Annotated in this window: 40 protein-coding genes and 1 pseudogene (1 of these 41 only partly in view); 8 read left to right on the top strand and 33 right to left on the bottom strand. The window is 55.2% G+C overall.

Annotated elements, in window-relative coordinates; translation table 11 throughout:
* The 20 genes and pseudogenes from ACLJQD_RS18960 to ACLJQD_RS18865 form a co-directional block, all read right to left on the bottom strand.
* Positions 1-2,697: autotransporter-associated beta strand repeat-containing protein (locus ACLJQD_RS18960; protein WP_369533083.1), on the bottom strand; the 2,697-nt coding region annotated here is incomplete at its 3' end.
* Positions 2,698-3,355: 658 nt separating this feature from the next.
* Positions 3,356-3,574: pseudogene (locus ACLJQD_RS18955) on the bottom strand (hypothetical protein); the annotation flags it as partial.
* 158 nt (positions 3,575-3,732) lie between these two features.
* The gene (gene ratA / locus ACLJQD_RS18950) at positions 3,733-9,336 is read right to left on the bottom strand and encodes a DUF823/DUF824 repeat adhesin RatA (protein ID WP_071527523.1); all 5,604 of its coding nucleotides are present in this window, start codon (positions 9,334-9,336) and stop codon (positions 3,733-3,735) included.
* Between the two features lie 119 nt (positions 9,337-9,455).
* Entirely contained in the window at positions 9,456-10,418 is a 963-nt protein-coding gene (locus ACLJQD_RS18945; RefSeq protein WP_017442240.1) for a SinI family autotransporter-associated protein, read from the bottom strand.
* 57 nt (positions 10,419-10,475) lie between these two features.
* Complete coding sequence (gene sinH, locus ACLJQD_RS18940; RefSeq protein WP_017442241.1) at positions 10,476-12,668, bottom strand: intimin-like inverse autotransporter SinH; 2,193 nt, start codon at positions 12,666-12,668, stop codon at positions 10,476-10,478.
* Between the two features lie 345 nt (positions 12,669-13,013).
* The gene (locus ACLJQD_RS18935; protein WP_000406469.1) at positions 13,014-13,235 is read right to left on the bottom strand and encodes a zinc ribbon domain-containing protein; all 222 of its coding nucleotides are present in this window, start codon (positions 13,233-13,235) and stop codon (positions 13,014-13,016) included.
* 88 nt (positions 13,236-13,323) lie between these two features.
* A complete protein-coding gene (gene der / locus ACLJQD_RS18930; RefSeq protein WP_000249411.1) occupies positions 13,324-14,796 on the bottom strand; it encodes a ribosome biogenesis GTPase Der in 1,473 nt (490 codons plus the stop codon).
* Positions 14,797-14,912: 116 nt separating this feature from the next.
* Positions 14,913-16,091: an outer membrane protein assembly factor BamB gene (bamB, locus tag ACLJQD_RS18925; RefSeq protein ID WP_001177072.1), complete on the bottom strand. Its 1,179-nt coding sequence runs from the start codon at positions 16,089-16,091 to the stop codon at positions 14,913-14,915.
* Between the two features lie 10 nt (positions 16,092-16,101).
* A complete protein-coding gene (locus tag ACLJQD_RS18920; protein ID WP_000409190.1) occupies positions 16,102-16,722 on the bottom strand; it encodes a YfgM family protein in 621 nt (206 codons plus the stop codon).
* Positions 16,723-16,735: 13 nt separating this feature from the next.
* The gene (hisS, locus tag ACLJQD_RS18915) at positions 16,736-18,010 is read right to left on the bottom strand and encodes a histidine--tRNA ligase (protein WP_001107139.1); all 1,275 of its coding nucleotides are present in this window, start codon (positions 18,008-18,010) and stop codon (positions 16,736-16,738) included.
* A gap of 110 nt (positions 18,011-18,120) precedes the next feature.
* Positions 18,121-19,239: a flavodoxin-dependent (E)-4-hydroxy-3-methylbut-2-enyl-diphosphate synthase gene (ispG, locus tag ACLJQD_RS18910; RefSeq protein WP_000551804.1), complete on the bottom strand. Its 1,119-nt coding sequence runs from the start codon at positions 19,237-19,239 to the stop codon at positions 18,121-18,123.
* A 26-nt stretch (positions 19,240-19,265) separates the two neighbouring features.
* Positions 19,266-20,270, bottom strand: a complete 1,005-nt coding sequence (rodZ, locus tag ACLJQD_RS18905) for a cytoskeleton protein RodZ (protein WP_017442242.1) — start codon at positions 20,268-20,270, stop codon at positions 19,266-19,268.
* 291 nt (positions 20,271-20,561) lie between these two features.
* A complete protein-coding gene (locus ACLJQD_RS18900; protein ID WP_000003206.1) occupies positions 20,562-21,728 on the bottom strand; it encodes a bifunctional tRNA (adenosine(37)-C2)-methyltransferase TrmG/ribosomal RNA large subunit methyltransferase RlmN in 1,167 nt (388 codons plus the stop codon).
* Positions 21,729-21,934: 206 nt separating this feature from the next.
* Positions 21,935-22,366 carry a nucleoside-diphosphate kinase gene (gene ndk, locus ACLJQD_RS18895; RefSeq protein WP_000963846.1) on the bottom strand — a complete coding sequence of 144 codons (432 nt, stop codon included), beginning with the start codon at positions 22,364-22,366 and terminating at the stop codon, positions 21,935-21,937.
* A gap of 120 nt (positions 22,367-22,486) precedes the next feature.
* Positions 22,487-23,350, bottom strand: a complete 864-nt coding sequence (locus ACLJQD_RS18890) for a 4Fe-4S binding protein (RefSeq protein ID WP_017442243.1) — start codon at positions 23,348-23,350, stop codon at positions 22,487-22,489.
* Complete coding sequence (locus tag ACLJQD_RS18885; RefSeq protein ID WP_017442244.1) at positions 23,350-24,159, bottom strand: dimethyl sulfoxide reductase anchor subunit family protein; 810 nt, start codon at positions 24,157-24,159, stop codon at positions 23,350-23,352. The genes ACLJQD_RS18890 and ACLJQD_RS18885 overlap by 1 nt, the downstream gene beginning before the upstream one ends.
* Positions 24,152-24,781, bottom strand: a complete 630-nt coding sequence (locus ACLJQD_RS18880; RefSeq protein WP_000077436.1) for a DMSO/selenate family reductase complex B subunit — start codon at positions 24,779-24,781, stop codon at positions 24,152-24,154. Before ACLJQD_RS18880 ends, ACLJQD_RS18885 begins: the two co-directional genes overlap by 8 nt.
* Positions 24,778-27,156: a DMSO/selenate family reductase complex A subunit gene (locus tag ACLJQD_RS18875; protein ID WP_023242737.1), complete on the bottom strand. Its 2,379-nt coding sequence runs from the start codon at positions 27,154-27,156 to the stop codon at positions 24,778-24,780. Before ACLJQD_RS18875 ends, ACLJQD_RS18880 begins: the two co-directional genes overlap by 4 nt.
* A gap of 154 nt (positions 27,157-27,310) precedes the next feature.
* Complete coding sequence (gene pbpC, locus ACLJQD_RS18870) at positions 27,311-29,626, bottom strand: peptidoglycan glycosyltransferase PbpC (protein ID WP_017442246.1); 2,316 nt, start codon at positions 29,624-29,626, stop codon at positions 27,311-27,313.
* Entirely contained in the window at positions 29,627-34,567 is a 4,941-nt protein-coding gene (locus ACLJQD_RS18865) for an alpha-2-macroglobulin family protein (RefSeq protein ID WP_017442247.1), read from the bottom strand.
* Between the two features lie 208 nt (positions 34,568-34,775).
* Between ACLJQD_RS18865 and sseA the strand changes: the two genes are divergently transcribed.
* Positions 34,776-35,618: a 3-mercaptopyruvate sulfurtransferase gene (sseA, locus tag ACLJQD_RS18860; protein WP_017442248.1), complete on the top strand. Its 843-nt coding sequence runs from the start codon at positions 34,776-34,778 to the stop codon at positions 35,616-35,618.
* On the opposite strand, the gene ACLJQD_RS18855 is transcribed toward sseA, so the two are convergent.
* Positions 35,598-35,822 (bottom strand): hypothetical protein, encoded by a 225-nt coding sequence (locus ACLJQD_RS18855; protein ID WP_012535673.1) that lies wholly within the window; start codon positions 35,820-35,822, stop codon positions 35,598-35,600. The genes sseA and ACLJQD_RS18855 overlap by 21 nt on opposite strands.
* A gap of 41 nt (positions 35,823-35,863) precedes the next feature.
* On the opposite strand from ACLJQD_RS18855, the gene ACLJQD_RS18850 reads away from it, so the two are divergent.
* Positions 35,864-36,532: a DUF5066 family protein gene (locus ACLJQD_RS18850; protein WP_017442249.1), complete on the top strand. Its 669-nt coding sequence runs from the start codon at positions 35,864-35,866 to the stop codon at positions 36,530-36,532.
* 415 nt (positions 36,533-36,947) lie between these two features.
* The gene (gene timP, locus ACLJQD_RS18845) at positions 36,948-37,064 is read left to right on the top strand and encodes a small toxic inner membrane protein TimP (protein WP_242617614.1); all 117 of its coding nucleotides are present in this window, start codon (positions 36,948-36,950) and stop codon (positions 37,062-37,064) included.
* Positions 37,065-37,100: 36 nt separating this feature from the next.
* Here the strand turns inward: timP and sseB are convergent, their stop codons facing one another.
* The 11 genes from sseB to trmJ form a co-directional block, all read right to left on the bottom strand.
* The gene (sseB, locus tag ACLJQD_RS18840) at positions 37,101-37,877 is read right to left on the bottom strand and encodes an enhanced serine sensitivity protein SseB (protein ID WP_001533245.1); all 777 of its coding nucleotides are present in this window, start codon (positions 37,875-37,877) and stop codon (positions 37,101-37,103) included.
* Positions 37,878-37,986: 109 nt separating this feature from the next.
* Positions 37,987-39,270 carry an aminopeptidase PepB gene (gene pepB / locus ACLJQD_RS18835; protein ID WP_017442135.1) on the bottom strand — a complete coding sequence of 428 codons (1,284 nt, stop codon included), beginning with the start codon at positions 39,268-39,270 and terminating at the stop codon, positions 37,987-37,989.
* Between the two features lie 53 nt (positions 39,271-39,323).
* Positions 39,324-39,524, bottom strand: a complete 201-nt coding sequence (gene iscX / locus ACLJQD_RS18830; RefSeq protein ID WP_000523621.1) for a Fe-S cluster assembly protein IscX — start codon at positions 39,522-39,524, stop codon at positions 39,324-39,326.
* A gap of 11 nt (positions 39,525-39,535) precedes the next feature.
* On the bottom strand, positions 39,536-39,871 hold the full coding sequence (gene fdx, locus ACLJQD_RS18825) for an ISC system 2Fe-2S type ferredoxin (protein ID WP_001124466.1): 336 nt from the start codon (positions 39,869-39,871) through the stop codon (positions 39,536-39,538).
* 1 nt (position 39,872) lies between these two features.
* Positions 39,873-41,723: a Fe-S protein assembly chaperone HscA gene (hscA, locus tag ACLJQD_RS18820; RefSeq protein WP_001196653.1), complete on the bottom strand. Its 1,851-nt coding sequence runs from the start codon at positions 41,721-41,723 to the stop codon at positions 39,873-39,875.
* Positions 41,724-41,735: 12 nt separating this feature from the next.
* A complete protein-coding gene (hscB, locus tag ACLJQD_RS18815) occupies positions 41,736-42,251 on the bottom strand; it encodes a co-chaperone HscB (protein ID WP_000384398.1) in 516 nt (171 codons plus the stop codon).
* Positions 42,252-42,446: 195 nt separating this feature from the next.
* Positions 42,447-42,770, bottom strand: coding sequence for an iron-sulfur cluster assembly protein IscA (gene iscA / locus ACLJQD_RS18810; RefSeq protein ID WP_000028952.1), 324 nt, complete (start codon positions 42,768-42,770; stop codon positions 42,447-42,449).
* A 28-nt stretch (positions 42,771-42,798) separates the two neighbouring features.
* Positions 42,799-43,185, bottom strand: coding sequence for a Fe-S cluster assembly scaffold IscU (gene iscU, locus ACLJQD_RS18805; protein WP_000331704.1), 387 nt, complete (start codon positions 43,183-43,185; stop codon positions 42,799-42,801).
* 27 nt (positions 43,186-43,212) lie between these two features.
* Positions 43,213-44,427 (bottom strand): cysteine desulfurase, encoded by a 1,215-nt coding sequence (gene iscS, locus ACLJQD_RS18800; protein WP_000775263.1) that lies wholly within the window; start codon positions 44,425-44,427, stop codon positions 43,213-43,215.
* A 180-nt stretch (positions 44,428-44,607) separates the two neighbouring features.
* Positions 44,608-45,102, bottom strand: coding sequence for a Fe-S cluster assembly transcriptional regulator IscR (gene iscR / locus ACLJQD_RS18795; protein ID WP_001241346.1), 495 nt, complete (start codon positions 45,100-45,102; stop codon positions 44,608-44,610).
* A gap of 159 nt (positions 45,103-45,261) precedes the next feature.
* Positions 45,262-45,993 (bottom strand): tRNA (cytosine(32)/uridine(32)-2'-O)-methyltransferase TrmJ, encoded by a 732-nt coding sequence (trmJ, locus tag ACLJQD_RS18790; RefSeq protein ID WP_000940032.1) that lies wholly within the window; start codon positions 45,991-45,993, stop codon positions 45,262-45,264.
* Positions 45,994-46,111: 118 nt separating this feature from the next.
* Between trmJ and suhB the strand changes: the two genes are divergently transcribed.
* The 5 genes from suhB (at position 46,112) to asrC (ending at position 51,009) form a co-directional block, all read left to right on the top strand.
* The gene (gene suhB, locus ACLJQD_RS18785) at positions 46,112-46,915 is read left to right on the top strand and encodes an inositol-1-monophosphatase (RefSeq protein WP_000553473.1); all 804 of its coding nucleotides are present in this window, start codon (positions 46,112-46,114) and stop codon (positions 46,913-46,915) included.
* A 144-nt stretch (positions 46,916-47,059) separates the two neighbouring features.
* Positions 47,060-47,938 (top strand): alpha/beta hydrolase, encoded by an 879-nt coding sequence (locus ACLJQD_RS18780; protein ID WP_000174944.1) that lies wholly within the window; start codon positions 47,060-47,062, stop codon positions 47,936-47,938.
* A gap of 181 nt (positions 47,939-48,119) precedes the next feature.
* Positions 48,120-49,163: an anaerobic sulfite reductase subunit AsrA gene (gene asrA, locus ACLJQD_RS18775; protein WP_000985209.1), complete on the top strand. Its 1,044-nt coding sequence runs from the start codon at positions 48,120-48,122 to the stop codon at positions 49,161-49,163.
* A gap of 3 nt (positions 49,164-49,166) precedes the next feature.
* The gene (asrB, locus tag ACLJQD_RS18770; RefSeq protein WP_000017587.1) at positions 49,167-49,985 is read left to right on the top strand and encodes an anaerobic sulfite reductase subunit AsrB; all 819 of its coding nucleotides are present in this window, start codon (positions 49,167-49,169) and stop codon (positions 49,983-49,985) included.
* 10 nt (positions 49,986-49,995) lie between these two features.
* Positions 49,996-51,009 (top strand): sulfite reductase subunit C, encoded by a 1,014-nt coding sequence (gene asrC, locus ACLJQD_RS18765; protein WP_000020685.1) that lies wholly within the window; start codon positions 49,996-49,998, stop codon positions 51,007-51,009.
* Here the strand turns inward: asrC and ACLJQD_RS18760 are convergent, their stop codons facing one another.
* On the bottom strand, positions 51,010-51,983 hold the 3' portion of the coding sequence (locus tag ACLJQD_RS18760; RefSeq protein WP_017442134.1) for a nickel/cobalt transporter. The gene runs 13 nt beyond the window's last position; only the last 974 of its 987 coding nucleotides appear in the window; its start codon lies beyond the right edge, outside the window; it ends in the stop codon at positions 51,010-51,012.

Below are 51,983 nucleotides of genomic sequence, written 5' to 3'. Positions count from 1 at the left end.
GCCGATTTTCACCAGCGAACCGGTGCCGGAAAGCGTATTTTTCAGCTCGCCCTCGCCGACCTGAAGCACGCCGTTGTTGTCGATATCGCCGCTGCCCAGCGAATCCGCATGGTCAGCCGTCAGCGTGCCGCCGGTAATGGTGGTGCCGCCGGAGTAAGTGTTATCGCCGCTTAACGTCAGCTCGCCCGTACCGGTTTTCACCAGCGAGCCGCTGCCGGAAAGCGTATTTTCCAGCTCGCCCTCGCCCACCTGAAGCACGCCGCTGTTGGCAATAGTCCCGGTCCCCAGCGAATCCGCATGGTCAGCCGTCAGCGTACCGCCGGTAATGGTGGTGGTGCCGGAATAGCTGTTATCGCCGCTTAACGTCAGCTCGCCGGTACCGGTTTTGACCAGCGAACCGGCGCCGGAAAGGGTGTTTTCCAGCTCGCCTTCGCCGACCTGAAGTACGCCGCTGTTGGCAATAGCGCCAGTGCCCAGCGAATCCGCATGGTCAGCCGTCAGCGTACCGCCGGTAATGGTGGTGCCGCCGGAGTAATTGTTATCGCCGGTCACGATCAGCTCATCGCTACCGCTTTTGACAATTTGGCCCTCGCCGGTCACGTTGTTATCCAGCGTGCCCTGGCTCAGCGCAAGCGTTGCGCTTTCTGCAATCGTCACATCGCCAGTGCCGATCGAGGCGGCGTCTTTGGCGGCCAGAATACCGCCGTCAATGACGGTGTCGCCATAGTCGTTGCCGGTGTTGCTGAGGATCAGCGTGCCGTCGCCCTGTTTGGTTAGCTTGCTGCCGTTCCAGTTGGAGGTAGCCGTGGTTTCGTCCAGTTCGCTGGTGACGGTAAAGGTACTGTCTGCATCAACGGTAAAAGTGCCATGCGCAGCGCGCGCAGAATTTGCGCCCGCGTACCAACTCAAGCCCGTAGACAACTCGTAGTTGGTATTATCATTCGCATCAACGCCCGCGTTGATCGTAAGGTAATCCGGCATAGCGGAGGTGTCGGCATCCAGCGTTACGCTGTCAAAATCGGTAGTGATCGCAGTTTGCGAATCAATCAGCGTGACCGATCCAAAGTGTTCGTCGGTTTCGGGCGCGACAAAGGTGGCCGTTGAGCTAAGGTTCAGCGTCCCGTCCAGCGTGACGTTGGCGGCTTTGATAATTGGCGAGCTGTTGGCGGTATCCAGCGTCGCGTTTATCTGGCTGCCGTCCTGCAAGGTCAGGGTATTATCCACCGTCAGCAGCGTACCTGTCGAACCGCTCGCGTTGCCCAGTGTAATGCCGCCGTCGTTGGTCAGGTTGCCGACGGTTGACGGGTCGGTCATGTTCCACAGGCTGGTGTCGTCGAGCGACAATGAACTGTTCAGGCCGTTGACGCTCCCTTGCAGTGAGGATTTTTCGGCCAGCGACAAGGCCGATACTGTGCTCCCCGCTTCAATGTTGCCATTCAGCGTTGTGTTTTTGGCCTCTACGGTTGCCGCATTATCCAGTTTAATAGCCGTTGAGCCGGTCAATGTGCTGTCGGTTAGTGTAATGGGCGTTTCTATCACCGTGTTTTTATCAACGTGCAGCGCGGCGGCGTCTGATGAAGTCACGTCCGCATTTTCGACCGTCAGTCCGGAGATATTGCTGTAAAAGGTGCTACCTCCCGTGGTCATCAAAATGCCATCGCCTTTGGCTTCGACGGTGGCACCGTCAATGTTGACGGAAGATCTCGCGCTTTTAATGCCTATGCCTTCGGATTTAATGAACATTGAGCTTTTATTGTCGCCGGAAATATTCACCGTTGAGGCGTTAGCGGCCTCAATGGCGGCGCCTTTGGCATTATCGTGCGTGACGGTAGAGTTCGTAATATCAAGAACGCCCTTGTTGGACGCAATAACAGTACTGTCTGTACCCGTGGAACTAACTGCACTACCGTCCACCTCCAGCCAGGAGTTGTATGTCGTATCGCCAACCACACGCACCTGGCCGTTTGTCAGCGTGATTGTGCTGCCGCCCTCAATTCTCAGCGTACTTCCTTCTTGCGATGTTAAGTCACTGGTATTTTCCGTTGTCGCCTTAACCTCAGTCCCTATCAAGGTTGCTTTTGACTCGCCATTGAGCGTCAGGACACCATAGTTCCCCCCGATCTGGATGATTCCCCCCGTTAGTGTCATGCTACTTTGTTCTTTGAGATCGATGCCGGCAGTGTAGATTCCTGTCGTAGTGATTTGTGCGTCGGTAAGGTTAAGCGTCGCCCCTTTGTTAAGCGAAACCGCCGTGCCGATCGCACGAGTACTACCTGAGAGGATGTCTCCACCGCCGTCTGTTTCAATCACAACATCCGTGCCTGTACCCGACGTTGCCTGCCAGCCCCCCTTATCCGTTGGCAGACCTTCCAGAGACAGTGCTGTACCCTGGCCGGTACCTGAATAAGAGATTGGAGACGTTTCTGTGCTCAAGTCGTGAGATTTTCCATCGATATACGACACTTGATTGTCGGCCATGGCCAGCGGGCTGAAAAATCCGAGCGCCGCAGCCACGGCGCAAGCCAGCGCCGCGCGCGTTGCTTTTATTATTTGTCCATATTCGGACTTTTTATTTGGGGAATGGGTTTCACTCGCGCATACTTGCGCTTTAACTTTGCTGTGGCCTCGCGCCAGTTCTGAAGCCACAACATACATATTTCGCACGGCGCTCCAGACAATACTGTAGGTCCTGTTCAATTTTTAAATTTCCTTTTAATAACGTTCACGAAGCAAACTGGATTTTGATTGGCTGTAAATAGCTTTTAAATGGTGTATATAAATGAGATAAATAATAAATAACAAAAATATGGTTCTATGAATAATTGCAATCACCTGTAACAATATATTATCAAAGCCAAATTATTAACCAATTTCAAGGCCTATTTCAATATCAGGTCAACTTTTGATTTATTTATAATTGATATAAATATATCCATCTCTTTTATATATATTTATATTGTGAATATCATTTAATGATTTCATATATTGAGATAAATAGATGCGCGAGGCAAAAAGGGGTAATTATCATGCGACACCTGGCGTTGTTTTAAATATACTCGTCATACTTCAAGTTGCATGTGCTGCGGCTGCGTTCCCTCACCCCAGTCACTTACTTTAGTAAGCTCCCGGGGATTCGCTCGCTTGCCGCCTTCCTGCAACTCGAATTATTTAGAGTATATAGGTAGCGCCAGATGCGTAATACGTTACTCCACACACGTCGCATAACCTGCTGTGCTTGCCGGCTTAATGACGCAGTTTTGTTGCCTGGTATTCTCATCCACGCCGCAATACATGCCGCCGCTCGAGGTTGATTTAGATAAACAGGGATAGCCCTGCGTCGGCCAGCCTAACGAGCTACAGGATTCGCCGCATCAGAGCGCAACTGAACGCTGCCCTGATATACCGGGATCGTTACACTATCGGCCTGAGGCGGAGTGCCGTTAATAGCCGCAGTTTGCTCAGTGAGTTCCTGCCATGCGCCGCTGCTTCGCACGGCCTGCGCGAAGAAAGGCGTTAAACTGAGGGCGCATAGCAGCAGCCAGGATAAAAAACCGACATACTTTTTCGATTTCACTGACGTACCTGAGAAAGGTCCATTTCGTTGCAGTTCATTCCATGAATACAAAAACGTAAAAATGCATCGCTACCGGAACAACGCCAGCCGCAAGGGATACCCAGGTTGGGCGACGCAAAGCGTCACCCAACATTCAAAGGCGCTCCCGGCCCCATTCACTACGGCACCCGGCACGAGCCTAAGCCCGAGGTCGTCGATTTTTCACGAGTACAGGTTGTCTGGCCGGTCGTTTCGTTAAATGAACAGTAGTACTTATTGCTTTGACCTTCATCTTGCGACACATAATCCCAGGACGATGTCGTCGGCCATTGCAACGTGCCGATAACGCTCTGCAACGCTTTCAGATCGTCCAGCGAGGCCATATTTTCCTGCGATCCGCAAAGATGTGTCAGCGATGTTTCAACGTGCTCGGACTGATAATAATAGTTCGACGCCCAGTATTCGTTAGTCATCAGCCAGGTATACTGGGGCATGGCAGAGAGCTCGGCTTTCAGATACGGGCGGCGCAGCGTAACGCCGTTCACCTGCACGGTATCCGGCATATGACCCCAGTATGACGCATACGGCGTATCCGGGCTGGTTTGTACCGTAAAGATTGCATCCACGCTCGCCGCCTCATCAAATTGATTCGCAAGCGCCGCCGTGACAGACGTTTTTAACCCCGACGATTTATCCTGAGTTAACGTAAACCGCAACTTACCGTCATCGCCAGTGAAGCCAGACCATTTTGTGCTGAGGCCATTCTGGTTATTAAACACCACTGCCGTACCCGCAGGTGCAACCGGCGTCAGCATCATATTCGCTGGCGAAGTTGTAAACGGAACTGGCTCGCCAATCACGCCGGGATCAATGTATTGCTTATCCACCGCACCACGCGAATAAGCGTATCCACGCGTCAACAGTACGGCCACCCCGGCCTGCGGCTGCCCGTCGTCGTTAGTCACCGTTACCGTCATCGGTATCGTTTCGCCTTTTTTCGCCACGGCCGCTGATTTATCGGCGTTCCATGCGTCGGAAGAGAGCGCGATATTCAGCCCGCTGCGCGATGTTGTCAGGCAGAGTTGTAAGTAGTAGTTACCCGGGTTTTCCGACATGCTGTAGTTTTTCCCCGTCTTGAGATCTTTATACTGCCAGTAAAGGGTTGAGCCTTTCAGCAGGCTATCGCCAGCCCACCACCGCTTCCCGACGGGCAATCCAATATCGGTCGCCACCTTGCCGCTTGGGTGATCGTTGTACAGCGCCGTGAAATCATCTATCGCAGCCATCTGATTCATCGGACACCCACCGTAATTACCGGTATTAAAATTATTCACCATGACCCAGTATTCATTGGTTTCGAAATAGGTATCCGTGTGCGCCGTTGATGAGGGCTCGCCTACCACCAGCGGGCGCTTAAACTCCGCACCGTTGCTGGCGGTGAAGGTCTCCGGCATATGGCCGTACATGTTGGCCTTGTCGCTGTCCGGGCTGGTGAGGACGGTGAACACCACCGGCAGCGATGAGGTCGCCGTCGGCGTATCGTACAGACTCGCGGTCAGCAGGTTTTTCAACCCTATGCCGCCGGGTTCGGCAAGTGTCAGAGTCAGCGTACCGTCCGCGCCGGTGGTGCCGGTCAGAGCCGATGTGGCATAGTAAAACTGTTGCTGCGCACCGGCTAGCGGCGTCACCGTCATGTTGGTGCCGTTAGTGGCTACAAATTTATTATAGTCAGTGTTGCGCGGCGTCCCGGCGTCGCGTTTAAGCGAAAAAGTCGTATAAGGCATCGGGTTGCCCATCGCATCGGTAGTGGTGATGAGCAGCGGGATCGACTCGCTGTTTTTCGCCTTCACCGCCTGAATAGCGTCATCCATCGCCTGCGGGGAGGTGAGGGTGATCTGCGTGGCCTGCGGTATCGGCGTCCTGGCGCAAATTTGGTACTGCCAGACAGAGTTGGGCGAGCTGTTTTCTGACCGACGCGAACCATCAGCCAGATCGACTACGTAATAGAAGTCAACTTTTGCCCCGCTGGAGAGTGACGTCGAGTTCGATCCGCTCCAGTAAGAATAGTAGACCGGCCAGCCCTGGGCAGTATTTATCGTTCGGTTCGGGTATTTGCTGTAGAGCGAATCCAGCGCCTCAACGGCAGGGTAATAGCCCGCCGCGCAGCGGGCCGAATTTGCCCCTGTATTGGCTGGCCCATGAAAAATCGCCCAGGTTTCGTTGGTTTCTTGCTTAGACGTAGTATTGTCCGTACTGGCCAGCTCAGCGTACAACAGCGGACGCTGGTACACCGCGCCATCTGCCGCCGTCAGCGACGGCGCCATATGCCCCCACATGCGGGCGACGCTGGCATCCGGGCTGGTGACGACGGTAAAGATGGTGTCAATGCTGGCGCTCACGGCGGCATTTTCATACAGCGTCGCGTTAATCGCGGTGCGGGTGCCGTGGGTGTCCGGGCGGGTAACACTAATAATGCGGGTGCCGTCAGGGCCGGTCTGCGACCCCATTTTAGTGGTGGTCCAGGCCAGCGATTCGCCGTCGATCACCACGGGCGTCACGATGCCTTGCAGATCGTCACCGTCCTGAGCGGTATACTTTTCGCCCCGGCGATCGTAACCGTCGCCGCGGGTGAGCACAAATGGCGCTTCCGGGATCGGGTTGCCGCTGGCGTCCTTCACCGTCACCTTAAGCTGTAGGGTATCGCCCTTTTTCACTTTGACTGCATGCACGTCGCTGCCGTCGTACCACAGCGATGGATCGACCGGTTCAATGGTGATGGCGGCTGGTACCGGGTTGTCGCTGGCCAGGCAGCTGGTGTAAATCGAGACGTTGCTGTTGGCAAATTCACTGCCGTTCGCCAGCGCGATCAGTTTCCAGGTGGTGGCGCTCTGGTAGGTGGACGACCAGTAGTTAAGATAGATTGGCCAGCCCTGAATGCTGTGAATCTTGCCGCCGCTGTTGGCGTTGTACAGCGCCTCAAGCTGGTCGATGCGCGGCAGGCGGTTCGCCGCGCAGCCGCCCGCATCCGGGTTGCTCGCCGCGTCGGTGTGGGCCACACGCGTCCAGGTCTCATTGCTCTCGTCCTGGGTACGCAGCGGGTTACTCACTTCACCCGCCAGTTTGGGCCGCTCAAAGGTCCAGTCACCCACGGTAATTGTGTCGGCCATATGGCCCCACATTTTGGCTTTTGCCGTATCCGGGCTGGTGGCGACGGTAAACTTCACGCTGCGGGAAACCGGCGTATTGATGTATGAATCGACGGGCACGATGCTTAACTGCGTCAGCAGCCCCACGCCCTTATCCTGGGTGAGGATAATGGTCGCATCGCCGTTGGCGTCGGTGATCCCCTGATAAACCTGTCCGGCAATGTAGCCGACGCCGTCAAACTGCATCTCGCCGTTGCTGGTATCGGTAAAACCGGTCGTCAGCCCGTCGCGCCGCCTGCCGTTCGCCATGGTGATGGTGAAGTCGGTATTGGCGATCGCCATGCCGTTAAGAGCGTTGCGCGAATGGATGTTCAGCTTAATCTGTTCACCCACTTTGGCGGTCATATCGGCGTTTTTGGTCGCCGGGTCGTCGTTGAAATAGACGTCCAGCACCGCCACCATTTCATTGGCCGAGCAGGTCAGGTAGTTCGGCGTATCGGTAAATTTGCCGCTATCGCCGTTTTCGAGGTTGACGTGTACCGTCCCGGAGGCGTCGCTGTCGGCGGCGATGAAATAATCTTCAGTCGGCCAGCCGTGCTCGCTTTCCATCTGCCCGCCCGCATGTTCGCTGTACAAATGCGCCAGCGACGACTGATCCGGCACCTGGCCGGTACCGCACTGCGCGGTGGCCGACGCCACGGAGTTAAATGTCGCCCACTGTTCGTTGTTTTCGTCGAACTGGCCGTCTTTATGGCTGGCCTCCACCGCCAGCAGCGGGCGTTTGTACAGGTTGCCCGCGTCCACCACGCCGCGCATATGGCCCCACATGTTGGCGCCGTCCACGTCCGGGCTGGTGATTACGGTGAAAATCACGCTAAAGGGCAGCTCGACGTTGCCGCCTTCGTCGTCCGGCATCACGATGCGGATGGGCGTTTCAACCCCCATGCCGCTGTCGTGTTTTAACGTCAGATGCGCCTGGCCGTTAACGTCAGTCACGCCGGTATAGTGCTCCGGCGACGAGGCTCTCATGCCTTCGGAATCGACGGTGACCCGCTGGTTATCCCACGCGTCCTGATGCTCCCCTTTGCGGTTTGTCGCCGGGTCGATAAACAGCTCCATATAACGGTAAGGCAGCGGTTTTTGCGTGTCCCTGTCAACCACTGTCATCACCAGATCAATCGACTCCCCTACCCGCGCTTTATACGGCCCTTGCGGGGAGAGAGTAATCTGCGGGTGCGCCGCAGGCTGGGCTTTATCCACACAGCTGACCAGCAGCGTGTCGCTGTCGGCGGCCCTGGCAACCGACGCGCTGTTCATATGTACGGCAGCGTGGTAGCCGCTCATCTGATCTTTGGTCGACGACCAGTATTCGGCATCGTCCGTCGCCGGCCAGCCGGTGTACGTTGCCAGCGTGCTGTGCTCATGTCGCATCTGCACCAGTTGTTCGGCGTCCGGCAGAATATTGCAATGGTTATCGGCGCCGTTCCAGTCGAACAGCGCCCAGGTTTCGTTGGTATCGACGACGCTTTTGTCAGCGCCGCTCGCTTCCGCCGCCAGCTTCGGGCGGGTGAAGGTGTAGGTTATACCGTTCAGCGTCGCGGTAGCGCTCTCTATCATGTGGCCGTACATACTGGCCTTATCGCTGTCCGGACTGGTGATGGTGGTGAAAATGACGGCGGTTTCAGCCGTAAGCGCCGGGAAGTTGACCGAGCTGACAACCAGCGGCGTTTTGACGCCGGGGCCTTCCTTCTGGGTGACCACCACCGTGGCGTTGCCGTTGGCGTCAGTGACGCCGCGATATTCCGTTTGGGTGGTCGTAAGTTCGGTATCGCCAACGCGAACCGGGTTGGCATTGTTGACCACACCCTGGCGGTTTTCCGCATCTTTACGGCGGATGACAAACGGCGCGTTGCCTTCGGGCGTGCCGTCGCACGCTTTGGTGGTGATGGTGAGGGTGATGCTCTCCCCTACCTTCACTTTTGATGCCTCAAAAGCCGAATCAACGTGATCGCCGCTGACCGTAACCGGCGTGTCAGTGGCCGGTTTAATGTTGAGCGTCACTTTCGGGCTTAACAGCGGAATGGTCGCATAATTCGGCACCCCGGTATTCGTAAAGAGCCACAGCGCGGGAACGTTGGTTTCATCTTCCACCTGCGCCCAGGCCACCAGCTGTCGCCCGGCGAGGTTTTGGGCGCAAAAGGTCAGGTTCGGAACCGGCTGCGGCGAGAGCGGCGTGTCGGGCGTGGCGGCATCGGCCCATACCAGCCCCATGGCGGGCGGCTGGCGGTTTTCCCAGGCGATGGTGGGCGGATCGCTAAAGAGATCACCTTCGGTATCGGTGGAATTGACCGCCTGCATCGAGGTTGAGGTAGCATCCGCGCTAAAATCGCGCGGCATGGCGCTGAATTCAATATCGTGGGTTTTGCTCGGGTCAAGCAACGTACTGCCCTGATACAGGGGGATAATGGCCCCGTCGGCCAGCGGCGCGGTGCCGTTAACCGCGCCGGTCGTCGAGTTCAGCTCTTGCCAGGTTCCGCCCTTCAATAGCGCCTGCGCAGGCGCGATCGACGCTGCAAACATGACCAGTAATGTCAGTAAGAAATGTACAACTTTATTCACTTGCCGATTCCTGTCCATGAGCGATAGCCACCCGTTTTCATTCTCTGTCGTAATTCAACCCACTTTGCTTAGCGCGCGGCTAAGCAAAGTGCGCGGAAAATACCACTCCCCGCGGGGAGTGGTATGTTGAGGACAACTTATTTGCGTTTGTAGTCGATGGACAAAGCAAAGCCCTGGACACCGTCGGTACCCACGGTAACGCCGCCTTCCGCACCCTCGAACGCCGTTTTCGCTTCGGCGTTGGTGACAGGGATGACAAGGTCTTTATCGTTCCAGCTTTCGTTGACGATACCGCCGGTACCGGTACCTGCAATTTTACTGGTGCCGACGAATTTCCAGCGGTAGTCATACTGGCTGGTAACGTCTTCACCGGTATCATAGGTACCGTTGCTGTTCTTATCGCTCCACAGCAGCACTTTATAGGTGGTGTCGGTTTTGAGCGGAGTAGAGGTACCCAACAGGTTGGTGGTTGAGCCAGACTCATAGATAACCACATGGACGTTTTCATCGACCACCGGACCTTCCGGAATTTCGTCATCATCCGAACCACCACCCGCATCGGTCGACAGGTCTTTCAACAGCAGTTCGGTTGCCACGGCAGGGTCACCGGTGGTGGTGGTTGGCGTGATTTTGATACCGATATAATGGTCTGCGTCACTCGCCTGAATTTCATAGGTATCGCTACCTTTGGTGCCAATCTCTTCGGGATTGCTACCATTCTGGTCGCTGTATCTCATCCACTGCACCGTCTGTTTCGTGGCGGCGTTGTTGGCGTCAAGGTCGCCTTCCGTATCGCCAATCGCCCAGTTCACCGTGACCTTATCGCCAACGTGAAACTGCTTATCGCCTTCGGTCACAACGGTACGATCGCCGCGATCGATAGTTACCGTTACGTGATCTTTGTCGGTATCCGCAGTTTTATCCGCCGCGCGGGTAATCCACGGCACCGTGCCCTGAATGGTGCCCGTCTGTTTAGAGACAATCTGCCACTGCCCCGATTTCAGATTACCGTTTGCCGCCACCGCTGGCGCGGCGCAATATCCGGCAACCACTAATGCTAAAGCGACCTTCGTCAGCCGCCGTTTTACTGTTGCTTGCATTCAGACTCTCCTTTTTCTCCAAATTCAGCGGCTGGCTGGTCAGCCATAACGCTGACGCTATTTCTGGCTATACGTAACGCGTATGCCGTAACCCTGAACGCCATCTTCCTCATTGGCGGCAAACTTCTGCGCCGCCTCTTTATTGGTTACTGGCAGGACAAGATCTTCATTCATGGTGTTGGCCAACGCGCCGGTATGTCCGTTTGTACTCTGCCCGGTAAACTCCCACTGGTAGTCGTACAGCGCCATCTCTTCTTCCGTGAGCTGCTCGGACATCTGAAAAACATTGTCTTTATTCTTGTCGCGCCACAGCAGGAAACGGTAAGCATTATTGACCGTAGGGTGCTTATCTTCTTTGCCGATAAGGTTGACAGGGTTGGCGGCTTTGACCTGATAAATCACCGCATTCAGCGCGCTCAGGTTGTCGCCGATAAAAGTGACATCAACGTAGTTACTGTCGCCATAGGCGTCTGCTTTCGCCTTCCAGCGGAAAGTGCCCGGCAGGGTGCTGGAAAGCGTCACCGTCCCCGCTTCTTTATCACGGCTGGCAATAAACACGCAGGGGGTTTCCGTGGTGCAGGGCGTCTGGGCCAGGGTGACTTTTTTATCATTGCTGTCGTACAACTCAGGCGTCATGGCATCGTCCACCAGTTCGTTACCATTGCGATCCGTGGAGTCGCCAAAGGAATCGGTGATCAGGAGATCCATCACCACGCCGTCTTCGCCATCGGCCAGCGCGCTGGCTTCATGGCTGTGATCGCTGCGATCGGTATCGGCAATGTTGTCGACGATCAGCTCAATTTTGCGATCCTGCTGGACGGTGATTTCCACCACGCCAGAGTTCTGCTTATTGCCCTTTTCGTCTTCCAGCGTCATGCGTACTTTCCAGGTGTTCAGGGCGGTGCGCTGCTCTTCGGTATCGGCGTTAACCCAGGCAGGAAGTACCAGATTCCAGCTGTTATTGTTGCCTTCGGTTAACGCATTCGCTTTTACTACCGGCATCACCAGCGTACGGGCGGCGTTGTTTTTCGCCTGCCAGGAAGCAGAAATAATTTTGTAATGGTGGTTAATCAGCGCGTTGACCGTCCACTTACATTTCTCCAGCCCCACCGCGGCCTCAGGCGTATCTTCAATCACGCATTCCGGGTGTTCGTTGGTGGCGTCAGCCTTCAGCCACAACGTGACGTCCAGCGGATCTTTCTCGCGATATTCGAGAATGATGAAATTGTTGCGATCGACAAAATCGGTGCGGCTGCCCATTAAGGAGTGCTGAATTTTAACGTTTTCCGGATCGAGTTGCGCCGCCAGCGGCGTGCCTATCTGGTAGTTCACGGTCGCGTTAACGCTAAAGTCGTTACTATCGCCAGTACCGGCTTTGTAATCCGTACCAACCGTGACCAGCGGTACCGGCGTATATTCCAGCCCCAAAGTGACGGCATGAGGATCTTTTTGCAGATTATCGGTGCCAAACAGCGCTACTTCATCGCCGTAGTACTGTTCGTAAACTAATTTAGCGCCAAGCTGCGGATAAAACGGCAGCCAGCTTTCCATGCGGATATCCCAGCCGCGCGCGGGTCGTTCTTCATAAAAGTCGAAATCTTCGGAGTCTTTCCAGTCAGAAAGAGGATGGTAATAGTTGCCGGAGAATTTCAGGCAATCCGTCCAGGCTTCAGTTCCCAGACCTAATCGACGGTGACCGCGCGTAAAATCGTAGTCATAGAATGCGTTGCCGCCAAGCAGCCAGTTGCCGACGTTCTGGCGAACGCCAAGCCCAAAGTTACCAATGGTGCGGTCTTCCTTACGCTGAGCCGAAATCTGGCTAAAGAAAAGCGTGCTCTGGTTGTCATACCAGGAAATAAAATAATCCAGCGAACTGCCGTCCAGATCGCCGCCTTCGCCCACGGACAGGCTGGTACGGATCTTGCCATAAGGTGACATTACACCTTCAAGATATGACTGTGCTGAGGAAGTGATTTGGTTTTGCAAATAGCTACGCGCCTGGGATTCCAGCGCTTCCGGGGTGAGATTATCAAAGCCCTGGGTGGCGGAATTAATAAAGTAGTCAGCGCCCTGTTCTTTAAAGGACTTTCCTTTATTTTCCTGTTCTTCTTTTTTCGCGGATTCGCTGGCTAAATCAGGCAGGGAGGAGTGGCTTTCATCATTTGCAGATGCAGAGTTATCTGCGCCGGAAGCCGCAACTGAGACTCCAGACACTAATAGCAAAACCAGAATGCGAATCCTTCGCACCATATGATATCCCTGTCGTTAAATAAAAACGCCTCTATGAAAAGATATTATATGGATGATTCAGATGGAATCATAACTAACAGGCCTAAATATATTCCTAAAAAGAAAAGTTTAATATGAAACAGATTTATAATATTGATATAATAAATAAAAAGAAAGCTGTTATTTATTTCTAATATTAATTTTCGGGAATAATATTCCCTATAAATAGTTGAATCAATAAAAAGAATAAAATAACCGCCGGGCAGGATACTATGCTGATATTACGGGAGTATCGAATAACGCTTTTGCCCTTAGCCGGATAAGACGTCGCCGCCTCTGCTCTGCGGCGCAACGTCGACAGCGGTTTTATTGATCGGAAATGACGAAGTTAACCCGTTTTTTTGAAATTAAACCATGACCGTTCTGGCAAAAATAGTCCACTGCGCCGCAGGCTTTCAAAACCTGTAACGGCTGGCGGCAGTCAGGACACATTGCCTGTAACGAGAAATCTTTAGCGCATGTCTCGCAATGCGCTGTATCGCCATTGCGCTCCAGCGCGTGATGGCAAACGGGGCAGGTTATTTCCATAACATTCTCCTCAGGCGCGTGACTCACTTTTACTTGAAAGGCCTGATAGCGCAGCGCTTGTCAGGCCTGGAATATTACTGAAAAAGCATTACTTGCTTTTCTTGATATGTTTCATCAGACGCTTACGTTTGCGCATTTGCGTTGGCGTCAGTGTGTTACGCTTGTTCGCATACGGGTTCTCCCCTTCTTTAAACTGAATGCGAATCGGCGTCCCCATCACTTCCAACGACTTGCGGAAGTAGTTCATCAGATAGCGCTTATAGGAGTCTGGCAGATCTTTTACCTGGTTGCCGTGAATAACCACAATCGGCGGGTTATAGCCGCCAGCGTGGGCATATTTCAGTTTCACACGGCGACCGCGCACCAGCGGCGGCTGATGATCTTCCACCGCCATCGTCATGATACGGGTCAGCATCGCAGTGCTCACCCGGCGAGTGGAGCTGTCGTAAGCCTCGCGTACGGACTCAAACAGGTTGCCGACGCCGCTGCCGTGTAGCGCAGAGATAAAATGAACGCGGGCAAAATCAATAAAGCCCAGACGGAAATCCAGCGTCTCTTTCACCTGCTCTTTGACTTCCTGGCTCAGGCCATCCCATTTGTTGACTACGATAACGAGTGAGCGCCCACTATTGAGGATAAAGCCCAGCAGAGACAAGTCCTGGTCGGAGATCCCCTCGCGCGCATCGATGACCAACAGTACGACGTTAGCGTCTTCAATCGCCTGCAACGTTTTAATCACCGAGAACTTTTCTACCGCATCGGTGATTTTTCCGCGCTTACGCACCCCCGCCGTGTCAATCAGCACATATTCCCGTTCGTCGCGTTCCATCGGGATATAAATGCTGTCGCGAGTGGTGCCCGGCATGTCGTATACCACCACGCGCTCTTCACCGAGAATACGGTTAGTGAGTGTGGACTTACCTACGTTCGGGCGACCGACAATCGCCAGCTTGATCGGCAGGCTTTGCGGGTCAAAATCATCTTCCGGCGCTTCTTCGCCATTTTGTTCCGCCTCGAACTGCGCCCAGTATTCCGCGTCTTCATCCACCTCTTCCTGCGGCGCGACATCATCCATCCACGGCAGAAGCACATGTTCCAGCAGGCTCAATACGCCGCGACCATGTGAGGCGGCGATAGGGTAAATTTCGCCTAACCCCAGCGAGTAAAAATCGACAACCGCCTGATCGGGATCGAGACCATCCGTTTTATTCGCCACCAGGAAGGTCGGTTTTTCACGGGAACGCAGATGTTTGGCAATCGCTTCATCCGCCGGCATCAGGCCAGCGCGCGCATCAACCATGAATAACACTACATCCGCTTCTTCAATCGCCAGCAGCGACTGTTCCGCCATCCGCGTTTCGACGCCGTCTTCGGTGCCGTCAATACCGCCGGTGTCGATACAGATAAACTCGCGGCCTTCAACTTCCGCACGACCGTACTTACGGTCACGAGTCAGACCCGGGAAATCCGCAACCAGCGCATCTCGGGTGCGGGTCAGACGGTTAAATAGCGTGGATTTTCCGACGTTAGGGCGCCCGACAAGCGCGACCACAGGTACCATGTTTAAAGCCTCATTAAAAAAATCATCAGACAACGCGCGCATTTTGCGCCATTGTTAAAAACAGGAAAACGGCCCCTACACCAGGAGCCGTTTTTTAAAACGCACAACCGTGACGATTAACGCGTAATCGCGTAGACCGTACCGTCTTTGGCCTGGATGAGCAGTTTACCATCCGCCACCGTCGGTTCGGTCAGAAAACCGGAACTGTCTACTTTTTGTTGGGCCACGAAACGCCCGTCATCAACATTAATCCAGTGCAGATAACCTTCGCTATCGCCGACGACTAAATCACCATTATACAGCACCGGGGAGGTCAGCAAACGGTGCAGCAGATCGCTTTGCGTCCACAGCGTTACGCCGCCGTCAGTGGTCAGCGCCAGCACGCGATCGTTCTGATCGACCAGGTAGATACGGTCGCCGTCGACGATAAAGTCATTGACCGAACCCAGCTCGCGTTTCCACATAATCTGACCACTGCGCAGATCCAGCGCCGTTAAGTTACCATTATACGCCAACGCGTAAACGACGCCGTTTACCACAACCGGCGTGGTATCAACGTCGCTCAGGCGGTCAATTTCCGTTGGGCCAGTGGCCTGGGAGATACGCTGTTGCCAAATCATCTGGCCTTGTTGCATCAACACGGCGCTGACGCGGCCATTATCACCACCAACGATAGCCGCGCCGAACGCGGTTGCCGGCGCAGATTCGCCGCGCAGCGACAACGAAGGCATATCCAGGTTCACCGTCCATTTAATGGCGCCATCCGCCTGATTTAGCGCCTGCAACTGACCGTTGCTGGTATGGATAAGGACGATTCCATCACTGACAACCGGGCGAGACAACGCTTCGCCTGCGACCTTCGTCTGCCATGCTGTAGTGCCGTCGCTGGTATTTAGCGCATAAACCTCGGCCTTTTCACTGCCGATATAGACGTGACCGCCCGCGACCGTGACGCCGCCGGACAACAGCGCGGACGAACGAGAGAACCAGCCGTCTTTTTCGCCCAGATTCACAGACCAGATCTCTTTGCCATCATCCGCATTGAGCGCTTTTACCACGCCCGCGCGATCGGCTGCATAGACCACGTTATCTGCCATTACCGGATGAAGGTTAGAATAAAATTCGCCAATTCCGTTACCGACAGAGGTGCTCCAGACAGTGGTCGGGGTAAACTGGTTTTCAACTTGTGGTAATGGAGACATCTTGACGACATCTTCTTCGCCGCTAAACAGTGAACAGCCGCTGAGCAGGGTAACGGAAAGCAACCCTGGCAGAAGTAATTTACGCAATTGCATCGGGTCCCTCTCAGATGGACAAATTATTGATTTTCATCTGCATCATTTCGCTCAACGCCGGAGAAGCATCGCTATTGACGCCCGCTTCCCATGCGCTGCGCGCGCCTTTTTTATCACCCTTACTCAGCAACGCTTCGCCGCGCAAATCAGCGACAATGGCCGTCCATCCTTCGCCTTTAACGGCATCCAGAGTTTTCAGCGCGGCGTCAGCTTGCTTGAGCTGTAACTGAACGCGAGCGAGACGCAGATTAATCACCGCTTTGAGATTTTCATCGCTGGTGGCCGCCAACCCCTGCTGCAACTGGGCTTCGGCTTTTTTAAGTTCATTCTTATCCACAAACTGCTGCGCCAGTTCCATAGACGCCAGCGCACCATAGGTATTTTTATTCTCAGCCGCGAATTTTTCAGCGGCGGGAATGCTATCCGGCTTATCGGCGCTTACCGCCGTTACCGCATTTTGATACGCCAGAGAAGCAGCACGCGCGGACTCCGTCTGATGGCTGCTCCAGTAACGCCAGCCAACCAGCGCGCCAACCCCTAAAATCACTCCGACAGCCAGCGCTTTGCCGTTTTCGGCAAAGAAGCGTTTAATCGCATCCACCTGGTCGTGTTCGTTCTCGTAAATTTCCACGCTGTCCTTCTCCTTAGCCCAATAAAGTGCGCAAATGCGCGGCGACGCTGTCCTGCGCCACTGCCGTTTGCTCACCGGAGCGCAAATCCTTCACTACAACTGTCCCATCGGCGACTTCAGATTCGCCAAGAACCAGTGCAATACGGGCGCCCCACTTATCGGCGCGGGCAAACTGTTTCTTAAAGTTGCCGCCGCCGTGGTTTGTCATTAGCTTCACGCCTGGCATTTCATCGCGCAGCCGCTCCGCCAGCGTCATTGCCGCAGACTGCGTTTGTGCGCCGGCAGCTACCAGGTATATATCGACAACAGGAGAGGCAATAAATTCCGGATTAACTGCCTGAACTAACAAAACAAGTCGTTCCAGGCCCATCGCAAAGCCCACTGCCGGGGTAGCGCGACCGCCCAGTTGTTCCACCAGACCGTCATAACGACCACCCGCACAGACGGTGCCTTGTGACCCCAGACTGTTTGTTACCCATTCAAATACGGTGCGGTTGTAGTAATCCAGACCGCGTACCAGACGCTGGTTGACGGTGTAGGCAATTCCCGCCGCGTCCAGCAATTTACACAGGCCGGCAAAGTGCTCGCGTGAATCGTCATCGAGATAGTCGCCGAGAGCGGGCGCGTCGTTGAGCAGCGCCTGCACGTCCGGATTTTTTGAATCCAGCACGCGCAGCGGATTGGTATACATACGGCGTTTGCAGTCTTCGTCCAGCGTCTCTTGATGCTGTTCGAGGAACGCGACCAGCGCATCGCGATAGTTCGCACGCGCCTCTAATGAACCAATAGAGTTCAGCTCCAGGCTAACGTGGTCAGCGATGCCCAGCGCGCGCCACCAGCGTGCGGTCAGCATAATCAGCTCCGCGTCAATATCCGGGCCTTGTAAGCCGAAGACTTCGGCGCCTAGCTGATGGAACTGACGGTAGCGGCCTTTTTGCGGACGCTCATGACGGAACATCGGGCCGATATACCACAAACGCTGTTCCTGATTGTACAGGAGACCATGTTCGATGCCGGCGCGTACACAGCCCGCCGTACCTTCAGGGCGCAATGTCAGGCTATCGCCGTTGCGATCCTCAAAGGTGTACATCTCTTTTTCAACTACGTCAGTAACTTCACCGATCGCACGTTTGAATAACGGGGTCTGCTCTACAATCGGCAAGCGGATTTCACTGTAACCGTAGCTGCCGAGCACGTTTTTGAGTGTGCCTTCAATGCGCTGCCAGATGGCGGTTTCGCCAGGCAGATAATCGTTCATGCCGCGAATGGCTTGAATGTTTTTTGCCACGTTTATTCTCTTTCTGAATATAAAAATGAACCCTCAGCGCTTCCCCGAACGAACCGGGAGCCATGCGGGTTCAATCATACACGGGAAGCGCGCCGCTTCCCATCACGTTCTTATTTTTCAACCTGCAGCACGTCAATCCGACGCGCTTCATCAAGTTGACTTGCTTTCGCGCGAATACGGGATTCAAGCTGCGCGATCATATCGTCGTTATCGAGTCTGTCCTTACGCACGCCGTCTTCATACAGGCCGCTTTTCTTATTGCCGCCCGTCACGCCCAGCGTCGATACCAGCGCTTCGCCCGGCCCGTTCACCACGCAACCGATGATCGAGACGTCCATCGGGGTGATGATATCTTCCAGACGCTGCTCCAGCGCGTTCACCGTGCCGATAACATCGAACTCCTGGCGAGAACAGGTCGGGCAGGCGATGAAATTGATGCCGCGCGCGCGAATGCGCAGCGACTTCAGAATATCGAAACCGACTTTGATCTCTTCCACCGGGTCGGCCGCCAACGATACGCGCAGCGTGTCGCCGATGCCTTCCGATAACAGCAGACCTAAACCGATCGCCGACTTGACCGCCCCGCTACGCGCGCCGCCCGCTTCGGTGATCCCCAGATGCAGCGGCTGATCGATCTGTTTAGCCAACAAACGATAAGACTCAACGGCAAGGAATACATCGGACGCTTTTACGCTCACTTTGAACTGATCAAAGTTGAGACGATCGAGATGATCGACATGGCGCATGGCTGATTCCAGCAGCGCCTGCGGCGTCGGCTCACCGTATTTTTCCTGCAGATCTTTTTCCAGCGATCCGGCATTTACGCCGATACGAATAGGGATGTTTTTGTCGCGCGCGCAGTCCACCACCATGCGAATGCGTTCTTCGTTACCGATATTGCCGGGGTTGATACGCAAGCAGTCAACGCCGTATTCCGCCACCTTCAGCGCAATGCGGTAGTCGAAGTGAATATCGGCAACCAGCGGGACGTTAACCTGCTGTTTGATAAGCTTGAACGCTTCGGCGGCGTCCATTGTCGGTACAGAAACACGAACAATATCTGCGCCAACGCGCTCCAGCGCTTTGATCTGATTAACCGTCGCTTCCACGTCAGTGGTACGCGTGTTAGTCATCGACTGGACGGCGATGGGGGCGCCATCGCCAATCGGCACATTCCCAACGTAAATACGTGTCGATTTTCTACGTTGAATCGGAGCCTGGTTATGCATGAAAAATCTCCCGCGTTACCCGTCTGTTACTGCGCCGGTGTCGGTTCGGCATTAAGGGTCAGACGCGCAACCTGATTAGTTCTGATAAAGCGGCTCAGATCGACAGGTTTTCCTTGATACTGGATCTGCACCGCGGCCGGCGCGCCAATTTTAAGTTTATAAGGCGCCTGACCGGTTAGGTTTAAATTACCATCTTTACGCTGCATACCGCTAAACAGCTTCTTACCCGTGGCGTCAGTGACTTCGAGCCAGCAGTCAGCGGTAAAATTCATCACCAGCGCGTTCGGATCGGCAGCAGGCGCCGCTATGCCAGCCTGACTGGTCGGCAGCGCGGACGGCGTTTCCGTTGCCGCTGGCGCGGCAGATGTCGCAGCCGTATCGACATTCGCCTGCGAAGGCGCGACTACCGTATTTTGCGTCGCCGCCGCCGTTGGCGCTGGCGTTTGCGTCGCCGCCGTCGAATCAACCGGCGTCGCAGGCGCCGGAGCCGTTTGCGCTGGCGTCGTATCCTGGCTTGTCGCGTCACGGGTGTCCAGCGGTACGCTTTGGCCGCTGTCCTTATCTGCGTTCAGTTCAGCCGTGCTTTGATCGGCCATTGTCGTGATCTCTTCCTGCTGCGCCTTATGGTTCTGCCACCACCAGGCGCCGGTCAGCCCTACGACCACAAACAGTACCAGCCAGGTAAAAGACATTAACCAGCCGTCGCGTTTTTTACGACGCTTTCCTAATGAGAAACTCTGCATCGGGGCGACTTTGGCGGCGCGCAGCGGGGCCTGCTTTTCCAGCCCCGGCAACAGTTCCTCTTCTGGAACATGCACCAGACGCGCATATGAGCGGATATATCCGCGCAGGAAGGTTGAAGCAAGATCGGACGGCGCCTTATCTTCTTCAATATCGCGTACCGTAGAAACCTTCAGGCAAAGTCGCTCAGCGACAGCCTGCTGGCTGAGTCCGAGTTGTTCACGGGCATTGCGCAGACGAACGCCGGTGGTTTGTGCTTCATTTTGGTCGTGCGTGGCTTCAGTATTCATTCGCTACAGCTACAGGTACGTGTAAATTAGGATTCAGGCGCCGACGAGCCGTAATGCCCGCCCACACCGCGAAACATCAGGTTAGTTAACCTTAGTCAGACAGTATAAGCCTGTCAGGCCGCAGATGACAAAACCGCTAAGACACAAGGCTAAACTCTTGTTGCACCATTACATACTGCCTTAAAGTCGACAAAAACGCACCGTTATTATTGACCAGACAAGTACAACGCCAGACATTATTCAACTGACATTGCGCCACGGTATAATGAATGCCCCGTGGCGCAACTGCTATCAAATAGCCTTGATGTCAATCACCTCTCCCTGCATACGCTTACGCAGGGTACGTTTGGTACGGTCAATCACATCGCCAGCCAACTGTCCGCATGCCGCATCAATGTCATCGCCACGCGTCTTGCGTACGATGGTCGTGAAACCATAACTCATCAAAACCTTAGAAAAGCGATCGATACGGCTGTTAGAGCTGCGGCCATACGGCGCGCCAGGGAACGGGTTCCACGGAATCAGATTAATCTTGCAAGGCGTCTCTTTTAATAGCTCCGCCAGTTGATGCGCGTGTTCAGTGCCGTCGTTGACGTGGTCAAGCATCACGTATTCAATCGTCACGCGCCCCTGATTGGCGTTGGATTTCTCCAGATAGCGGCGAACCGCGCCCAGGAACGTTTCGATATTGTATTTTTTGTTGATCGGGACGATTTCGTCGCGAATAGTGTCGTTCGGCGCATGGAGCGAGATAGCCAGCGCGACATCTATCATATCGCCCAGTTTATCCAGCGCAGGCACCACGCCGGACGTTGAGAGCGTGACACGACGTTTGGACAGGCCGAAACCAAAGTCATCGAGCATAATTTCCATCGCCGGTACGACATTAGTCAGGTTAAGCAATGGCTCGCCCATCCCCATCATGACCACGTTGGTGATCGGACGCTGGCCGGTGACTTTGGCCGCGCCGACGATTTTCGCCGCACGCCAGACCTGACCGATAATTTCCGATACGCGCAGGTTGCGGTTAAAGCCCTGCTGCGCAGTTGAACAAAACTTGCACTCCAGCGCGCATCCTACCTGTGAAGAGACACACAGCGTAGCGCGGTCATCCTCCGGGATGTAGACCGTTTCAACGCGCTGATCGCCGACAGCAATCGCCCACTTAATGGTGCCGTCTGAGGAACGCTGCTCTTCAACGACCTCCGGCGCGCGGATTTCCGCGACCTCTTTTAATTTGCCGCGCAACACTTTGTTGATGTCGGTCATCTCATCAAAATTATCGCAGCAATAGTGATACATCCATTTCATCACCTGATCGGCGCGGAAAGGCTTTTCACCTAAGTTTTTAAAAAACTCGCGCATCTGCTGACGGTTGAGATCCAGCAGGTTGATTTTTGTTTCGTTGTTAAGAACTACCGGGGTACTGCTTTCAGGTGTGACAATTTGTTCAGACATATGCTATTCCGGCCTCGTTATTACACGTTATGGCCCCTGGAGGGTTGAAAAAAGAAACGCCCCGGTAAGCTTACTGCTCGTCCGGGGGCGCTGCATTGTACAAATTCTGGCGTAAGGATGCCACGTCTGCACGCGGCATTAGCAAAAATAATATTTGAACCGATAATTTATCGCCAACGCATTTACAGCGTGAAAGACGAAGGAGATTAACGGGTGCGCGGGCACACTTCGCCTTCACCGAAGAAAAAGGCGATTTCGCGCTGCGCGGATTCCAGCGAATCCGAACCGTGGGTGCCGTTTTCAGTTAAGCTATCAGCGTAGTCGGCGCGCAGCGTACCCGCCAACGCGTTCGCCGGGTTGGTGGCGCCAAGCAGATCGCGGTGACGCTGTACCGCATTTTCGCTTTCCAGCACGGATACCACGATAGGGCCAGAGGTCATGAACTCCACCAGACCGTCAAAGAACGGCTTGCCGTCGTGCTCAGCATAGAAGCCGCGCGCCTGCTCAACGGTCAGGTGCAGCATTTTAGTGCCAACAATTTTGAACCCTGCAGCTTCAAAGCGCGCAAAGATGCTGCCAATAACGTTTTTTGCCACCGCGTTGGGTTTAATGATGGAAAAAGTTCGTTCAATAGCCATGTTTACCTCTGAAATATGTTCTGTTGTTATGTCAGGCGCGGATTATAAAGAGCATCCCATCAATTGCCTATGGATGCAGGTAACATTTTTTTAAAATAAAATGAGCATTAGCAACAAAAGTTAAAGGCGCACAGCAAACTCAGGGGACTGACACAGCACGCAGTGCGTGTGTTCAGGCGTGAGAGCATGGAAAGTACGTTTGCAGCTTTCGCAGATGAGCGTATGCACCGCACTATGCCGCGTTAAGGCGGGTTCCACGTCAAACCGCAGCCGCAGCGCCTGATGCGGACATACCGCCGCACAGCCGCCGCATCCCGTACAACGCGCCGCCGCTATCGTCAGGGTATTGTCGTCAAACTGGATAACGTTCTCCGGGCAGCTTCGCCAGCAGGCACCGCACATCCTGCACTCTTGCGGACTGATTTCGGGTACGCATTCGCTGAACGCGGAAAACGCCTGTCTGAGACGCCGTTTCCCCGGCTCGACGGCGCACGGGGTAATGGCGTCGCGCGGAACATGAAACAGAGTGCGCCGCGAGGCGTTAATCTCCGCGCCGACAACGTGTTTGAAAGACCAGCCCGGCTCGCCGTAGCGGCGCAGCGCTAAATTTAGCCTCGCCAGCACCATCAGCCACTGCGCCGATCGCTCCACCGCAATATCAATAAAGCGAATACCGTACTGGCTGTGCCAGAGAAGCAGTTCATCGACCGTTGGCGCCTGTAGCGAAAACGGCCCCACCAACGTATCCCCCTGCACAAAGCGTTTAACCGGTTTGATACCGGTAATGGCGTCAACAGGACAGACAAACAGACAGTCGCCACAGGCTATGCAGCGCGTCGTATCTATGCTGACCTGCCCCTGCGCCAGCGAAAACGCCTGCGCCGGACAAACATCGGCGCAAGCGCGGCAGGAAGAAAAACGAAAGCGACGACGGACGCAGGCCTGCGTCACGTCTACCGCCGGATCGATCGTCAGGTTAACCATCAGCCAATACTAAAGAAGACGTAGCGCAGCATAATCTCACCGAGAAGCAGCAATACGCTACCCGCCACCAGCGTCCCTCTGGCGTTTCGCAGACCGCCTGCGGCAAAGCAGAGCATTCCCGCCGCTGAGACACACCAGCCGAGAAGATAGACGTCGCGCAACTGCGCCAGCGCCTGTAGCGGATGATGCGGGAAAGTGACGGCCGTCGTATCCACCGCATTAATATCCGCCAGCCATAGCGGCTGCATGATCAGGCGAATCAGCACCATCAGTGCGACCACCACCACAGCGCAGCGCATTGCGGCGCCAGCGTTGCGTAGATAAGCCAGCGCAATGACTACCGAGCCGATAATGCCTGACGTGCCAAAGAACAGCGCCAGCGTGTTGCTATGCTGCCAGGTCGCCACCGAGGCATGGATATAAACCTGCGCCATGCAGAATACATCCACCAGCCCAAACGCTGCCGCCAGCGCCAGCAGCGGCTGCCAGCCTGGTTTTCGGAAAAATAGCAGCACAACCCCCAGTCCCAGCGCCGCCAGATAAAGGCTGGCAAAGACGATTTCGCGACTCAGCCACGAACTGGCGACATGACGTAACGCGTTTAGCGCATTCAGGGGATAGCCCATGTGCAGCGCTGAAGCAAGCAGCCCTACGCAGGCCAGTACAAACGCCCCCGCCATCGCGGGAAGCGCGCCGCGTGCAGGCACGCGTCCCTCTACGGCGTACTGGCGGCCCAACGCCAGCCACAGAGTCACACCCACAGACCCTTGCAAACAGAGCGTAAAAATCAGCAGCGGTAACTCATGCATGGCGTTTACCCTCTTTTTCTGCGCCCTGATGCGCTTTTACAACCAGATTAGGTTTGGTTATGGATGAATCTGGCAGCCCGTTAACGTCGCATACGCTACCGTACTTCGCGCGCAGTTCATCAATCGGACCAAACTTGATGGCCTCCAGCGGACAGGTCGCGACACAGACGGGCGGTTCACCTTTCGCCAGTAAATCAACGCACATGTCGCACTTGGACATTTGGCCGGTCTGCTCGTTAAGCTGCGGCGCGCCGTAAGGGCAGGACCAGGCGCAATAGCCACAGCCGACGCATTTGTCGGTATCAACGCGCACGATGCCGTCGCCCGGGCGTTTATGCATAGCGGTAGTCGGGCAATTTTTGGTGCAGACAGGGTCCGCACAGTGGTTGCAGGAAATGGAAAGCGTATAAGCAAATACGTTATTGCTGACCCCGCCCTGCCCGGTCGGGATGAAACTTCCGCCCTTGACTTCATAGACGCGGCGGAAACGACGGCCTACTTCCAGATTGTTTTTGTCTTTGCAGGCCACCTGGCAGGCTTTACAACCGGAGCAGCGTGAGGAGTCGATGAAAAATCCCAGTTGTTTATCGCTCACCGGCGGGTAATGTGTAAACTGACTCATGCTTTAGCCACCTCCACCAGCATGGTTTGATGTGAATTTCCCTTCGCCAGCGCGGTAATACGGGCCGAGCTAAGGACGTTCGCACAGCCGCCTTTATCAATACCGTTCTCATCCGGCTGCCACCAGGCGCCGGCCTGCATCGCGACAACGCCAGGAATAATGCGCGGCGTCACTTCCGCCGGGATTTCGCAAATCCCGCGTGAGTTATGAATACGTACCATGTCGCCATGCGTAATGCCGCGCTTTTGCGCATCCTGCGGGTTGATCCACAATGTCTGCTGCTGCACTTCAATCAGCCACGGGTTAGCGTATTGCGTTGAGTTGGCGCGGTTTTTTCCTTTCCACGTAATTAACTGGAGCGGAAAATCTTTCACCAGCGCATCCTCCGGGCCTTCATGCGCGGGAACGTAGTGCGACAACGCCGGGATTTCCGGATGCTGCATGTCGTACAGGCGCTTCGAGAAGATCTCTATTTTCCCTGACGGCGTCGGGAACGGATGATTTTCCGGATCGCGAATATTGTCTTCAAAGGCGATAAATGGCGCGCTCTTGAACAGATGCTGACGGGTCTTTTGCAGCGTGGCGAAATCCGGCAGATTTTCGTCCGGCATCGCCAGGCGCGTCTGTTCCCAGATGTGTTCAATCCACGCTTTCTCATCGCGCCCCTGGCTAAATTCATTCTCAATGCCTAATTTCGCCGCCACCTCACGTAGCCAGTCGTAGTCGGAGCGCCGCTCAAATTCAGGCTCGATCAGTTTTTCAGAGAGTATCAGGTAGCTTGCCGTACCCCAGGTTTCACCGATGTTCCAGCGTTCCATAAAGCTGGTTTCCGGCAGCAGTAGATCAGCGTATTTCGCGCTCGGCGTCATAAACAGATCGCTGGCGACAATAAACTGGATCTTTGATTCATCCTCCAGTACGCGTACCGCCTGGTGCAGATCGGGGTTCTGATTCGCCAGATAGTTTCCGGCCAGCGAGAACAGAATACGGATGTTACTGTCCAGCTTATCGGCATCTTTCAGCCCCATATCCGGCGTCACTTTGCTGGCGTCGTCTGCGGCCTGCACCCAGTTCATCACCGAAATTTTGGCTTTTACCGGGTTATCCGGCATCTCCGGACCCGCGGCAAATTTACGGTTAGCGCAGCCGCCGTAACCCGCAGCCCAACCGCCTTTGATGCCGACATTACCGGTAATGGTCGCCAGTAGAGTCGAGCCGCGCGCGGTGCGCTCGCCGCAGTTGTGGCGCTGTGGTCCCCACCCCTGAATCAACGCGGCGGGTTTGGTATTCGCGTAATCACGCGCTAACTGGCGTATGGTTTGCGCCGGCACATGGGTGATCTTTTCCGCCCACTCGGGAGACTTAACGACACCGTCTTTGGCGCCGGTCAGATATGCCACCAGCGATTCGTTAGCCGGTACGCCTTCCGGCATTGAGTCTTCGTCAAAACCGATAGCGTAGCGCGCAATAAATGCGCGATCGTGCAGATTCTCGCTGATGATGACGTACATCATCGCGTCCATCAGCGCATTGTCGGTGGTGGGCAGCAGCGGGATCCACTGATCCGCCAGCGACGAAACGGTGTCGGAATAGCGCGGATCGACCACGATAAACCGCGTACCGTTCTGCTTCATCTTCTGCAAGAAATAGTTGGTATGACCAAAAATGGTCTCCGTCGGGTTATGGCCCCACAGAATCACCAGTTTGGTCTCCAAAAGCGTATCCAGCGAACTGCCGCTGGCGGCAATGCCGTAAGTATAAGGCGTCGCGGCCGCCGTGTTGCCCATACTCACAGAATGGTAGCTTTCGAGATAGCCGCCGGTCAGATTCAACAGGCGACGCGCCATTTTATCGCCGGAAAAGGTGCCGCCGGAAACGGCGGTACCAACATGAACATAGCGCGAAGCCGGGCCATATTTTTCAGTAATCGATTTTAAATTATCGGCGATTAAGGTTGTCGCTTCATCCCAGGAAATTCGCTCGAACTTTCCTTCACCGCGTTTTCCTACGCGCTTCATGGGATATTTAAGTCTGTCAGGATGATAAACAAATTTACGGTATGCGCGTCCACGAACACAGGCACGCATCACCGGCATTTGCGCATCCAGCGCATTATCCGGTCGCGTTGAAATTCGCGTCACGATACCGTCACTAACATGCGCCCGAATATCGCATTTGCCCCCGCAGTCAAAAGTGCTGCATGTCTGAACGACTTTTTCCGCAGGACTGTTTTCAGTTGCCGTCACAGCGCGCGCCTGAGCGGTAGCTGGCGAGGAGACAAAGGGTAACGCAATAAGCGCGGAGCTGGCCTGGATAAAGTGGCGGCGAGAAATAGCGGGCTGTTCGCCATTTCCCTGGCTTTTTATATTTTTCATGATCCGACTCGTCAAATAAAAACCCATTCTCACGTTTTTAAGTGTTAGATCTCTTGATATTTATCAAGCTCCCTCATTAAGGGTAATTCCGGAAAATTAATAATTCTCATTAACTTTAAATTAAATGAAATTCATAATTTATTCTGAAGAGTTGTTAACGTATTAATTCAAAATTAACCGCTGCAACCTGACCGGACTCATCCATTACGACAAGTTGATAACGTCCAGCGATATTGAGTAATAAAGAAAGGCGATTATTTTCGCCATTAACAGGTTCGCCATTTAAAAACCACCAGCGACGCCCTTTACCGCCGGTAGTCGAGACGGGCAGCGTAACGTTTTCCTGGCCTGGCAATTGCCTGATCACCGCGCCATCCCTCACTCCTGACAGCATTAACGGCGCGGCATCATTGCCCTGTAGCGGCGGACAGTGGTCGGACGCCGCGGGCAAGCGGGCGCTACGTCTTTCCGCAGGCGGCAGCCACGGCTCCAGCGGCCGCGGCCAGACGATAAACGTATGCGCACGCGCCTGCGGACAGTCGGCAGCGACACGCCGCCCCGTATCATCCAGCCAGACCGGGAAACGAATACCGTTGATGTCTTCCTGCTCAGGTAACAGCAGCGTGGGCGGCTGGCTGTCGTCAAGCAGCCATGTCGCCAGTCGGCGGCGACAGTTGCTGTCTCCGGCAGGCAGAGTCTGTCCGCCCGGCCAGCAAATGACGCCGCGGCTTACCGCCTGCGGACGCGGATCTTCCGGCAGGCGTCCCGTATGCGCCAGTAACAGATTATTGACCTGATTAAGCAATGGCACCGCGCTGGCAAAACCAAATTGCCCCACCACAGGCGTGCCGTCGGGTCTGCCTGTCCAGATGCCGATGATATAGCGCGCGTTAACGCCAATAGCCCACGCATCGCGATAGCCGTAGCTGGTGCCGGTTTTCCACGCCAACGGCACAATGCGCGGCAGCGCGTTATCCGGCAAGGGTTGCGCTTCATCCGCCATAATCCGTCGAATGATCCACGCCGCTCCCGGCGACATTAATGGTCTTTCCGACAGCGGATCGTCCGGCTGTAACCGTAGTTTCGCCGCTTTCCCATGACGAGCGAACGCGCTGTATGCCGCCGCCATCTCGTCAAGCCGCGCGCCCGCGCCGCCCAGAATCAGCGAAAGATTGGGCGCCGCGCCAGCAGGCAAATATAGCGGCAGGCCGACGTTACGCAGTTTTGCCGCAAATCGTTTCGGCCCATAGGCCTCAAGCACCTGAACGGCAGGCAGATTCAGCGAGCGTACCAGCGCGTCGCTCATGCTAACCGGGCCGTGAAATCCGCTGTCGAAGTTTCCCGGACGGTAATCTCCGGTGCGGCGCGGAACGTCCTGTAATAGTGATGCGGGATGGATCAAGCCGTCATCCAGCGCCAGACCATACACAAAGGGTTTGAGTACCGATCCCGGCGATCGGATCGCCGTTACCATGTCGACATGACCAAAACGGCTGTCGTCATTAAGGTCTACCGATCCTACCCAGCCGCGCACGCTCATATCGGTATGATCGACGACGATCATCGCCAATGAACTGCGTGCAGGCAGCCGCCCTTTCCATGCCCGCGCCAGATCTTCCAGTTGCCGCTGCAACCCGGCGTCCAGCGTGGTCACAATTTTGTCGCTCCGGCTTTTACTCAACATCATTCGGGCAAAAAGCGGCGCCAGTTGCGGCATTTGACGCGGCGCCAGCCAGACCGGCTCTTCACGCGACTCGCGTACCGTTTCGGCAGGCCAGACGCCCTGCGCCGCCATCCGATCCAGCACTTTATTTCGTGCCGCTTCGGCTCTCGCAGGCCAGCGGTCGGGGCGTAACCGGCTCGGCGCCTGCGGCAATACGGCCAGCAGCGCCGCGTCAGCGTAGCTCAGGCGCGCGGGCGGCTTGCCGAAGTAGGCCCAGCTTGCAGCGCCAATACCCTGTAGCGTGCCGCCGAACGGCGCGCGGTTCAGGTACAGCGTCAGGATATCACGCTTGGACAAATGCCATTCAAGCTGGAGGGCGCGCCAAAGCTGGCGGATTTTACCGCCGAACGTGCGCGAATGCGGGTCCAGCAGTCTCGCCACCTGCATAGTCAGCGTACTGCCGCCGGAAATAACGCGCCCGGCGGTAAGATCCTGCCATGCCGCGCGCGCGACGGAGAAAGGGTTAACGCCAGGGTGCCGCCAGAACCAGCGATCTTCGTAATTGATTAGGGCCTCCAGGTAACGGGGAGAGACCTCTTCAATCGTCACCGGATAACGCCAGATCCCCCCGGCGTCGGCAAAGCGCCACAGCGGCGTACCGTCATGGGCGACCACGACCCGCGCAGGATGGACCTCATTGAGCGGCAGCGGCCAAAGTTTATCCGCCGCCCATAACGCCAGAAGAATAAAAAACGGCGCGCCCGCCAGCCACAGCCAGCGGCCACGTTTACCACGCCAACCGTTCATTTAAGGCGTCACAATCAGCAGCCCCTCGCTCGCGCCGGTTGCCCGCCACTGAGGCGCGTACATCGATTCCACCTGCGGTTGCGCAAGCTGGTACGTCCCCGGCGTTACCGCGCGCGCCAGGTAGACCAGCGTCACGGGCTGGCCCTCATTGACAACGACGGCAGCCACAAACCGATCGTCGCGGAATTCCATATACTGAATATCCGCCTGCTGCATCTGATTAAGCAGATTTTGCACTTCGCTACCGCTCTCCGGCAGGCTGGCGCTGCTGTCAGCCAGATTCTGGTTTTCCAGCTCCAGCCCGGCCGGGAGCAGGTCCACCACCAGTGCATCCGGCACATTGCGATCGGCCACTACCGTTAACCAGACCAGCACCAGTTCGCCGCTACGCAACGAGGACAGCGATTTGCGCTGACCATCGGTCCCCAGTATTTGTCGTTCAATCTGCAAAACGTTGCTGGCAGGCTCAGGCGCAGATGAGGGATAGCCGCTGCTATCCAGACGCAGCCATAGCGGCTGGCTACCGGTGTTCGTCACCTCAAGGGCGGCCAGCTGGTCAGCATCCAGATTACGGGTCAGCGCCTTGTCGCCCGACAGCGGCTGCGCCTCTAACGAGGTCTGCGCCTGCCAGGCGCCCGCGCTGGCCTGTCGCGAATGCGCGGCGAGGAACAAGGCATTGTTCTCCTGGGTAGAGAGCCAGCGCTGACCGAAGGCCTGCTCAGAAAGCGAGCTTAATAGCGCGTTTTGCGCGTCCGGTCTGAGGTTGTTCTCTTCCAGTAGCGACAACATCAGAGCGTTATCGCGCAGAGAACTGCCGTAATCCGCTATCCATTGCCGTTCGTCCTGACGCGGCGTATTCAGAGCCAGCGTAATGGCCTCTTCGCCGCGTCTGGCATCACCCATCGTGTTTAACGCGATGCCCAATTGCATCAGCGGCAGTCCTGAAGCCGCCTGACTACGGCGCTCCCAGATTTCGCGCAGCGCGCCGAGCGGCGCTTTCTGCTGACGCGCCAGTACCAGCGCGGCGTAAGCCTGAGCGGCAAAAGTACTGGCCTGGGTATTATCGCTATAACGAATCAGCATCAGCATCGTGCCGGGATCCTGCAGATAGCGCAGCAGTCGCTCATTGCCCCGGTTAATGGCCTCCGGCGGGACGCTATATCCCTGCTCGCCCGCGCGAATGAGGAAATCCATCGCGTAGGCCGTTAGCCAGGGCTCTTCCGCCCCATTTTCATCCCATAGCGCAAAACCGCCGTTATCACGCTGCATCTGTAGTATCCGGGAGATGCCGATATCCACCGCGGCGCGCCGTTTTTCATCGCTATCGCCAGTAATACCGAGCGACTGCAATTGAGCGGCATTGGTATACAGCGCCGGGAATAACCCGCTGGTGGTTTGTTCCAGGCACCCATACGGATATGCTTTCAGCTCGCGAATGTAGCGCGCCAGATTGAGCGGCGGTTTTCCGCTTAATAGCAGTTGTCCCTGTAACGTGGCTGGCGAGACGTTTGCCAGATGCTGCTCTGGTACATGCCAGCTCTCTCCCGGCGCCAGCGCAATGCCGCTATTTACCGTTTGGGCAGGCCAGGCCGGACGCACGCCGATTTGCCACTGCTTATGCTGCGCGCCGAGGGTTTCTCCCGGCAGATTCAGACCGCTAATGGTCGCCTGGATTTCGCCTTCGCCAAAACCTTCCAACGCGCGTACCGGAACGAATAAGGTGGTGCGCACGCCCGGCGCCAGGTTGACCGGTTGCGGCTGTTGACTAAGCAGTTCCAGTAACCCACTGGCGGCGAGCGCAATATTCAGCGTCTGCGGGCGGTCGGTCAGATTGGTGACGTCCAGCACCAGTCGCGAAACATCCCCTCCCGCCAGAAAACGCGGCATATTCAGCTCGGCAATCACTGGCGCGGCGACAACGACTTTGCTTTCGCCGCGACCAAAATCGTCCGCTGTCCATGCCTGCGCCATAACCCGCAGTTCGCCGTTAAAGTCGCCAATCGGCAGCGTTACGACCCCTTCGCCCTGCTCATTGAGCGTGATCGGCTGCGCCTGCTGCGCGATGATATTGACATGGTTTACCGGCGGTTTTCCGCCGCGCTTAAGGTCGTCGCCATCGCCGCCAAAACGCAACGCCGCCAGCCGCCCCTGCCCTTCAATGACCTGGCCGTAAATATCGTAGATATCCGCACCGTAGCGTTTTTGACCGAAGAACGCCTGCCACGGGTCCGGCGTCGCGTAATCGGTGATATTCAATACACCGCTATCGACCGCGGAGACCAGCACGTTGATCTGTTTTGGCATTTCGCCGTGTTTAACGCTGGCTTTCACCCTGACGGTGAGCGGCTGATTCGGGCGCATTTTAGCCGGGCTTTCCAGCGCCAGATCGAGGCGGCGATTTTCATCCCCCAGCGGTAGGTGTAGTAACCCCACGGCGCGTTTTGGCGTCGCGGAACGAGATTTATCGCCGGGACGCACCACCAGCGTACTGAGATAGAGATCGTGGCGATTCCAGGTTTTATCCACCGGAATCGTGAGATCCAGACCTTGTGCCGGCACATCGATCGCCTGCCACCACAGCGGACCGTCGCTGGACTCCACCATCGCATAACCTTTACCGGCGACCGGCGCGGCGATATGCAATTTCATGGTGTCGCCTGGACGATAACTCGCTTTATCCAGTTTGAGGGTGACGCGATCCGGACGCGCCGCGCCGCTACCGTCGCTGTTATCCTGCCAGCTATAGCCGGCCCAGAAACGAACGCTGCTGACCGTCTCATTCGGCGCTTTGGCCTCCAGACGGTACGCGCCCCATTCCACCGGGAAGCTGACTTTTCCGGTTTCATCCGCGTTCAGATTCAGCGTCTGCTCGCCCTCCACCAGATCTTTTTGATCAAACTGCGACTGCCAGCCTTCGCTTTCCGACCAGTTCCAGTAATAGTCGCGACGCTCGCGGATGAGCCGCACCTGTAAACCGGACACCGCTTTTTTCTCGCCCTGCGCGTTGGCGTAAACAATATCGAATGCGGCGCTGCTGTCTTCGTCGACAATCGGTTGATTAACGGTGGTATCCGTACGGTAGTCGTATACCGCTTTGGCGGCGAACTGTGGACGAATTCCCGGTAACGTATCGGCAGGCCAAATCGCCTGCTCTACGCGACGAGTGACCGGACGGCCGCCAGACTCCAGCAGGCTGGCCTGTAGAATTACCTGCAGCGGCGAATGCGCTTCTTGCCACTGGCTGGCAGCACTCACTTCACCACGTCCGCCTTTATCCAACGTCAGTTGAACTTCGTCCAGGCTGCGCGAAAGATTCTCTTCGGCAATATTGCCGAACTGGAAGCCAGGCAAGGCCGCGACAGCGTCGCGCAGCGGACGCAGGAAAAGTTGCCCTTGCAGGGTATTGCCGTTAGCAGGCGCGCCATACAAGTAATAGCCGACAACGGAGAATTTCACCTCATCCGCAGGCGCCAGAGGTGTTTTTTGCGCCGTCAGGTTGAGCGCCATCCGCTCCGGCATAAAGTCTTCCACATGGAAATCCCAACTCCGCAACAAATTATCGCCGGTGTTGGCGCGGACATGCCACAAGCCGGTCGGCGCGTTGATATCCAGCGGATAATTCAAACGGTATAGCCCGTTTTCCGGCTGGCTGACAACGGTACGCATCACCTGTCCGTCTGGTTTTACCACTTCCAGCTTAACGGGTTGATCGGGCAGCGTTTTACCGTCGCTATCGCGCAGTAATCCGTTGAGGATAACCGTTTCGCCCGGTCGGTAGAGATCGCGTGGGCCGAACATAAAGAACTGCTTGCTGTAGCCGGGCGCGCCAGCGACATTAAATTCCGACAGATCCAGCGCCGGAAGCGTGAGATCGAGCAGCGTGGTCTGCTCCTCTTTACGCGCCAGTAATAGCGCCGCCGCTTTATCAGCTTCCAGTTGCACATGTCCCTGCGCGTCGCTCGTCGCCTGCGCCAGCGTCTGACCTTTATCATTCAGAAGAACAATCTCAATTCCCGACTGCGCCGCGCCGTTTTCCAGGCTTTGCGTAAAGATATCCAGCCGATTATGGTAACGGTGCGCGGACACGCCGATATCGCTAAGGGTAAACAACGTAGCGGCATTACTATAGTTGTAGTGTCCAGCCTGATTCATTACCGCCACATATACGCCCGCCTGTTGCAGCGGCTTAATATCGCTTAATGGCAGCAGCAGTTTCTCACGCGTATTGCGCGCCGGATTAAGATCAAAACGACCGGTATAAACCAGATCCGCCATTTTCAGCAGATGGTCGGACTCCCAGTTAGAGAGAGAACTACGGTACTCCCACTGGCTGACAAATGACGCCAGCGATCCGGGCTTAACGCGGAAAAAGTTTACATCAACATGGTTGACGTTAAGCGCCATGACCGGCAGTCCTTCCGCGATTTTCCCCGGTAGCAGCGATCCCCGGCTGGCAAAGCCGACGCTGGGCTGGACATCACGCGTGGTAATCGTTTTTTCATAAGACTTGCCGAAGGTGGCGTTATTCAGCGCCTTAACGGTGGGATCAACCGTGACCACCAGCACGCGCTCAGGTTCCAGATGACGTAACCTTAGCTCTTTTAAATTTGGCGCCAGCTCCCATGCGCCGTCAACGCTGCCGCTTTTCTTATCAACCACGTGAACCACACGGGAGAAATCCTGTTCAGGATCTAAAGGAATTGAAAACGTCAGCACCAGCGTCGCCGCGCCGTCAAGCTGCGCTTCGGAGGCGTCTAATAGCGTGAGCGCTTTGCCCTGGCTTTGCTGCGCCAGCTTTTGTAGCTGTGCCGGGTCTTGCGCGGGCGAGGGCTGCGCTACGGCTGGCGCTTCGCTTTTAGTCGTCGGGGCGGTTTTATCGTTGTTATCGCATCCCGCCAGCGCCAGCATGATCATGCAGGCCACCACGCGTAAATGTTTCATCTTTCATCCCTGGCCTTAACGGCCTGTCAGCAATGGTTGATGAGATATTATGCGCGAGAAATTTTATTGTGTAAGTCCGTATTACTGTGATGATGCGAAAATTTTACGCAGAAATGTGGTTTCGCCAGCCAAAACAGCCTCTTCTACTTGTCCCTTTTCGGGAAACGTCCGACAATTTGATCATAATCAGGTAACAATGGAGATACCCATGACCACCGCCTTTTTTGTCGCCGCCGACTGGCTTGCCGAACATATTGATGATCCGGAAATACAGATTCTTGACGCCCGTATGGCGCCGCCAGGACAGGAACATCGTGATATGGCGGGCGAATATCGCGCCGGACATATTCCCGGCGCGCTGTTTTTTGATATTGAAGCACTTTCCGATCGCGCATCGCCGCTGCCGCATATGATGCCGCGCCCGGAAGCGTTTGCGGTGGCCATGCGTGAACTGGGTGTTCGCCAGGATAAACACCTGGTCATATACGATGAAGGCAATCTGTTCTCCGCTCCGCGGGCGTGGTGGATGCTGCGCACGTTCGGTGCCGAGAAAGTGTCCATTCTGGCGGGCGGACTGGCGGGCTGGCAGCGCGACGAATGGCTATTGCGCGAAGGCGAGGAAGCGCATGAAGGAGGCGAGTTTGAGGCGAAATTCACGCCGCAAGCCGTGGTGCGTCTCACCGACGTATTGCTGGCAAGCCATGAAAAAACCGCGCAAATCGTTGACGCGCGTCCGGCGGCGCGTTTTAACGCTCAGGTTGATGAACCGCGTCCGGGACTGAGGCGCGGACACATTCCTGGCGCGCTAAACGTCCCGTGGACGGAACTGGTGTATGAGGGCGAATTAAAGACCACTGACGAACTGAATGAGGTTTTTTTCAGCCACGGCGTGAGTTTCGACAGACCGATTATCGCCAGTTGCGGTTCCGGCGTGACGGCCGCGGTCGTGGTGCTGGCGCTCGCCACGCTGGATGTGCCTGACGTCACGCTTTACGACGGCGCGTGGAGCGAATGGGGCGCGCGTACCGATTTACCGGTTGAACCCGCTTAATATCTGCCATGCCGGATGGCGCTCACGCTTATCCGGCCTACCGTTCAGGCTGATGTAAAACGATCTACAGACATTGTTTTTATTCAGCTCTTTTCCACTGTCCTGCAAACGGGCATTATTTTCTCTTAATAAAATCCTATTTTTTATCGGTAAATACTTTACGCCGGGTATAAGGAGTATCATCACCGCTGTTTTGGTTTTCACCGGAAAATAACTCCTGTAAAGATAATTTTTAAGGATGGAAAATGGATATTTTACTCGCTAATTTAATTGAGTTGGTTAAAAAGGTTAACCGTAATAAGGTACCTACTCCTATGTCTGCCGAGGAAATAAGTCGTCTGCGAGTGCGTAAGTATCGCGATCCGCAAAATACGGAAACCACTGAGTTACCTGAAAGCCTGAAGGCGCTACTGGCCTACGACCGCGATCTACTTAGCAATTATAATATGCCTGTGATTGAAACATTACAAAGATCTATTGATAAAGAGGGAGTAATACATTCTTACTCTCCTGATGAAGAGGCGTATTACGGCGCTGGCATGGATAGCTCAGGTATTGATATTGAAGATCTGATGCCTGTCTGGAGTAACGATCCCCGTCTTCCGGCATTAATTCGTATCGATCATGTCGGCGATCAGGCCATTTTTATCTATATCACAGAACGGGATGCCAACGGCGAATACCCTATTGCCCGCATGGAACGTAATGAATTCTGGCTGGCGGAGTCTTCTCTGGTGGAATATCTCTATAATATTATTTCGGGCGCTAAAGACATTGGCTTTACCGAAGAGGATTTACATCTTTCGCAATGGAAGGCACAGCAAAAAATGAATGAACAACGCGATGCCGCTTTACTTGACCTGGAGGATTATCATGAGGCGTTTTGGGCAAAACTGGACGCGCTCGTCGATTAATCGACATGCTGTCGGGTGGCGCTCACGCTTATCCGGCCTACCGTTCAGGCTGATTTAAAACGAATCTACATAAATACTGTTTAAGTAGGCCACAAAAAAACCGCTCAGTTGAGCGGTTTTTTTGTGCTGGTCCGGTTCGCGGCCTTTCCAGCAGGCTTTGTTGCCATAGCAACGCAGGCACACCGTAGGGGATTAATACTCCCTTTTAAGGGAGCAAATGTCAATATGATTTACCGGGAAACTATTCAACATTTGAGGTATTATCTTTCCCGGCCCTTTCCGCCGTCTCGCAAACGGGCGCTGGCTTCAGGAGAGGATAACCCATGGCCGTAAGCGCAGGCACACCGTAGTGCCTGCTATCACGGCATTATCGCCAGCGGTGCTGCCGTGATGCGGTCTTCGCAAGGACCGCAACATGAAGGTACGATGCTTTTGTGTCGTGCTTCTTGTTTCTGGCACGTTGTGTCTTCACGCAGACAGAAGCTACCCAGGTAATTCTGTTCCCGTAACGCTCAATTTCCAGAGCAGGTAAGCCAGGAGGCCGCCCTGTTGGGCGGCTTTCTTTTCTTCAGATGATGCGGTTCTGTTTAAAATCGCGCAGGAACCCGCCCCAGCGGCGCTCGTAGAACGGCGCGATATGCTCGGTGATAAAGTGGCTGATACCCTGCTCGCCCTTTCTCACCTGACAAATATCGATCGGTTCGTCCCCCGGTAACGTGTCGGTCGCCACATTGCCCGCTGCGTGAATGATCTCTTCAATCTCGCCGTCAGCCTCAATGCCAATCAGCAGATTGGGTTGGGCGTCCGCATGTTCTTTAATCGCGCAGAGAAACGCGCGTTTCACCGGTTTGATGGTTTTAAACAGCGTAGTGAGGGAATCAATCATCTGCGACGGCGGCTCGGCCACTTCGGATAAAATAAGCGACTCGCCGCCTTCCAGCACTTCCTGCGTACTTAATGGGCTGCCTTCCTCAGCGAGAAGCAGGCTGATTTCACGCGGCATAAACTCTTTGCCGGTCGGCAATTTAGCGTTGAGGAATAGCGTTTCGCCAAGCGTCATTTCAAACAGCGTGCGCGCTGGCATCACCACAAACGCCTGTTCGTCTTCCACGGCCTGCTGCAGCGCCTCCAGAGAAGTAAAGAAGGGAATGACGGTCGTGCCGTCTTCTTTTTCCCAGTGCTGCAAATCCAGAGCGCTGTCTTCCACAATCGCCTCGCCTTCGGCAGCGCTGCCCGGCACCCAGACGGTGGACTCCAGTAAGGTACGGAAAAATGCCGGACGATGCGCGGGCTCAGTCGCCGCTTTCTCCAGCAAGATTTCTAATTCATTTTTAGTTTCGGACATAGGAATCACAAATTATGTATATGGGTTGTAGGCCTGATAAGACGCACGGCGTCGCCATCAGACAAAATGCCGGGTGGCGCTTCGCTTACCCGGCCTACAAAAACACCGTTCAGGCGGTCAGCAAATTCGCGATGGTGCGCACACCCAGACCGGTTGCCCCGGCAGCCCACTGCTCAACCGGCGCTTTGCGATAAGTGGCGGAACAGTCAATGTGCAGCCAGCCTTCGCGGTAATTTTCAACAAAGTGCGACAGAAAACCCGCGGCGGTGCTTGCCCCGGCGGGATACGCCGCGCTGCCGGTGTTGTTCAGTTCCGCAAAGTTAGACGGCAGCTGGTTACGGTGGAACTCCGCCAGCGGCAGACGCCAGAACGGTTCATTCTCTTGCGCCGCGCTGGTCAGCAAACGCCCCGCCAGCGTATCGTCAAAACTGAATAGCGCATGGTAGTCGTTACCCAGCGCCGTTTTCGCCGCGCCGGTTAACGTCGCCATATCAATGATTAGCTGCGGGTGTTGCGCGCTGGCGTCAATCAGGCCATCCGCCAGCACCAGTCGCCCTTCCGCATCGGTATTCATGACTTCGACATTCTTGCCATTACGGTAGCGAATAATATCGCCCAGTTTAAACGCGTTGCCGCTGATCAGATTATCAGCGCAGCACAGGAACAGTTTTACGCGTTTATTCAGCCCACGGGTAATGGCGAACGCCAGCGCGCCCGTTACTGTCGCCGCGCCGCCCATATCGGATTTCATTGAGTCCATAAAAGCGCTTTGTTTGATACTGTAGCCGCCGGAGTCAAAGGTGATACCTTTACCGACCAGGCAGGCATAAACCGGCGCATCTTTGTCTCCCGTCGGGTTGTAATCCAGCGCCAGCAGCACCGGCGGACGCTCAGAACCACGGCCTACGGTATGCAGCCCCATATAGTTCTGCTCGCGCAGATCTTCGCCTTTGGTGATACGGTAAATGACGCTATCGCACGCGACGCTGCACAGCAGATCCACCGCGCGCTGCGCCAGTTGCTCCGGCCCAAGCTCTTCCGCCGGAGCATTGATGGTGTCGCGCACCCAGTCAATAATGGTCAGGCGGTTATCCAGTTCCTGACGTTGGGCATCGTCTAAATCCGGCCACATTACGGTACGGACGCCTTTTGGACCTTTGTAACCCGCCCAGAATGCCCAACAACGCTCGGTATCCCATCCTTCGCCTGTCAGCGCGACCTGTTTTATTCCCAGGCCGTCGATTTTACGCGCCGCACGCTGGATCAACCCCAGATCGTCTTTACCGTTAAGATGCAAGGTAATACCGTCGTTATTAATACTGTAAGTGGCTTTATCGCCCCAGCGCGCATCGGCAGGCTGCGTGGAAAGCGTGATTTTCATGGCTTCTGTCATTGTTATTTTCCTTATTAGCAAACGGGCCGCCGTAGGGCAGCCCGTTATTTGACTTACTCTGCTTCATCCAACCAGACTAGCAGAATCGCCTCCAGAATTTTTTCATTGGATGCGTTAGGGTCGTCGTCAAAATCGTCCAGTTCGCAGATCCACTGATGCAGATCGGTGAAACGAACGGTTTTAGGATCGACATCAGGATATGCGTCGTATAACGCTTCGCCGATCTCGCGGCTATCGGTCCACTTGAGTCCCATACTACCCTCTGTTAATGCTCACGCGCATGGTTGATTGTGTAACGTGGAATTTCGATAACCAGATCGTCGTCGGTAACGCGGGCCTGGCAGCTCAGTCGGCTTTCCGGCTCCAGCCCCCACGCTTTATCCAGCATATCGTCTTCTTCTTCCGAACTTTCCGGCAAGGAGTCGAAGCCTTCACGTACAATACAGTGACAGGTGGTGCAGGCGCACGATTTCTCACAGGCGTGTTCAATCTCGATGCCGTTGCGCAGCGCAACGTCAAGAATGGTTTCACCGGTCTCAGCTTCCAGAACTGCGCCATCCGGACAAAGATCCTGATGAGGCAGAATAACAATCTTCGGCATGTTAAACCTCGTCTACGGAATGGCCTTTCAACGCGCGACGAACCGACTGGTCCATGCGGCGAGCGGCAAATTCCTGGGTTTGTTTATCTACGTTTTTAATGGCTTGTTCTATGGCGTCAACATCATCGCCTTGTGCGACCGCGCTTAAATGTGCGGCGGCATCATCAATGCATTGACGTTCTGCGGCGCTTAACAGCGCGGCATCGGCAGTTAGCGCGCCGGTCAAACTTTCCAGCACGCGCGCGGCTTCGACTTTTTGCTCCGCCAGCATACGCGCTTTCACGTCCTGCTCGGCAAAACTCATGGAATCCTTGATCATCGAGGCGATTTCGCCATCGGTCAGGCCATAGGAAGGTTTGACCTGAATGGAGGCCTCGACGCCGGTGGATTTTTCCATTGCGGTGACGCTCAACAGGCCATCAGCGTCTACCTGGAAGGTCACGCGAATATGCGCCCCGCCCGCCGGCAGCGGCGGAATCCCGCGCAGCGCAAAGCGCGCCAGCGAGCGGCAGTCCTGCACCAGTTCGCGTTCGCCCTGCATCACATGGATAGACATCGCGGTCTGGCCGTCTTTGAAGGTGGTGAAATCCTGCGCGCGCGCCACCGGGATAGTGGTGTTGCGCGGAATGACTTTTTCCACCAGGCCACCCATCGTTTCCAGCCCAAGAGAGAGTGGAATCACGTCCAGCAGCAGCATTTCGCTGTCCGGCTTGTTGCCGACCAGAATATCGGCCTGAATCGCTGCGCCGATAGCGACCACTTTATCCGGGTCGATAGCGGTTAACGGCGTGCGGCCAAAAAATTCGCCCACCCGCTCACGCACCAGCGGTACACGGGTCGAACCACCGACCATGACCACTTCCAGAACGTCCTGGGGCTCAACGCCAGCATCTTTCAATGCGCGACGGCAGGCCAATAGCGTGCGCTTAACCAGCGCGGAAATGAGATCGTTAAACTGCTCGCGAGTGATCTCCCCCTGCCAGCCCGCAACGTTAACGCGAACAGTATCGGCATCGCTTAAGGCGATTTTCGCCGCAATCGCGGCATCCAGCAGTTCGCGCTGAACGCGATTGTCGCTACGATCGGCAATTCCCGCCTGCTCGCGAATATAGTCCGCCAGCAGATGGTCAAAGTCGTCGCCGCCGAGCGCAGAATCACCGCCCGTCGCCAGCACTTCAAACACCCCGCGGCTCAGGCGTAAAATAGAGATATCGAAGGTACCGCCGCCGAGATCGTAAACAGCAATAACGCCTTCTTTGCCTGAGTCCAGACCGTAGGCAATCGCCGCCGCTGTCGGTTCGTTGAGCAGGCGCAACACATGCAGGCCTGCCAGCCGCGCGGCGTCTTTCGTCCCCTGACGTTGGGCATCATCGAAATAGGCGGGAACGGTAATCACCACGCCATCCAGCTCGCCGGAGAGCGATTCGCTAGCCCGCGCGGCCAGCGCTTTGAGAATATCAGCCGATACGCGTACCGGATTGAGCAATCCAGCCGCCGTGTCAATCATCGGCAGCCCATTAACGCTTGCCTTAAACCGGTAAGGCAGATGCGGATAGCGCGCCTGGATATCCGCCAGCGAGCGTCCCATCATGCGTTTCACAGAGCTGATAGTGTTGGCCGTATCCTGCGCGGCATTGTCGCGCGCAGCGTAACCGACCGTATGGCCCTGCTGCTGATAGTGAACCACTGAAGGCAACAGGTGGCGCCCTTCGTGGTCAGGCAGAGTTTCCGCCTGGCCGCTGCGAACCGTCGCAACCAGAGAGTTGGTAGTGCCTAAGTCGATGCCCGCCGCCAGACGACGCTGATGCGGCGCGGCGCTCAGACCAGGCTCACTAATTTGTAATAAGGCCATGTTAGATTCCAGTTAAAAATCGAGCAGCTTTTCTTCGAGTTGTTCTGCGCTGCTTCGCAGTTTATCGAGAAACCGCAGTTTGCGCACCGTATCCGCCGCCGCGTCCCACGCGGCGTTGTCCAACTGTTCCACCATTTGCTGAAGGCGAGCATCAAACATCTTTTGTACGCGTTTGATGAAGCTTTCCAGCCGCACGTCGTCTTTTGATTGCTCGATATCGTCCAGCTCTTCGCGAAGCGTGAGTTGTTCCATCAGAAACGCGGTGTCGCGTACTGTATGTTGCTCGCTGGCCAGATCGAACCCGTGTAAGGAGAGCAGATACTCCGCGCGCGTCAAAGGGTGACGCAGCGTTTGCCAGGCCTGGTTGATCGTGGCGGATTGCTGGACGGCGGCAAGCTGCTGCGCCTGGGTGCCGTTGGCAAATTTGTCAGGGTGATACTGGCGTTGCAGATCCTGAAAACGAAGGCTCAGCGCCTGGGTGTCAATCTGATAACGGGCTGGTAAGCCAAAGAGGGTGAAGTAATCCATAACATTCTCAGGGATAGCCTGTCAGAACAAACCCCACACGCAGGCGACCACGGTGGGGTTATACCTTCTTACTTCGCGCCGCAGATGCGTTGTCTGCGCGGGTTCCCCCAGTCACTTACTCAAATAAGCGCCTGGGGATTCACTCGCTTGCCGCTTTTCTGCAGCACGAATGCTCGGTATAACAGCGGAACACGGTTACACGTGGAAGCTTTCGCCGCAACCACACTCATCTTTCACATTCGGGTTGGAGAATTTAAACCCTTCGTTCAGACCTTCTTTTACGAAGTCCAGCTGTGTACCGTCCAGAAATTGCAGGCTCTTGCCGTCAACCACTACCTTAACGCCTTTGTCTTCAAACACGGTGTCTTCCGCCGTTGGCTCGTCAACAAATTCCAGTACATAAGCCATACCTGAGCAGCCGGAGGTTCTCACGCCCAGACGCAGACCAAACCCTTTACCACGGTTGGCCAGGAAGGTATTAACTCGCGCTGCTGCACTGTCGCTAAGTGTAATCGACATAACAAAACCTCAATGTTAACGTTCTATTTTATTTCGCTTCGCGTTTGCTTTTGTAATCCGCAATAGCGGCTTTAATCGCGTCTTCCGCCAGAATAGAGCAGTGAATTTTCACCGGCGGCAGTTCCAGTTCGTCTGCAATGTCGGTGTTTTTAATCGCCTGCGCTTCGTCCAGGGATTTCCCTTTCACCCACTCCGTTACCAGAGAACTGGAGGCGATAGCGGAACCGCAGCCATAAGTCTTGAAGCGCGCGTCTTCAATGATACCTTCATCGTTAACTTTAATCTGCAACTTCATGACGTCGCCGCAGGCCGGAGCGCCAACCATGCCGCTTCCCACGTTATCGTCGTTGTTGTCAAACGACCCTACGTTACGCGGGTTCTCATAGTGATCGATTACTTTTTCGCTGTAAGCCATTATAAATTCTCCTGATTCCGATACCGATTAATGATGTGCCCATTCGATGCTGTTCAGATCCACACCCTGCTTGTACATTTCCCACAGTGGAGAAAGGTCACGCAGACGGCCAATGGATTTACGAACCAGATCAATGGTGTAGTCGATCTCTTCTTCAGTGGTAAAACGACCTAAAGAGAAACGGATAGAGCTATGCGCCAGCTCGTCATTCATGCCCAACGCGCGCAGCACGTAGGACGGTTCCAGACTGGCGGAGGTGCAGGCGGAACCGGAAGAGACCGCCAGGTCTTTCAGCGCCATGATCAGCGACTCGCCTTCAACGTAGTTAAAGCTCACGTTGAGAATGTTTGGCGCGCCCTGCTCAAGGTCGCCGTTCAGGTAAACTTCTTCAATATCTTTGATGCCGTTCCACAGACGGTTACGCAGACCGCGCAGACGGGCCATTTCGGTCTCCATCTCTTCTTTCGCGATACGGTAAGCTTCGCCCATGCCGACGATCTGGTGGACAGGCAGAGTACCAGATCGCATACCGCGTTCGTGCCCGCCGCCATGCATCTGCGCTTCAATGCGAATACGCGGCTTACGACGCACATACAGCGCGCCAATGCCTTTCGGGCCATAAATTTTATGACCGGAGAAGGACATCAGATCCACTTTCAGTTGGCTCAGGTCGATAGGCAGTTTGCCCACGCTCTGGGTGGCGTCAACGTGGTAGATGATACCGCGCGCGCGGCACATTTCGCCGATGGTCGCGATATCCTGCACCACGCCGATTTCGTTGTTCACGTGCATGATGGAAACCAGAATGGTGTCGTCACGCATCGCTGCTTCGAGCTCGTTGAGATCGATGATGCCGTTGCGCTGCGGCGCCAGGTAGGTCACTTCAAACCCTTCGCGCTCAAGCTGACGGCAGGTGTCCAGCACCGCTTTGTGCTCGGTCTTGCTGGTGATGATGTGCTTGCCTTTTTTCTGATAAAAGTTGGCAGCGCCTTTAATCGCCAGGTTATCGGACTCCGTCGCCCCTGAGGTAAAGACGATTTCACGCGGGTCGGCGCCGACCAGTTCAGCAATCTGGTTGCGGGCGATATCGACGGCTTCTTCAGCCTGCCAGCCGAAACGGTGTGAACGAGACGCCGGGTTCCCAAAGGTTCCGTCCAGGGTCAGAAACTGCATCATTTTCTCGGCAACACGCGGGTCCACCGGCGTGGTTGCGGAGTAGTCGAGATAAATCGGTAATTTCATTGCTCTTAAACTCCGTACATCACTCAATGCAAGGAATCAGGCAACCGGCTGGATGTACGACCGTGTTGACGGGACGTCCGCGTCCCGGCCTGATTCTGAATTCTTTTTTACGCTTCATCCTTCAGACGACCGCGGCATTCACCGCATGAGGCCGCCAGAAGAGATGGCGTAATATTTTAATTAAGCGCGTAATTTAACGTCGATAGCGTCCTGCGCACGACCGCTGGCGCGCGGCGCGTCATGCGTGTGCTGGCGACCAGACACATCCAGAACTTCCTGGTTATTCACCAGCTCGCCTAAAGTAATATTGTTGAGAAAACCGGTCAGACGATCGCTTAAATCACGCCACAGCGCATGGGTCAGGCATTTATCGCCGCCCTGGCAGCCGCCTTTGCCCTGGCAACGGGTCGCGTCAACGGATTCATCAACCGCGCTGATCACTTCGCCGACCGCGATACTGCCAGCATCTTTACCCAGCAGATAACCGCCGCCCGGCCCGCGTACGCTGGAAACCAGACCGTTTTTACGTAAACGGGAAAATAGCTGTTCCAGATAAGAAAGGGAAATCCCCTGACGTTCAGAAATATCAGCCAACGGTACCGGGCCCGCTTCGGAGTTGAGCGCAACGTCTAACATTGCGGTCACGGCATAACGCCCTTTAGATGTCAGTCTCATGTCTTACTTAACCTCAAACTCGCCCCTGCCCGGGGTTTTTTATTGTAAAATGGGGGTATTGCATAGCAGGGACAAGTCTGACATTCCCGAGTAATTTGGTCAACTATTTACTTGAGTAAATTAGTCAGGTATTTAGCGTTCCGTGCGGCATTAACGCGGTTACTTGCCTTTATTCTGCTGCTCAATAGACGCCAGAATCCCACGCAGAATATTCAACTCCTGGCTTTCCGGGCGGGCGCGGGTAAACAGACGGCGCAATTTATTCATCACCTGCCCCGGATGGTTTTCGCGAATAAAGCCAGTGGAGAGCAACGTCTGCTCCAGATGGCCGTAGAAACGTTCAAGATCGTCCACCAGCGGATACGGCGTCTCTTCATGATCTGCCGCGTCGCCGTTTTCCTGCGTCGCCAGCCAGGCCATACGGACTTCATACGCGATGACCTGTACCGCCATCGCCAGATTCAACGAGCTGTACTCCGGGTTAGCGGCAATCGCGACGTGATAATGGCATTTTTGCAACTCATCGTTAGTCAGCCCGACACGCTCACGACCAAAAACCAGCGCAACCGGCGTATTTGCTGCTTCCGCCACGCTTTTTAAGCCACACTCGCGCGGATCAAGCATCGGCCACGGCAGAGTGCGGGAGCGGGCGCTGGTGCCGACCACCAGGCTACAGCCAGCCAACGCTTCGTCCAGCGTATCGACGATCTGCGCATTACCGATCACATCGCTGGCGCCTGCCGCCAGGGCGATGGCCTGGGAGTCCGGTTTCACCAACGGGTTTACCAGCCACAGGTTAGTTAAGCCCATGGTTTTCATAGCGCGAGCCACAGAGCCCATATTGCCGGTGTGGGAGGTTTCCACCAGCACAATTCGAATGTTTTGCAGCATTGTCTTTCTTCAGCTAAAGATTATTCTGACATCTTACCATAAAACCAAGACAGATTCCGATCTCGCTGCTATACTCTGCGCCGTTTTCCCGTTCTTTAACATCCAGTGAGAGAGACCGATGCATCCGATGCTGACCATCGCCGTGCGCGCAGCGCGCAAGGCGGGTAATGTAATTGCCAAAAACTATGAAACTCCGGACGCTGTAGAAGCGAGCCAAAAAGGCAGTAACGATTTTGTGACCAATGTAGATAAGGCCGCTGAAGCGGTGATTATCGACACCATTCGCAAATCTTACCCGCAACACACTATTATCACCGAAGAAAGCGGTGAGCACGTTGGCACAGATCAGGATGTTCAATGGGTTATCGATCCGCTGGATGGCACCACCAACTTCATCAAACGTCTGCCACACTTCTCTGTTTCCATTGCCGTACGCATTAAAGGCCGTACTGAAGTGGCTGTCGTTTACGATCCGATGCGTAACGAACTGTTCACCGCCACCCGCGGTCAGGGCGCACAGCTCAACGGCTATCGTCTGCGCGGCAGTACCGCTCGCGATCTGGACGGCACTATCCTCGCTACCGGCTTCCCGTTCAAAGCCAAACAATACGCGACCACCTACATTAATATTATCGGCAAGCTGTTCACCGAATGCGCCGATTTCCGCCGCACCGGTTCCGCCGCGCTGGATCTGGCCTATGTGGCTGCAGGTCGTGTCGATGGTTTCTTTGAAATTGGCCTTCGTCCGTGGGATTTCGCCGCGGGCGAACTGCTGGTTCGTGAAGCGGGCGGTATCGTCAGCGATTTCACCGGCGGTCATAACTACATGATGACCGGTAATATCGTGGCGGGGAATCCGCGCGTCGTTAAAGCCATGCTGGCGAATATGCGCGACGAACTGAGCGATGCGCTGAAGCGCTAAGTCTCTTCGGCGGATGGGGCCACTCATCCGCCGTGCCTTTTCAGGCGTTTTTCCTAAACACAGCCTCATCGCTTTACTTGCCTGCATGTTTTTGTACGATCGCTCCCTGCTCCGCTATTGGCATAAAGCGGCAAGGAAGCGAACATGACCCTTCAACATACCCGACGCATCGTCAAATCCCTTTTTATTCTGTTTATCATTGTGGTCTGTATTTACCTGCTACCCCGCGTAGCGATCAATGCCTTTTATTACCCGGACAATAAAGTCTATGGGCCAACCCCTGCCGAAGCTGAATCCATTACCTTTACCGCCAAAGATGGCACGCATCTGCACGGCTGGTTTATTCCCACTGCTTTCGGCAGGCCGGAAAACGCCGTCGCGACGGTGATTCATGTCCATGGCAACGCCGGAAATATGTCGGCGCACTGGCCGTTAGTCAGCTGGCTGCCAGAACGCAACGTAAATCTGTTTATGTTTGATTACCGTGGTTTTGGCGAATCTGAGGGCACCCCATCACAAGAGGGGCTACTGGACGATACGAAAAGCGCGATAGATTATGTGCGGCATCGCGCCGACGTTAACCCCGAGCGCCTGGTACTGCTGGGACAGAGCCTGGGCGGCAATAATGTACTGGCCGCCGTAGGCCACTGCGTAGGCTGCGCAAATATGCGCTACGCCGACCAGGCGGGCATACGTGCGATTATCCTCGACTCAACGTTTTTATCCTATTCCTCCATCGCCAACCAGATGATCCCGGGCAGCGGCTATTTGCTTGATGACCGCTATAGCGCGGATCGCAATATTGCCAGCGTCAGCCCCATTCCGGTATTGATTCTTCATGGCACGGCAGACCATGTTATTCCCTGGCAGGACAGTGAGAAATTGTATGCCCTCGCCCGGGAGCCCAAACAAAAAATCTTCATTCCTGACGGCGATCACATTGATGCTTTTTCCGGACGTTATGCAAACCTTTACCGTGATGCAATGATTAAATTTATTCAGACCGCGCTCTCCGCTAAATAGCACGACACTGTATATATGCATATTTTATGATTAAGAATATATTTATTATACCGATAGTAAAAACCATTTTTTCCCGTTAGCGAAGGCGGTGGATTAGCGCTAGCGTAACAGTAATATTCAACTGATTTTTATAACAATTTATTTTCATTTGTTTTTCCTGAATATTACTGTGGAGTATGTGATGGCTATCAAAATTACGCCTGACGAGTTTAGTTTGCTTATCCAGCGATTAAACAAAAAATGGCGCGTGTTTGCCCCGTCCGCAGAGTTTCGCGGCGGACGTTTTTCCGACACTGACAACATTATTTATCAACGGATTAGCGGCTGGCGCGATCTCATCTGGCACGAGAAATCGCACATGTCGCCGAATACCATTATCGCCCCTATCACCGAAACGCTCTTTTATTTCGATAAAGACACCATTCAAATTGCCGAGACAGACACTTCCCCGATAATCATCTTTGCCCGCGCCTGCGACATTAACGCCATGTCGCGGCTGGATTATATGTATTTATCAAATGGGAATAATTCCGATTACAGTTATCAACTGCTACGGGAGCATATTCGTTTCGTCCTTATTGAGTGTGAAGAAAGCTTCGAAAATTGTTTCTGCGTCTCAATGGGTACCAATAAAACTGACTGTTATAGCGCCGCCATGCGTTTTAGCGATGAGGGCGCGCTTGTCAGCATCCGCGATCCCTTTATCGAGGCGGCGATACAAGGGCTGGGGCAGGAGGCTGACTATACCCCCTCTTTCGTCAGCGAAAACCGGGAAACCGTCGTCACGCCGGACAGCGTTTGCCGCGATCCGCAAAAAATTCGCGACATTCTCACCCGCCATCCGCTATGGGACGCTTACGACAGCCGCTGCATCAGTTGTGGCCGCTGCACTACCGGGTGCCCAACCTGTACCTGCTATAGCGTCTTTGACGTCGCCTATGATGAAAATCCGCAGCGCGGCGAACGCCGTCGCCAGTGGGCAAGCTGCATGGTGCCGGGCTTTAGCGACATGGCCGGCGGTCATGGTTTTCGCGAAAAGCCCGGCGAGCGTCTGCGCTACCGCGCCCTGCATAAGGTCAATGACTACAAAGCGCGCAACGGCATTGAACATATGTGCGTCGGCTGCGGCCGCTGCGACGATCGCTGCCCGCAATACATCAAATTTTCTTTGATTATCAATAAAATGACCGCTGCCGTTCGGCAGGCTCTGGCAGAGGAGGCATAACGCATGTCACATTGTTCCTGTCATGATAAACCGCAGCACAGTTTGCTGCCTGCGGCGTACCGCATCCTCAGTATTACTCGCCACACGCCGCTGGAGTGGAATTTCCGCGTGGCCGTCGATTTTCCCGCGCACTGGGGGCAATTTGTTGAGGTGTCGCTGCCGCGCGTCGGCGAAGCGCCCATCTCCGTTTCCGACTACGGCGACGGCTGGATAGATCTGCTGATCCGTAATGTCGGAAAAGTGACCAGCGCCCTCTTTACGCTGAAAGAAGGCGACAACGTGTGGCTACGCGGCTGCTATGGCAATGGCTATCCGGTCGATACGCTGCGCCATAAACCCTTACTGGTTGTCGCAGGCGGCACGGGCGTCGCGCCGGTGAAAGGCTTAATGCGCTATTTCGTTGAGAATCCCCAGGAAATTGGTCAACTGGATATGATTCTCGGCTATAAAAATCGCGATTGCGTGCTGTACAAAGAAGAAATGGCGACGTGGCGCGGCAAACATAATCTGGTGCTCACGCTGGATGAAGGCGAGGCTGATGACCGTTACCAGATTGGCCGGGTGACCGATCGGCTTGCCGACATGACGCTTAGCGATATCGACACCATGCAGGCCATCGTCGTTGGGCCGCCAATAATGATTACCTTTACCGTAAAAATGCTGCTGCAAAAAGGGCTCAAGCCGGAGCAAATTTGGGTGGACTACGAACGCCGGATGGCCTGCTCCGTAGGGAAGTGCGGCCACTGCCGTATGGGCGAAGTGTATGTCTGCACCGACGGCCCGATATTTAACTACGCCGTCGCGCAACGTTTTGCCGATTAAGGAGAACATCATGAGCATTGATATTGATATCATTAAAGCCCGTGCGAAAAACGAATATCGCCTGTCAAAAGTGCGCGGCGAAGCCATGATCAGCGTCCGCATTCCCGGCGGTATTTTGCCCGCGCATTTGCTAACGGTGGCGCGTGACATCGCCGAAACCTGGGGCAACGGACAAATTCACCTCACTACCCGCCAGAAGCTGGCGATGCCGGGTATCCGTTACGAAGATATCGACAACGTGAACGCTGCGCTGGAGCCATTTCTTCGCGAGATTGAAATAGAACTGTGCGACGTCCAGGTTGAGGATACCAAAGCGGGCTACCTCGCTATTGGCGGGCGAAATATTGTCGCCTGTCAGGGGAACCGCATTTGCCAGAAAGCCAACACTGACACGACCGGTCTGTCCCGTCGTCTTGAAAAACTGGTCTATCCCAGCCCTTATCATCTCAAAACGGTCATCGTCGGCTGCCCGAATGATTGCGCGAAGGCGTCAATGGCAGATCTGGGAATTATTGGCGTGGCGAAAATGCGCTTCACTGCCGATCGCTGTATCGGCTGCGGCGCCTGCGTGAAGGCCTGTAGTCACCACGCGGTAGGCTGCCTGGCGCTGAAGAACGGCAAAGCGGTCAAAGAAGAGTCCGCCTGTATCGGCTGCGGCGAGTGCGTGCTGGCCTGTCCGACGCTGGCCTGGCAACGTAAGCCGGATCAGCTCTGGCAAGTCCGTCTGGGCGGACGCACCAGTAAAAAGACGCCGCGCGTCGGCAAGCTCTTCCTCAACTGGGTGACTGAAGATGTGATAAAGCAGGTGATCGTTAACCTGTATGAATTTGAAAAAGAGATGCTCGGCGGAAAACCGATCTATCTCCATATGGGCCATCTGATCGACAAAGGCGGCTACCTGCGTTTTAAAGAACGGGTACTGCGCGGCGTTCAGCTCAATCCGGAAGCGATGGTCGCCGAACGCATTTACTGGGCCGAAGACGAATCCGTCGCGCGGATGCATCTCAAACCCGCCGGGCACTAATCAACCACGCCATGGCCGCAGCCCGCCCACAGGCTGCGGCACGCTAAACCACATGACCAGCGCCGCGACAAGCAGTATGACCCCTCCGGCCAGCGCCAGCGTTGACCAGCCTACCTGCCGCCATAACGCCGGCGCTTTGTTTCCACTGAGCTTCACCGCCAGATCACGAAAAGTGTGTACCAGCAGCGCCAGCGAAGTAATCGTTAGCGAGGTTCCCGCCGCCATTGCCAGTACCGACGCCATTCCCCAGCTAAAAACGCCAATCACTTTACTGAATAACAGCACCATTATCGCGCCGGAACAGGGCCGCATCCCCATAGACAGTACGATCATGAGTCGCGCGCGCCAGTCATCGCCGCTATGCAATTGTTCCTGCGTCGGTAGATGCTGATGTCCGCAGCCGCATTTTTCATGGTGAACATGGCGCGGCGTAAAAGCGATAAAGGCAGGTTTACGTAGCAGCGCGCGTAACCTTTTTATGGCCCGCCAGCACAGCAAGATGCCCAGCCCGCCAACTAACGCATAGCTCCCCTTTTCCAGCCAGAAACCGCTCAGATGGAGCTGCCTGGCCGGAAGTTGCAATACGGTCAGCACGCCCACCACCAACCCGATAGCCACGAACCCCTGTAATAACGCGGCGGCGATGGTTAACACGATACTTGATTTCAGCTTCGAAGGATGCGTCGCCAGCCATGTCGCGATCACCACTTTGCCGTGTCCCGGCCCCAGCGCATGAAGCACGCCATACATAAAACTCAGCAGAAGCAACGATCCGCCCGCCCGCTCAGGATGCGTCGCCACCGCATTAAGCAGCGCGCTCAACTGCTGATTCACGTCCCGCTGCCAAAGAGCGCTTTTCAACATCACCTGCGGCCAGGCCTGCCACATCCACAGACCGCCAACCAGCATCAGCAACAGGAATAACGCCAATGGCCACAGCGAGAGCCAGCGCCGCCCCGGAGTGCGTTGAGAAA

The organism is Salmonella sp. SAL04214, from assembly GCF_046550615.1.
Taxonomy (GTDB): Bacteria; Pseudomonadota; Gammaproteobacteria; order Enterobacterales; family Enterobacteriaceae; genus Salmonella; species Salmonella enterica.
Note: the sequence above shows the minus strand (reverse complement) of the source record. Positions and strands in the feature narration are given on the sequence as shown.

Bases quoted from the DNA above. Each gene is read 5' to 3' on its own strand.
- ratA (WP_071527523.1), bottom strand. From the start codon at position 9,336: ATGGACAGGAATCGGCAAGTGAATAAAGTTGTACATTTCTTACTGACA.
- ACLJQD_RS18945 (WP_017442240.1), bottom strand. From the start codon at position 10,418: ATGCAAGCAACAGTAAAACGGCGGCTGACGAAGGTCGCTTTAGCATTA.
- sinH (WP_017442241.1), bottom strand. From the start codon at position 12,668: ATGGTGCGAAGGATTCGCATTCTGGTTTTGCTATTAGTGTCTGGAGTC.
- ACLJQD_RS18935 (WP_000406469.1), bottom strand. From the start codon at position 13,235: ATGGAAATAACCTGCCCCGTTTGCCATCACGCGCTGGAGCGCAATGGC.
- der (WP_000249411.1), bottom strand. From the start codon at position 14,796: ATGGTACCTGTGGTCGCGCTTGTCGGGCGCCCTAACGTCGGAAAATCC.
- bamB (WP_001177072.1), bottom strand. From the start codon at position 16,091: ATGCAATTGCGTAAATTACTTCTGCCAGGGTTGCTTTCCGTTACCCTG.
- ispG (WP_000551804.1), bottom strand. From the start codon at position 19,239: ATGCATAACCAGGCTCCGATTCAACGTAGAAAATCGACACGTATTTAC.
- rodZ (WP_017442242.1), bottom strand. From the start codon at position 20,270: ATGAATACTGAAGCCACGCACGACCAAAATGAAGCACAAACCACCGGC.
- ACLJQD_RS18900 (WP_000003206.1), bottom strand. From the start codon at position 21,728: ATGTCTGAACAAATTGTCACACCTGAAAGCAGTACCCCGGTAGTTCTT.
- ndk (WP_000963846.1), bottom strand. From the start codon at position 22,366: ATGGCTATTGAACGAACTTTTTCCATCATTAAACCCAACGCGGTGGCA.
- ACLJQD_RS18890 (WP_017442243.1), bottom strand. From the start codon at position 23,350: ATGGTTAACCTGACGATCGATCCGGCGGTAGACGTGACGCAGGCCTGC.
- ACLJQD_RS18885 (WP_017442244.1), bottom strand. From the start codon at position 24,159: ATGCATGAGTTACCGCTGCTGATTTTTACGCTCTGTTTGCAAGGGTCT.
- ACLJQD_RS18880 (WP_000077436.1), bottom strand. From the start codon at position 24,781: ATGAGTCAGTTTACACATTACCCGCCGGTGAGCGATAAACAACTGGGA.
- ACLJQD_RS18875 (WP_023242737.1), bottom strand. From the start codon at position 27,156: ATGAAAAATATAAAAAGCCAGGGAAATGGCGAACAGCCCGCTATTTCT.
- pbpC (WP_017442246.1), bottom strand. From the start codon at position 29,626: ATGAACGGTTGGCGTGGTAAACGTGGCCGCTGGCTGTGGCTGGCGGGC.
- ACLJQD_RS18865 (WP_017442247.1), bottom strand. From the start codon at position 34,567: ATGAAACATTTACGCGTGGTGGCCTGCATGATCATGCTGGCGCTGGCG.
- sseA (WP_017442248.1), top strand. From the start codon at position 34,776: ATGACCACCGCCTTTTTTGTCGCCGCCGACTGGCTTGCCGAACATATT.
- ACLJQD_RS18850 (WP_017442249.1), top strand. From the start codon at position 35,864: ATGGATATTTTACTCGCTAATTTAATTGAGTTGGTTAAAAAGGTTAAC.
- timP (WP_242617614.1), top strand. From the start codon at position 36,948: ATGAAGGTACGATGCTTTTGTGTCGTGCTTCTTGTTTCTGGCACGTTG.
- sseB (WP_001533245.1), bottom strand. From the start codon at position 37,877: ATGTCCGAAACTAAAAATGAATTAGAAATCTTGCTGGAGAAAGCGGCG.
- pepB (WP_017442135.1), bottom strand. From the start codon at position 39,270: ATGACAGAAGCCATGAAAATCACGCTTTCCACGCAGCCTGCCGATGCG.
- iscX (WP_000523621.1), bottom strand. From the start codon at position 39,524: ATGGGACTCAAGTGGACCGATAGCCGCGAGATCGGCGAAGCGTTATAC.
- fdx (WP_001124466.1), bottom strand. From the start codon at position 39,871: ATGCCGAAGATTGTTATTCTGCCTCATCAGGATCTTTGTCCGGATGGC.
- hscA (WP_001196653.1), bottom strand. From the start codon at position 41,723: ATGGCCTTATTACAAATTAGTGAGCCTGGTCTGAGCGCCGCGCCGCAT.
- hscB (WP_000384398.1), bottom strand. From the start codon at position 42,251: ATGGATTACTTCACCCTCTTTGGCTTACCAGCCCGTTATCAGATTGAC.
- iscA (WP_000028952.1), bottom strand. From the start codon at position 42,770: ATGTCGATTACACTTAGCGACAGTGCAGCAGCGCGAGTTAATACCTTC.
- iscU (WP_000331704.1), bottom strand. From the start codon at position 43,185: ATGGCTTACAGCGAAAAAGTAATCGATCACTATGAGAACCCGCGTAAC.
- iscS (WP_000775263.1), bottom strand. From the start codon at position 44,427: ATGAAATTACCGATTTATCTCGACTACTCCGCAACCACGCCGGTGGAC.
- iscR (WP_001241346.1), bottom strand. From the start codon at position 45,102: ATGAGACTGACATCTAAAGGGCGTTATGCCGTGACCGCAATGTTAGAC.
- trmJ (WP_000940032.1), bottom strand. From the start codon at position 45,993: ATGCTGCAAAACATTCGAATTGTGCTGGTGGAAACCTCCCACACCGGC.
- suhB (WP_000553473.1), top strand. From the start codon at position 46,112: ATGCATCCGATGCTGACCATCGCCGTGCGCGCAGCGCGCAAGGCGGGT.
- ACLJQD_RS18780 (WP_000174944.1), top strand. From the start codon at position 47,060: ATGACCCTTCAACATACCCGACGCATCGTCAAATCCCTTTTTATTCTG.
- asrA (WP_000985209.1), top strand. From the start codon at position 48,120: ATGGCTATCAAAATTACGCCTGACGAGTTTAGTTTGCTTATCCAGCGA.
- asrB (WP_000017587.1), top strand. From the start codon at position 49,167: ATGTCACATTGTTCCTGTCATGATAAACCGCAGCACAGTTTGCTGCCT.
- asrC (WP_000020685.1), top strand. From the start codon at position 49,996: ATGAGCATTGATATTGATATCATTAAAGCCCGTGCGAAAAACGAATAT.